Below are 47,552 nucleotides of genomic sequence, written 5' to 3'. Positions count from 1 at the left end.
CCGACACGGCGGACGCTTTCTCGCCCGACATGATCATGGACGGCAATCTCGGCATGCCGTTCCTGCGCAACTGGGTCGTGACGTTCGACCTGAAGAACGGCCTCGTCTGGCTGGGCAAGCCGCCGGTGCCGCCCAAACCGGCGACACCGTTGGTCGGCTGAAGCGCGCCCCCGACGCTTCGAGGCGAATTGCCCTGCCGGAACATTTCGTGCACAATTAGCCCGTCTGAGAGGGGTTGGTGATGGCGACACGGATCGCGAGCGGCGTGAATTGGCGTGGCCAGATGCGGCATATCGGCCGGCGCGGCTGGGCGATGCTGAGCGCGCTCACCGTGCTCGCTTTCGCGTTGATGATCGGCTTCGCGCTTGCATCCTATTCGTCGACCGATCCGGCGATGAACACCGCCGCCGCGCCGGTTTTCCGCAACGTGCTCGGCCCGGTCGGAGCCTGGAGCGCAGACATCCTGCTGACCGCATTCGGCCTTCCCGCCGTGCTGCTGATCCCGCCTTTGGTGGTGGTTGCACTTCGGCTGTGGCGCGGGGTTCATCCCGGCCAGTGGAAGCGTGCGCTACCGATCACGATCATCGCGATGCTGCTCGGCGACGTCGCACTCGCGCTCGTCCATATCGGCCTGTCGAGTTCGCTGCCCGCCGGCGCGGGTGGGGCGATCGGGCTGGGCACGGCCAAATTGATCGACAACGGCCTCGACGCGCTCCAGCCGGGCTGGGCGGTCGGCATCCGCATCGCCAGCGTGCTCGTGCTCGGCATCCTCGCGATCACGATGGCCTTGTGGTCGCTCGGCCTCGATGCCGAGGAGCGCGCGGCCTTGTTCCGCCGCCGAGAGAAAGTGGCGCGCGAACGCGTTTCGGTGACGCGACCGCTGAAGCAGGCACTCACCCGCGCCCCGCGCAAGGAAATCGAGGATGACCTCGATGAGCCGGAGCCGCCGCGTCCGACCATCACCACGCCGGCCAAGCCGGCGCCGCCGAGCCAGCGCACGCAGCGCGAGCGCCAGGCCAAGCTCGATCTGGGCGATACCTGGATCCTGCCGACGCTCGATCTGCTCGGCGCGCCGCCGCCGCCGCAGACCGGCCAGCTCGACAAGAATGCGCTCGAGCGCAACGCGCGCCTGCTCGAAACCGTGCTTGAGGATTTCAAGGTGCGCGGCCGCATTACCGAGGTCCGCCCCGGCCCGGTCGTGACGATGTACGAGCTTGAGCCGGAATCGGGCGTCAAGGCGAGCCGCGTGGTCGCGCTCGCCGACGATATCGCGCGCAACATGTCGGCCTTGTCGGCGCGGGTCGCGACCATCCCCGGCCGCACCGTAATCGGGATCGAGCTGCCCAACCAGAAGCGCGAAAGCGTCGTCCTGTCGGAACTGATCGCGAGCAACCAGTTCGAGAATCAGGGACCGGGCAATCTGGCGCTCATCCTCGGCAAGAATATCGCGGGCGACCCGGTGATCGCGGACCTGTCGCCGATGCCGCATCTGCTCGTCGCGGGCACGACCGGATCGGGCAAGTCGGTCGGCCTCAATGCAATGATCCTGTCCTTGCTTTATCGGCTCACGCCCGATCAGTGCCGCATGATCATGATCGATCCGAAGATGCTGGAACTGAGCGTCTATGACGACATTCCGCACCTGCTCTCGCCGGTGGTGACCGAGCCCGCCAAGGCGATCCGCGCGCTCAAATGGGCGGTCGAGCAGATGGAAGATCGCTATCGCATGATGGCGACGATCCAGGTGCGTAGCCTCGCGTCGTTCAACGAGAAGGTGAAGGCGGCCAAGGCCAAGGGCCAGCTCCTCGGGCGCCGCGTCCAGACCGGCTACGACGCCGACACCGGCCAGCCGATCTATGAGGAAGAGAAGCTCGAATTCGAGCCGATGCCGATGATCGTGGTGGTGGTCGACGAGCTCGCCGACCTGATGATGACCGCGGGCAAGGAAGTCGAATTCCTGATCCAGCGGCTCGCGCAAAAGGCGCGCGCGGCGGGCATCCACCTGATCATGGCGACGCAGCGTCCGTCAGTTGACGTCATCACCGGCGTGATCAAGGCCAATCTGCCGACCCGGATCAGCTTCCAGGTCGCCTCCAAGATCGACAGCCGTACCATCCTCAACGAGCAGGGCGCCGAGCAACTGCTGGGCAAGGGCGACATGCTCTACGTCGCCGGCGGCAAGCAGATCGTGCGCGTCCATGGGCCGTTCGTGTCGGACGACGAGGTGCGCGCGGTCGCGGATCATTGGAAGGCGCAGCGTCCGCCCGAATATATCTCGGCGGTCACCGAGGAGCCGATGGACGGCGGCTATGCGATCGAGGGCGCGCCGACCGGCCCCGACGATCCCGAAACCGCGAGCTATCGCAAGGCGGTCCAGCTGGTGGTCGAGAACCGCAAGGCCTCGACCTCATGGCTGCAGCGCCAGTTGCGCGTCGGCTATAACGGCGCGGCGCGGCTGATCGAACGGATGGAGAAAGACGGCATCATCTCGCAGCCCGACCATGTCGGCCGCCGCGACGTGCTGATCGAACCGAGCGATCTGGCGAACTTCCTGTAAAACATGAAGCGCTTCCTGTTCGTATGCAGCCAGAACAAGCTTCGCAGCCCGACCGCCGAACAGATTTTCTCAACGCGGGATGGCATCGAGGTGGCCTCGGCAGGCACGAACAACGACGCCGAGAATCCGCTGACGGGCGAGCTGCTGGCGTGGGCGGACTACATATTCGTGATGGAGCGGTCGCACCGAGCGAAGATCCAAAAGCGCTTTCGGAAGGTGCTGAATGGCAAGCAGCTCGTCTGCCTGGATATCCCGGACGATTACGCGTTCATGGATCCCGAACTCGTTCGCCTGTTGAACGCCCGCATGGCTCGTTACCTGCCGCAGGGAACAGACGCGAAGGGCGACCGACAAGCGCTGCATTAGACCGCGATAGAAATAGGCCCCAGCCTGCGCTGGAGCGACGGTTGCGCGGGTGGATGGGCCCGCCTACCAGCCGCGCATGCTGCCCGCCCTCGCCCATATCGACGCCTGGATCTTCGATCTCGACAACACGCTCTATCCGGCGTCGGCGGACCTGTTCGGGCTGATCGACAAGCGCATGACCGCTTATGTGATGCGCATCACCGGCCAGTCGTTCGAGGATGCCTACAAGGTCCAGAAGACCTATTTCCGCGAGCATGGCACGACGCTCAACGGGCTGATGACCGATCATGGGGTCGATCCGCACCACTTCCTCGCCGACGTGCATGCGATCGAGATGGATGTGCTGCAGGAAGACAAAAACCTGATCGATGCGATCGCGCGTCTGCCCGGGCGCAAATTGATCTTCACCAATGGCGACGAGCCCTATGCGCGGCGCGTGCTGGCGGGGGTTGGCCTGTCGGAGAGTTTCGAGGCGATCCACGACATCCACGCCATGGCCTATCGGCCAAAGCCGCATGCCCATGCCTATGAGTCGATGGTCGCATCATTCGGGATCGACCCGCATCGCGCCTTGTTCGCCGACGATCTCGCGCGCAACCTGCCGCCGGCCAAGGCGCTGGGGCTGACCACGCTCTGGATCGACAATGGCTCGGAACAGGTCGGGGCAGACATAACCGACGGGATCGATTACCGGACCGGCGACCTGGGGCTCTGGCTCCACGAAATCTTGGGGGAAGAATGACGCTCGAAGCCACGATCGACGCCGCCTGGGAGGCGCGCGACACGCTCTCGACCGCAACCCGGGGCGAGGTGCGCGATGCGGTCGAGGCCGCGCTTGCGGGATTGGATGCGGGCACCTTCCGCGTCGCCGAGAAGAAGGGCGATGCCTGGACGGTCAATCAGTGGCTCAAGAAGGCGGTCCTGCTCTCGTTCCGGCTCAACGACAATGTCGTGGTCGATAATGGCACGCCCGGCGGCCCGGCGTTCGACAAGGTGCCGACCAAGTTCGCGGGCTGGGATGAAGCCCGTTTCCGCGCCGCCGGCTTCCGCGTTGTGCCGGGCGCGACCGTCCGTCATGGCGCGCACATCAGCAAGGGCGTCGTGCTGATGCCGAGCTTCGTCAATATCGGGGCTTATGTCGGCGAGAATACGATGGTCGATACCTGGGCCACAGTCGGCAGCTGCGCGCAGATCGGTGCGAACGTCCATATTTCAGGCGGTGTCGGCATCGGCGGCGTGCTCGAGCCGCTCCAGGCCGGCCCGGTCGTGATCGAGGACAATTGCTTCATCGGCGCGCGTTCCGAGGTCGCCGAGGGCGTGCACATCGGCGAGGGCGCGGTGCTGTCGATGGGCGTCTATCTCGGCGCGTCGACCAAGATCGTCGACCGCGCGAGCGGCGAAATCTTCATGGGCCGTGTGCCGCCTTATGCGGTGGTGGTGCCGGGCAGCCTGCCGGGCAAGGACGGCGGCCCCGGGCTTTATTGCGCGGTAATCGTGAAGCGCGTCGACGCGCAGACGCGCTCCAAAACCGGCATCAACGAATTGCTGCGCGACTGAGAGTCCATAAACGACACCGCTTTGGAGCCCAACGTCCCATTGGGCGCTAGCGCCCGCCCCCCGTGCCGCTTAGAAAAGTCGGCAATAATGTTTCGCGGGGACGCAATATGAAGACGATGCTGCGGGCGACGGTTGCGACTGTCGCGCTGGTGATGGCGCTCACGCCGGCGATCGCCGCCGACACGACCAAGCCGAAATACGGCCCGTGGGGCGTCGATTATGCCGACATGGACAAGAGCGTGAACCCGGGGAGCGACTTCTTTGGTTTTGCCGAGGGCACCTGGCTCAGGGACCACCCGATCGCCCCCGATAAGATCGGCGCGGGCTATAATTACGACATGCCCGACGATGCCGAGCTGCAGCTGCGCGAAATCGTCGAGGATGCCGCCAAACGCCCCAACGACGCGATCGCGCGCCAGATCGGCGATTTCTATGCGGCGTGGATGGACAAGGACGGGATCGAAAAGCGCGGGCTCGCGCCGCTCCAGCCCTATCTCGCGCATATCGCCGCGGTGCGAGACAGGAAGCAGCTCGTCGCGCTGATGGCAGAGCCGGGTTATGCCGCGCCGATCGACATCGGCATCCAGGCCGACGAGAAGGATCCGACACGCTATACCGTCGTCGCCAGCCAGGCGCGGCTCGGCCTGCCGACGCGCGATTATTACCTGCTTCCCGGCGCCAAGTATGAGGCCTTCCGCAAGGCCTATCGCGACTACATCATCCGGATCGAGACGCTCGCCGGAATTCCCGACGCGGCCGCCAAGGCGGACAGCTTCATCGCGCTCGAGACGCGACTGTCGCAGGATCAGTGGACGCCCGAGCGGCGGCGCGATCCGCAGGCGACCTACAACCCGATGACGCGCGCGCAGCTTGCGAAGCTCGCGCCCGAATTCGATTGGACGCCGACGCTGGCCGGCATCGGCCTGAGCAAGATGCCGATCGTCGATGTGAGCGAGCCGAGCGCGGTGGCAGCTGCAGGCAAGCGCGTCAGCGACGTGCCGCTGCAGACGTGGAAGGACTATATCGCCTTCCGCTTCATCAGCGATCATGCGCAATATTTGCCCAAGGCGTTCGATGACGCGCGCTTCGATTTCTACAGCCACACGCTGCGCGACGTGCAGGAACAGCGCGCGCGCTGGAAGCGCGGCGTGGAATTGCTGGACGCGGATCTGGGCGAGGCGGTCGGCCAGCTCTATGTCCAGCGCCATTGGCTCCCCGACACCGAGCACCAAGCCAATGAGCTGGTGAGCGACATGCGCGCCGCCTACGCCGACAAGATCGAGCACGCCCCGTGGATGGACATGGCGACGCGCAAGGAAGCGCTGGCCAAACTCGCGACGTTCGATCCGCGCATCGGCCATCCCGCCAAATATATCGACTATGCGAGCTTCCGGGTGAGCCGCACCGATCCGCTCGCCAATGCGATGGAATCGGGCCGGTTCGAATGGCAGTTGCAGCTCTCCCGCCTTGGCAAGCCGGTCGATCGGACCCTGTGGGACATGACCCCGCAGACGGTGAATGCCTATTACGATCCGACCATGAACCAGGTCACTTTCCCGGCCGCGATCCTGCAGCCGCCCTTCTTCGACGCGGCAGCTGATCCGGCGGTCAATTACGGCGAGACCGGCGCGACGATCGGCCATGAGATGGGCCATGGCTTCGACGACGAAGGCCGCCAGTTCGACGCGCAGGGCCGCCTGCGCGACTGGTGGACCAAGCCGTCCGCCGATCGCTACACGGTGCATGCGCAGATGCTGGCCAAGCAGTTCGACGCGTACGAGCCGATCCCGGGCGTCCACATCAAGGGCCAGCTCACGCTCGGCGAAAATCTCGCCGATCTGGGCGGGCTCGAGGCCGCTTATGCCGCCTATCATCGCTACGTGGCGCGACATGGCGAGCCGCCGGTGATCGACGGCTATACCGGCGATCAGCGCTTCTTCCTCGCTTATGCCCAGTCGTGGCAGGGCAAGCGCCGCGAAGGCGCGCAGCGCGCGGCCTTGCTGTCCGATCCGCACAGTCCCGACGCCTATCGCGTCAACGGCATCGTCCGTAATTTCGACCCCTGGTATGCCGCGTTCAGCGTCAAACCGGGCGATGCGCTCTATTTGCCGCCCGACCAGCGCGTCCAGGTCTGGTGAGCCCGTCCCGCGCCGTTTTTCCGATCCTTTCCGATGCGAGAGCCCTTATGAAACTGATGCTGAAAACCGCCGCCGCTGTGGCCGCTCTTACCGTCTTTTCGCCCGCCTTCGCCGCAGCCAAGCCCGTCTATGGCAGCTGGGGCTTCGATTATGCCGGCATGGACAAGACGGTGAAGCCGGGCGACGATTTCTGGGCCTTTGCCAACGGCACCTGGGGGCGCACCACCGATTTCGCGCCCGACCGCAGCAGCGCGGGCGTCAGCGTCAAGCTGGCCGACCAGGCCGAGATCGACGTGCGCGACCTGCTCGATGCTGTTGCCCGCGATCCCAAGGCGAGCGCGACCGACCGCAAGGTCGGCGACTATTACAAGGCCTGGATGGACACGGCCGCGATCGAGGCGGCGGGCACAAAGCCGCTCCAGCCTTATCTCGCGCGGATCGATGCGGTGGCGACGCGCGACGATCTGATCCGCCTGTTCGCCGCACCCGGTTTTGCCGCCCCCATCGATGTCGGCATAATTCCCGATTTCACGGATCCGACGCGTTATGCGGCGATCGCGACGCAGAGCAGCCTCGGCCTGCCCGACCGCGATTATTATCTGCTGCAGGGCGAGAAATATGACGCCATCCGCAAGGCCTATCGCGCTTACGTCGTGAAGATCCAGCAGCTCGCCGGCTTCCCCGATCCGGAAGGACGTGCCGACCGCATCATCGCGCTCGAGACCAAGCTCGCGACCGACCAATGGTCGCGCGCCAAGCGCCGTGACATCCAGGGTCTCTATCACCCGATGGAGATCCGGCCGCTGACCGCGCTCGCGCCGCAATTCGACTGGCCGGTCTATCTGCAGGCGCTGGGTCTGGGCGATGTCCCGACGGTGATCGCGGGCGAGACCACCGCCATCACCGCGGCGGGCAAGTTGCTCGACGACGTGCCGCTTTCGACCTGGAAGGAATATCTCGCCTTCCGCTTCGTCAGCGACCACGCGACCGACCTGCCCAAGGCGTTCGATGACGCACAGTTCGATTTCTACAGTCGCACGATGAACGACATCCCCGTCCAGCGCGACCGCTGGAAGCGCGGCGTGCAGCAGGTCAACGGCGCGCTCGGCGAGGCGGTCGGCCAAGCTTATGTGAAGCGCCATTATCCGCCCGAAAGCGAGCGGCAGATGGGCGAGCTGATCGAGAATCTGCGCGCGGCTTATGCCGACAAGATCGGTCATGCCACCTGGATGGACGAGGCGACGCGCACCGAAGCGCTCGCCAAATTGAAGGCGTTCGAACCGCGCACCGGTCATCCGATCAAATATATCGACTATTCGCCAATGGTGGTGAGCCCGGCCGATCCGCTCGCCAATGCGATCGCGGCGAGCGACTTCCAGTGGCAGCTGCAATTGTCGCGCTTCCCCAGGCCGGTCGACCGCAGCCTGTGGAACATGACCCCGCAGACGGTGAACGCTTATTACAGCCCGCTGGCCAACCAGATCACCTTCCCGGCCGCGATCCTCCAGCCGCCATTCTTCGATCCCCACGCGGACCCGGCGGTCAATTACGGCGCGATCGGGGCTATCATCGGCCACGAAATGGGCCACGGTTTCGACGATCAGGGCCGCAAGTTCGACGCGAGCGGCCATCTGCGCGACTGGTGGACCAAGGACACCGCCGACGCCTACACCGTGCACGCGCAGAAACTGGTCGCGCAATATAATGGCTATGAGCCGATCCCCGGCACCAAGATCAACGGCCAGCTCACGCTGGGCGAGAATCTGGGCGATCTGGGCGGGATCGAGGCCGCCTATCAGGCCTATCGCCATTATGTGTCACAGCATGGCGAGCCGCCGGTGATCGACGGTTATACCGGCGACCAGCGCTTCTTCCTCGCCTTCGCCGAGGCGTGGCGGCAGAAGCGCCGCGACGGCGCGACCCGCCAGCAATTGCTGAGCGATCCGCACAGCCCGGCTTATTTCCGGGTCAACGGCATCGTCCGCAATTTCGACCCCTGGTACAAGGCGTTCGACGTCAAGCCGGGCGACAAGCTCTATCTGCCGCCGGACGAGCGCGTCCACGTCTGGTAAGGCTTTGAGAGCAAGCGGCGGGATGGTCTCCCGCCGCTTTTCTTTTATGTCCGGACCATGGCCTCGCACATGAACCGCGCCGACTGGGCGACCCTGCTGATCCTGTCGGTGCTGTGGGGCGGATCCTTCTTCTTCATCGGCATCGCGATCCATTCGATTGCGCCGATCACGCTCGTTCTGCTGCGCGTAAGCCTCGGCGCCGGCCTGTTATGGGCGTGGCGAATCATCCGGCGCGAGGCGTGGGTGCTGCCGCGTGCGGTGATCCCGGCCTTGTTCCTGCTGGCTTTGCTCAACAACGCCCTGCCCTTCATCCTGTTCGCGTTTGCGCAGCGGACGATCCCATCCGGCCTCGCCTCGATCCTCAACGCGACCACGCCGATCTGGGGCGTGATCGTCGCGCATCTCTTCACGCACGACGAGCGGATGACGCCGGGCAAGGTCGCGGGCGTGCTGCTCGGCTTTGCCGGCGTCGCGGTGATGATCGGCGCCGATCTGCTTGGCCAGATCGGAACAAACGTGCTGGCGCAACTCGCCTGCCTGGGCTCGACCCTGTCCTATGCCCTTGCGGGCGTGTGGGGCCGCCGTTTTCGGGGACTTGGCGTTTCACCGGTCGCGGTGGCGACCGGTTCGCTCAGCGCGGCCGCGATCATCCTGCTGCCGCTGGTGCTGCTGTTCGAGCCGCCCTGGCAGGCCTCCGCACCCGCGCCCCAAGCGTGGATGGCGCTGGCCGGCCTCACCTTCTTCTCGACCGCGATCGCCTACATCCTCTATTTCAAGCTGCTCGCGTCGGCGGGCGCGACCAACAGCCTGCTCGTCACCTTCCTGATCCCGGTGACCGCGATCCTGCTCGGCACGTTCGTGCTGGGCGAGCATCTAGCGCCACGCCATTTCGCGGGCATGGCGCTGATCGGGCTTGGGCTGGCGGCGATCGATGGACGCCTGCTAAGGCGGCGCTGATGCGCCGGATCGCCGCCCTTCTGCTCGTCTTTCTCGCGTGGCCGGCCGCAGCCGCGTTGCCGGTCGAGCAAGCGCGCGTGATCCGCACCTACCCACACGATACGACCGCCTTCACCGAAGGCCTGCTGATCCGCGACGGCTGGCTCTATGAAAGCACGGGATTCGAAGGGCGCAGCTTCATCCGCAAGAAGGTGCTCACCACCGGCCGCACCGTCCAGAGCATCGCGATCCCGCCCAATCTGTTCGGCGAGGGCATCGTCGATTGGGGCAACACGCTTTACAGCTTCGTGTGGCACGGCGGCAAAGGCTTCAAATGGACGCTGCCGGGGCTGAAAGCGGCGGGAAACTGGACCTATAGCGGCGAGGGCTGGGCGATGACCCAGGATGGCCGCCACATCATCATGTCCGATGGCACGCCGGTGCTGCGTTTCCTCGATCCCAAAACGATGCGGGTCGTGCGCCGCCTTCGGGTCACGGTGGAGGGCGCCCCGATCGCTTCGCTGAACGAACTCGAATATGTCCGGGGCGAGATCCTGGCCAATATCTGGCAGACCGCCATGATCGCCCGCATCGATCCGCATACCGGCAAGGTGAAGGGCTGGATCGACCTTACCGCCTTATGGCAGCGGGCCGGCACCGCGAACAGCAGCGACGCCGTCCCCAATGGCATCGCCTATGACAAGGCGACCGGAAACCTGTTCGTGACGGGCAAGGACTGGCCGTTCCTGTATCAGATCAGCCTGCCCGGCGGGCACTAGAGCGATTTCTAACCGGGTGGAATCACCCGGTGACTCGGAAATCGCGACAAATCAAAAACTGATCAGCCGCCGGCCTGCGCGATCAACGCCGCCGCCTCCGGCCCGCTCCAGTCCATGTCGCGCGCGATGCGCCACACCTGCTTGCCGTCGGCGCTGTAAAGGACCGTCGTCGGCAGCGACGACGCCTTGAGCGGGATCATCAATGCGCTGTTGGTATCCATCCACGGCTTGAGCGTCTTGAGCGGGCGTTTCTGGAGGAACGGCGTGACGACGCGCGCCCCTTCCAGATCCTCGTTCACGACCACGACCTGCAATTTGCCCGCCTCGCGCGCGGCAAGCGCGTCGAGCGTCGGCAATTCCTTGATGCACGGCACGCACCAGGTCGCCCACAGATTGACCAGCAAGGGCGTGCCCTTGAGATCGGACAATTTGGCGGGCTGACCATCCGCATTCCTGATCTCGACGGTCGGGATCGCCTTGCCCTTGTCGGACAGATCGGGGCCGGCGGGCGGCTCGACGGGCACGGGCGGTTGCACGGGCTGCGCTTGCGGCGCAGGGGCCGCTTGCTTATGGCAACCGCCGAGCGCGGCCAGCAGCGTTAGGGAAGCAAGGGCAAGACGCCGCATGTCGGACTCCAATGCCATGTGGGGAGGGCGTTTCGCCGATGGACCTAGCGCCATCATGCGCGAAATCAACGCCTCGATTCCATTCGACAAGCGACTTTGGCGGCAGGACATCGTCGCCAGCCGCGCGCATGTCGCGATGCTGGGCAAGCAGGGCATCGTCGATGCGGCCGATGTGGCCGCGATCGACCGGGGCCTCGCCCAGATCGCGGACGAATATGAAAAGAGCGGGCCGCCCGAGGATTTGAGCCTCGAAGATATCCATATGACTGTCGAAAGCCGGCTGGCCGAGCTGGTCGGACCGGCGGCGGGCCGGTTGCACACCGCGCGGTCGCGCAACGATCAGGTCGCGACCGACTTCCGCTTGTGGGTGCGTGATGCGATCGATGCGGTGATCGCCGGTCTAAACGCCTTCCAGGCGGCCCTTCTGGTTCGCGCCACAGAACATGCCGCGACGATCATGCCTGGCTTCACGCATCTCCAGATCGCGCAGCCGGTGACGCTCGGCCATCATCTGATGGCGTGGCACGCGATGATCGGGCGCGATCTGTCGCGCTTCGCCGACGCCCGCGCCCGCATGAATCGTTCGCCGCTCGGCAGCGCCGCGCTCGCCGGCACCGGCTTCCCGATCGATCGCCATGCGACCGCGGCCGCGCTCGGCTTCGACGGGCCGACCGGTAATTCACTCGATTCGGTCTCCGACCGCGATTTCGCGCTCGACTATCTGATGGCCGCGACCCAGTGCAGCCTGCATCTGTCACGGATGGCTGAGGAATTCGTGATCTGGGCGAGCCAGCCTTACGGTTTCGTCTCGCTGCCTGACGCTTATTCGACCGGCTCGTCGATCATGCCGCAGAAGCGCAACCCCGACGCGGCCGAGCTGGTGCGCGGCCATTCGGGGCGGATCGCGGGCTGCATGGTCGCGCTGACGATGACGATGAAGGGCCTGCCGCTCGCTTATTCGAAGGACATGCAGGACGATAAGCCGCCGGTATTCGAGGCGCACGACCTGCTCGCGCTCTCGATCGCGGCGATGACCGGCATGGTCGAGACGACACGGTTCGTGCCGGAGCGGATGCGCGCGGCGGCCGAAGCGGGCTTCTCGACCGCGACCGATTTCGCCGACTGGCTGGTGCGCGAGGGCAATATCCCGTTCCGCGAGGCGCATCACATCACCGGCCGTGCGGTGAAGCTCGCCGAAACCGAAGGTGTCGCGCTGGCCGCCTTGCCGCTCGAAGCCTTGCAGGCGATCGACAGCCGTATCGACGAACGCGTGTTCGGCGTGCTGACGGTCGACGCCTCGGTCGCGAGCCGGACAAGCCATGGCGGCACCGCACCCGAACAGGTCCGCGCACGCATCGCCGAAGCCAGGAAGGGCAAAGCATGAAGCGCCTTCTGATCCCAGCCGCCTTCCTTGGCCTCGCCGCCTGCGGCAACAAGCAGACCTTGCACCCGCCCGCAGGCGCGGCACTGCCGATCAAGCCCGCGACCGCGCCGGCCGCGCCGACCGCGGTGCAATTGCTCAAGCAGCCGACGAGCGAGCGCCCGTCGCGCAGCGACGAATTGCTGACCAAGTCGCAGCCGCGCCCGGTCGATCCGTTCGATCAGCCGCCCAAATAAGATGGATCATTTCGAGATTAAGGACGGCGTGATGCACGCCGAAGGCGTGCCGCTGACGCGGATCGCGGAAGAAGCCGGCACGCCGATCTATGTCTATTCGACCGCGACGATCGAACGCCATGTGCGCGTCTTCCGCGAGGCGCTGGCGGGGATCGCGGATCCGTGGATCGCGTTCGCGGTCAAGGCCAATCCCAACCGCGCGGTGCTGGCGACACTCGCCAAGGCCGGCCTGGGCGCCGACGTCGTTTCCGGCGGCGAATTGATGCGCGCGCGCGCTGCCGGCATTCCGGCCGCGAAGATCGTCTTTTCCGGCGTCGGCAAGACTGCCGAGGAAATGGCGCTGGGCCTCAAGGAAGGCATCGGTCAGTTCAACCTCGAATCGGTCGAGGAAGCCGAAATGCTGTCCGAGGTCGCCACGTCGCTCGGCCTGACGGCGAAGGTCGCGTTCCGCATCAACCCCGATGTCGATGCGGGCACGCACAGCAAGATCTCGACCGGCCGCGCCGATGACAAGTTCGGCATCGTCTATGATCGCGCGGTAGCTGCCTATGCCCGCGCCGCCGAGCTGCCTGGCCTCGATCCGACCGGGGTCGCGGTCCATATCGGCAGCCAGCTGACCGATCTCACCCCCAGCCGCGCAGCATTCGAGCGCGTCGGCGTCTTGATCGCCGAACTGCGTGCCGCCGGTCACACGATCACCACAGCCGATCTGGGCGGCGGCCTGGGTGTGCCGTACAATCCCGCCGTGCCCGCGCCGCCTTCGCCCGCCGATTATGGCGCGATGGTGGCGGATGTGACCGCCGGCTGGGATGTGCGGCTGATCTTCGAGCCAGGCCGTGTGATCGTCGGCAATGCGGGCGTAATGCTGACGCGTGTCATCAGAGTGAAAGAGGGCAAGACCTATCCGTTCGTGGTGGTCGATGCCGGGATGAACGATCTGCTCCGCCCGAGCCTGTACGATGCGTGGCATAATATCCGTGCGGTCGAGCCCAATGGCGACACCTTCATCGCCAATATCGTCGGGCCGATCTGCGAAACCGGCGACACTTTCGCCCGTTCGCGCGAAATGGATAAGGTGGAGGCCGGCGATCTGGTCGCCTTCATGACCGCGGGCGCCTATGGTGCCACCATGGCGAACACCTATAATTCGCGCGGGCTCGTGCCCGAAGCGATCGTATCGGGGGAGGAATGGGCGGTCGTGCGCGACCGTCAGCCGATTGAGGCGCTGATCGAGGCCGACAAGCTTCCCCCCTGGCTTTGAGGAAAACATGACCAACAAGCGCGTACGCAAGGCGGTTTTTCCGGTGGCGGGCTTCGGCACCCGCTTCCTGCCCGCGACCAAGGCTGTGCCCAAGGAATTGCTGCCGGTCGTCGACCGTCCGCTGATCCAATATGCGATCGACGAGGCGCGCGCGGCGGGGATCGAACAGATGATCTTCGTCACCGGCCGCGGCAAGCACGCGATCGAGGATTATTTCGACAGCGCGTTCGAGATCGAGCACGATCTCAACGCCAAGGCCAAGACCGAGATATTGGAGGCGATGCGTCCGACCCGGCTCGAGCCCGGCCAGGCCGCTTTCGTCCGCCAGCAGCAGATGGCGGGTCTCGGCCATGCGGTCTGGTGCGCGCGCCAGCTGATCGGCGACGAGCCGTTCGCGGTGCTGCTGCCCGACGAATTGCTGTGGAACCCGGCCAACCCCTGCCTCAAGCAGATGTGCGCCACCTATGACGCCGAAGGCGGCAATGTCGTCGCGGTGGTCGAGGTGCCGGAGGAGCATACGCACCGTTACGGCATCGTCGAACCCGGCGCGTCGAACGGCGCGGTGACCGAGGTCCGCAGCATGGTGGAGAAACCCAAGGCGGGTACCGCGCCGTCGCGGCTGGCGGTGGTCGGCCGCTACATCCTCCAGCCCGAAGTGCTCGACATATTGTCCGAGGGCAAGAAGGGCGCGGGCGGCGAGATCCAGTTGACCGACGCGATGGCCGAGCTGATCGGCAGGCAGCCCTTCCACGCACAGACGTTCGAGGGCACGCGCCACGATTGCGGCGAGAAAGCCGGCTTCATCATCGCCAATATCGCGCTCGCGCTGGAGCGCGACGATATCGCCGACACGATCCGCGCCTACGCGCGGTCAATCTAGCCGAGGCGTTACGCACAGCCTGCCGATCTTCGTGCGGCTGGAGGGCAAGCCGGTCATCCTGATCGGCGACGGCCCCGCCGCCGACGCCAAAGCGCGGCTGCTGGAACGCGCCGGCGCGCGTATCGTCGGTGAGGATAGTGCCGAGGCTACACTCGCCGTGGTTGCCGATGGTGACGAGGCTGCAGCCGCACGGCTCAGGGCGCGCGGGCTGCTGGTCAATGTCGTCGACCGGCCCGATTTGTGCGACTTCACCTTGCCCGCGATCATCGACCGCGATCCGGTGCTGGTCGCGATCGGTACGGGCGGCGCGTCCGCGGGACTCGCCGCCGCGCTCCGGCAGCGGCTCGAACCCCTGCTGCCGGCCGGCCTGGGCAAGCTGGCGGAGGCTTTGCTCGGCGCGCGCGAATCACTGCGCGTGCGCTTCCCCGATATCGACGTGCGACGACGCGCGATCGGCGGCTTGCTTGCCGCCGGCGGTCCGCTCGATCCGCTCGCCGACCATGACGATCCCGCCGCGGCGATCACCACCGCCGAAGCCGCGCCGGGGCGGATCGAGCGGATTGAAATTGCCGATGCCGATGCCGATCTGCTCACTTTGCGCGCGGCGCGCCTGCTCGGTCTTGCCGACCGGCTTTACATCGAAGGCAGCGTGCCGACCGCGATTCTCGACCGCGCCCGCGCCGACGCGGTGCGGATCGCACAAGCCCCGCCGCGCGTTCCCGCGCCCGGCCTTTCGCTCCACCTGATCTGGACACCGCAATGAACCGTTGGGCGCTCGAACTGAAAAAGGACGGCAAGGGGCATGAGGTCGACGCGGCCGAAGCCTGCTCGGCGCGGAAATCCCCCGCCATCTTCGTCTGGGTCCATCTCGACGGACGCGAGCAGGACACGCTGCAATGGCTGCAAGACCATGGCGGGATGCCGACCACGGTCATTTACGCGCTGACGGCGATGGAAACACGCCCCCGCAGCGAGGCGATCGAGGACGGCGCGTTGATCAACCTGCGCGGACCCGCCGCCGATGACGATAAGAGCAAGAATGGCGAAGATACGCTCGTCTCGATCCGCGTGTGGGTCGAGCAGGGGCGTGCCATTTCGGTCAGTTTCCACCCGCTCAAGGGGATCGACAAGCTCGTCGACCAGATGAAAGCGGGCGAGATCAAGGATCCTGGCGACCTTGTCTCGCATCTCGCGATGATCATCACCAAGCAGGTCGATCCCGTGATCAGCGATCTCGCCGATCTGGTCGACGAATGCGAGTTGAGACTGGAGCCCGAACATGCGTTCGAAACGCGCCGCCGCATCGCCACGGCACGCTCCGACGCGATCGCCTATCGCCGCTTCGTGGCGCCGCAACGCGTGGCGCTGACGCAGCTCGCCGAACTGGACACCCCTTGGCTGGAAGATGACGACCGCCTGCACCTGCGGGAGGCGGCGGACCGCTTTGCGCGCATGGCCGAGGATCTGGAGGCGGTGCGCGAACGATCGGCGCTGATCCACGAACAACTGACCGACCTCAGATCCGAGCAGCTCGAAAAACGGGCCTTGTTGATCTCGATCGTCGCCTTGATCTTCCTGCCGTTGACCTTCCTGACCGGCCTGCTCGGCATGAATGTCGACGGCATCCCCGATGCCCATGAGCCCTGGGCCTTCTGGGCGGTTGTCGCCTTCTGCGTGATCATCGCCGTCGTGATCACTGCCTGGTTCGCGTTCGCCCGCTGGTTCAAGGGCTAGGGGATCAGCATCCCTGCCAGTGCCGCCGACATCAGATTGGCGAGGCTGCCCGCGAGCAGAGCCTTGAGGCCGAGCCGCGCGATCATCGGCCGCTGATTGGGGGCGAGGCCGCCGGTCACCGCCATCTGGATCGCGATCGAGCTGAAATTGGCGAAACCGCACAAAGCGAAGGTCACCACCGCCTGGCTGTGCGCGCTCAATGTCGAGGTCAGCTTGCCGAGATGGATGTAGGCGACGAATTCGTTGAGCACGATCTTCTCGCCGAACAGGCCCCCCGCCGCGCCGGCCTGATCCCACGGCACGCTGATCAGATACATGATCGGCGCGAAGACATAGCCCAGGATGCGCTGAAAGGTCAGATCGGCGATGCCAAACCAGCCACCGACGCCCGACAAGATGCCGTTGGCGAGCGCGACCAAAGCAACGAAGGCGAACACCATCGCCCCGACCATCACCGCCAGCCGCACGCCCAGTTGCGCGCCCTGCGCGGCCGCCATGATCACGTTGGCGGGCTTTTCATCCTCATCCGCGTGACTGGTATCGACCATTTCGTGGATCGGCAGATTCACGTCGGCGGGATTGTCCGGCATCATCATCTTCGCCATCAGGATCGCGCCGGGCGCGGACATGAAGCTCGCCGCGAGCAGATACTCAATGCGGATGCCCATCGCGGCATAGGCCGCGAGGATCGTGCCCGCGACGCCGGCCATGCCGCTCGTCATCACCTGAAACAGCTGGCTCGGGCGCAGAGCCGCGAGATAGGGGCGGATCACCAAAGGCGCTTCCGACTGGCCGACGAAGATGTTGGCCGCCGCGCACAGGCTCTCGACCTTGCTGATCCCGACGACCCATTCGATCGCGCCGCCGAGCCACCGCACGATCTTCTGCATGACGCCGAGATGGTAGAGGATCGAGACCAGGCTCGCGAAGAAGATGATGACGGGCAACGCCTGCAGCGCGAAATTCTGGCCGAGCGGCGACGACGCGAACGGGCCGAACAGGAAAGCCGTGCCCTCGCCCGCATAGCCGAGCAAGGCGCTGACGCCGCCGGCCATCCACGCGATCGCCCCCCGGCCGGCGGGCACGTACAGCACCAGCACCGCGATCCCGACCTGCAGCGCGAACGCCGCACCGACGACGCGCAGGCGGATCCAGCGCCGGTTGGACGACAGCGCGAATGCCACCAGAAGGATCAGGACGATGCCCGCCAGGCTGAGCAGATGAACGGTCATGCGCGCTTATTCCCCCTTAAGCCGACACGCGAGGATACACGCTCGCGTGACGAGGGCCAGTGTCGATCATATCTGGAAAAGTGTCCGACGCCGCCAACTTAGGCAGCGTCGGACTATTGGATCAGCCGCCGTGCGCAGCCAGCGCGGCCAGCAGCAACAGCGCGACGATGTTGGTGATCTTGATCATCGGGTTCACCGCCGGACCGGCGGTATCCTTGTAGGGATCGCCGACCGTGTCGCCGGTGACGGCGGCCTGGTGCGCGGGCGAACCCTTGCCGCCATAGGCACCGACCTCGATCACCTTCTTGGCATTATCCCAGGCACCGCCGCCCGAGGTCATCGAGATGGCGACGAACAGGCCCGACACGATCACGCCCATCAGCAAGGCGCCGAGCGCGGCGAAGCCGTTGCCCTGTCCGGCAACCTGCGTGATCGCGAAATAGACCACGACCGGGGCCAGCACCGGCAGCAGCGACGGCACGATCATCTCCTTGATCGCGCCTGCGGTGACGAGGCTGACCGTGCGCGCATAATTGGGGCGCACGCTGCGATCCGCGATGCCGGGATTTTCCTTGAACTGCGCGCGGATGTCCTGCGCGACCGCCTGCGCGGTGCGCCCGACCGCCGTCATCGCCATGCCGCCGAACAGATAAGGCAGCAGAGCGCCGAGCAGCAGCCCGACCACGACATAGGGATTGGACAGCGAGAAGTTGACCGCGACGTTGCCGAAGAATTGCGACAAATCCTCGGTATAGGTCGCGAACAGCACGAGCGCGGCAAGACCGGCCGAACCGATCGCATAGCCCTTGGTCACCGCCTTGGTGGTGTTGCCGACCGCGTCGAGCGCGTCGGTGCGCTCGCGCACCTCGCCCTCGAGCCCGGCCATTTCGGCGATGCCGCCGGCATTGTCGGTGACCGGGCCATAAGCGTCGAGCGCGACGACCATGCCGGCGAGCGCCAGCATCGCGGTCGCGGCGAAGGCGATGCCGATCAGGCCGGCGAGCTGGTAGCTGGCGATGATACCGACCACGATCACGAGCGTCGGCAGCGCGGTCGATTCCATCGAGACCGCGAGGCCCTGGATGACGTTGGTGCCGTGGCCCGAATCTGAGGCCTTGGCGATCGACTGGACCGGGCGATAATTGGTACCCGTATAATATTCGGTGATCCACACGATCAGGCCGGTCACGCCGAGCCCGACGAGCATGCACCAGAACAGGTCCATCGCGGTGAAGGCAGTGTGCGCGGCAACGGCGGGAGCGGTGTCGAGGCTGGTCGCCTCGGCCGCGCTGCCGATGATCGCGTTCATGTCCGGGAAGATGAAGTGAGTGGCCCACCACAAAGCCGGGATCGACAGGACGGCGGTGACGAGGAAGCCCTTGTAGAGCGCGCCCATGATCGAGCCGCCACCAAGGCGCACGAAATAGGTGCCGATGATTGAAGTGATAATGCAGACGCCGCCCGCGAGCAGCGGCAGCGTCATCAGCTTGAACGCATCGCTGCCGGCAACGAGCAAGGCGACCAGCACCATCGTGGCGCCGATCGTGACGACATAGGTTTCGAACAGATCGGCGGCCATGCCGGCGCAATCGCCGACATTGTCGCCGACATTGTCCGCGATCACGCCCGGGTTGCGATCGTCATCCTCGTCGAAGCCGAGCTCGTTCTTGCCGACCATGTCGGCGCCGACGTCGGCCGCCTTGGTGAAGATGCCGCCGCCGAGACGCGCGAAGATCGAGATGAGCGAGGCGCCGAAGGACAGCGCCACCAGCGCGTTGATCACCGGCCGGCTGGTCGCAACCATGCCGCTATGGACGAGCGCGAAGAAGTAACCGGCGATGGCGAGCAAAGCCAAACCGGCGACGAGCATGCCCGTCACCGCGCCCGAACGGAACGCCATCGTCAGGCCGCCCTGCAGCGAGTGACGCGCGGCCTCAGCGGTACGGACATTGGCGCGCACCGAAATATTCATGCCGATGAAGCCAGTCACGCCCGACAGGATCGCGCCGATCGCGAAGCCGATCGCGGGGACCACACCGAGAAAGAAGAAGACCAGGATCGCAACGACCACGCCGACGATGGCGATCGTGGTATATTGCTTGGTGAGATAGGCACGGGCGCCTTCCTGGATCGCGGCGGCAATGTCCTGCATCCGCTGATTGCCGGCAGGCGCGCGCAGCACCTGCATCGCGGTGATGATTCCGTACAGTACGGCTAGCAGGCCACAGCCAATGGCCAGTTCAACGATCAGCATTCTCTCTAATCCCCCAATGGTTTTAGCACCGCATTGTTTGCGGCCGGGTTTGGGGAAGGCTTAAAGCGACTTGGCGCTATCGGCAAGCTACGCGAAGTGCCGGAAATTCAGGCCGAGAAATGGTGCAGACCGAGCGCCGCGAAGCCGCCGCACGCGAGACCCATCAGCAACATGGTCAGGCTGCGAAGATCATGGCGCGTCATGTTCATATCCAAGGCGTTCGGGCAGTGGCACCGCGCCGCTTCGATCCGTGAGGCTAAGGCCATGTCCGGAGGTGAAACGGCCGATCGCGCTGATCTTAGCGAGATGCGGTTGCGAAAGGCTTAAATTGCCAGGGCCCGCGAACAGCAATTCGTAATCGTCGCCGGCGGTGATCGCCGCCATCCGGTCCGCGCCTTCGGGAATCGGTACCGCCTCCAGATCGATCTCGACCGCGAGCCCGCCCGCCTCCGCCATCCGCATCGCGTCGATCAGCAGCCCGTCCGAAATATCGGCCATGGCGTGGACCAAAGGCGCGAGCGCCTGGCCTTCCACCAGCCGCGGCTGCGGCCGGCGATAGGCGGCGAGCCACTCGGCCGGGCCTTCGCGCTCGCCTTTGGCGATGGCGAGGCCCAACCCCGCCGCGCCGACTTCGCCCGTCATGTAGAGGATATCGCCGGCTTGCGCGCCCGCGCGGCGCGGGGCGCCATGCGGCGGCGCCTCGCCGATCGCGGTGAGGCCATGCGCGCGCGGCGCGCCCGCGGGCGTCTGCACCGTATCCCCGCCCAGCAAGGGCACGGCGAAGGCATCGAGCGCCTCGCGCAGGCCCGCGATGAAGGCCGTATCCCGCTCCGCCGCCACGTCCAGCGAATAGCCCAGCAGCACGCCCACCGGCCGCGCGCCCTTGGCGGCGAGATCGGACAGGTTCACCGCGACCAGCTTCCACGCCACGTCCCCAGGCGGATCGCCGGGCAGATAATGGACGCCCTCGACGATCATGTCGTGGGTCAGCACCAGCACCACATTGCCGAGCTCGAGCACCGCCGCATCGTCGGCCAGCCCACGCGCGGCGGGATGGCGTGCCAGCGGTTTCAGCCGATCGATGAAGTCGCGCTCGCGGGACATGGGGCTTTCTTAGCCCGCACGCATCGGCGCAACCATCGTAAACGAGGTTGCGCCGCCCGATCGGGGATGCCCCTATGCGCAGGTCGCGAAATAAGGGCCTTTCAGAACCTTGGCATAGGAGAAGACATGGCAGGTCTTCACCTTGGCCCCGTTTTTGAAAACATAAGCGGTGACATGATCGAAGCCTTTGAAAGGATCGTCTCCGCCCTCATGCCAAAGGCTGGATTTCAAATAAAGATTGGTGCCGGCAGCCGAATTGTACCCGTTGGTGACCGAATCCTGGGTCGAATTGCTCAGCGCTGCCGAGATCGCCGTCTTGCTTGGATCGTTCGATTTGAGCGCGAGCTGGGTTGCGGTGATCGCCGCCCAAGTGGAACAGCTTTCGTTTGTACAAACGAATACCGCAGCTGGCGCAACTTCCGAGAAAGCCCAAGCGCAGCAGAATAAAGCCGCCTTAAAGGCGACATGACCTTTGATATTGCCCATCACGACCCTCATCAATTGAAGTTGATAAGCCAAAACAACACTTTCTGCCCGGCACTATGCGTCAGGCATGAACAGAATTATTTATTGAATTTTTCCTGTAACAAAGAATATTGCACATTTTTCGCCGGATTCGAACCTGGAGAATATCCCAATTTGGTGGAAACCACCGCCGGGCCGGCACAGCCACGGCGCGAGCGTGGTTGGGATTGCGCTAAAAGCCGCGGATCACTGCAACGAACGCGTCGCCCGTTCCCAATTCCCAACCGTGCCGCTTTGGGGCACAGTGGCAGCAGTTTGAGGGGGGATGACCTTGGACGCCACCTATTCCGACCCAGTGCCGAGACGGCTGCCTGCCTGGGCGCGGATCGCCGCCATCCTGCTGGCGCTCGCGGTGTTCATCCCGAACTTCGAAGCGATCGGACTCCTACTCGGCTGGCCCGCCGATGCCGGCACGGTCGGCGCCAGTTTTGCGCCCGCGCCGAAGTTCGCGCCCGGCTATGTCGAAGCGGCGAAGGTCGTGCCCGGCCTGCCGATGGCCGAGGCCGGCGTGGCCACCGGCGATCATCTACGCTTCGACCGGCGCTACGACTATCTGCGCCCGATCCACGCCGGCGAGCAGATCGGATTCTCCATCCAGCGCCAGGGCGTCGTCCGACACCATGCGGTCACTGCCATCGCACGACCGCCCTTGTCGCGCGCGAACGTCAATGTGATCGCGCTCCAATTGCGGTCGATCCTGGCCAACCTCATCATCGCATCTTTGGGCACGATCATCCTGTTGCGCTGCGGCCGTCAGCGGCCGGCCTTCCTGCTCGGCCTCGCGCTCTTGTGCTACAGCGTCTACCTGCCGGGACCGATGGAAAGCCGGCCGCCGGTCTTCCAGATATTCTTCGTCTTTTACTGGCTCGGGATCGCGACCGCTTCCACGCTGCTGCCGGCCTTTGCGGTGACGTTCAATGAGGAGACGACCGGCGTGGTGCATCGCTGGCGGCGCTGGGCGCTGGCGGCGGCGGGCGTGGGCGTGATCCTGTTCACCCTGGCCTTCTGCACCGCCGAGCTCGCGTTGGTCGAATTGCCAATTCTGGGCGACGGCACGCGGATACCGATATTGATCACGGCCCCCGCATTCGCGTTCACGCTCTACGTCCTTTACGAAGGCTGGAAGCGCAGCACGCGTTATGTGCAGACGCGTTATGCGTTTCTGCTGCTGGCCGTCGCCGCGATGATGGCGGGCTATGGCGTCAATTCGTACAATTTCTTCATCGGCCACGCCTATGCCGATGACATCGCCGACCCGATCGGCTGGATCGGCTATGGGCTGACGGGTTATATCTTCCCGGCGCTCGCCTCCTACGCGATCCTGCGCCACCGGGTGCTGGACATCGGCTTCGCCATCAACCGCACGCTGGTTTATGGCGCGGTCAGTGCGATCCTGCTGATATCGTTCGGCCTGTCCGAATGGGCGGCCGAGCATTTCCTGCCGATCGAATCGCACAATGCGAGTCTGTTGCTGGACGCGGGGATCGCGCTCGCCATTTTCCTCGCCTTCCATCGCCTGCGCGATTTCGTCGAGCATCGGATCGAGGCTTTGTTCTTCCGCGGCTGGCACCATAACGAAGCCCGGTTGCGGACCTTCGTCAGGGAGGCGCACTTCATCGGCAAGGCGCCGGTGTTGCGGGACGCTTTTGTCGCCGAGTTGCGCCGTTTTTCGGGCGGGGCGGCTTGCGCGCTCTATATGCAAGGCGAGGGCGCCGATTTCGTGCTGGCGGGAGGCGAGGGCGCGCACGCGATCGATGCCGATCTTCCGGTCGCGGTGAAATTACGCGCCACGCGCGAGGCGATCGAAACCGATGAGGGACTGGCGCTGCCGATGATTCAGCGCGCCGAACTGACCGGCTTCCTGCTGCTCGGCGCCAAGCCGTCGGGCGGCCAATATCGGCCCGACGAGCGCGAATTGCTCGCCTGGTCGGCGCATGAGATCGGCCTCGATCTTTATGCGCTCAAGGTCGAGCAGCTGGAGGCGGTGGGCGAGCAGGATCGGCGCGAGATTTTCCGGCTGACGACGATCGTGGAAACACTGGATGGCGCGGTGCGCGGCCAAAGGATGGCAGCCCAGCCCTGATTTTCCCTAGAAGTTCCGGACCACCGCGAGAAACGCATCGCCATAAGCCTCAAGCTTGCGCGCGCCGACGCCGCTGATCTCGGACAAAGCATGGCGATCGTGCGGCTTGATCGCCGCCATCTCGCGCAGGGTCGCATCGTGGAAGATGACGTAGGGCGGCACGCCCTGATCCCTGGCGAGTTCGCGGCGCAGGTCGCGCAGCGCATCGAACAGCGGATCGGCCGGGCCGAAGTCGCGGCTCGCGCGGCGCTTCTTCTCGCGCTTGGGCGGCAGCACGATCGCGACCGCTTCCTCGCCCTTCAGGATCGGTTTGGCGGCGGGGCCGAAGGACAGGCCGCCATAATCGTCGGCGCGCAAGGCATCGCGCGCGAGCAGGGCACGCGCGACCGGCTTGATCAGCCGGATCTCTTCCTCGTTCGCGATGCCGAATACGGACAGGCGGTGATGACCCAAGCTGAGGATTTTGTCGGTTTCCTTGCCCGCCAGGACGTCGGTGAGATGGGTTACGCCGAAGCGCATTTCGGTGCGGAAGGCGGCCGACAGCAATTTCCGCGCGACCTCGGTCGCATCGACGGATTCGGGCGGGTTCAGGCAATTGTCGCAATTTCCGCAGCGTTCGGGCGGATGCTCGCCGAAATGGCGCAGTAATATCGCACGGCGGCAGCCGGTCGCCTCGACCAGGCCGGCGAGCGCGTTGAGCCGCTGGCGTTCGCCGCCGCGCCGGCTGTCCTCGACCTCGGTTTCGATCCGGCGGCGGGCGCGCGCGAAATCCTCGGCACCCCAGAAAAGCTGCGCCGCCGCCGGATCGCCGTCGCGGCCGGCGCGGCCGGTTTCCTGATAATAAGCCTCGATCGATTTGGGGATGCCGGCATGCGCGACGAACCGCACGTCGGGCTTGTCGATGCCCATGCCGAAGGCGATCGTCGCGACCATCACCATGTCCTCCGACGAGACGAAGGCACGCGCATTGGCCTGCCGCACCGCCGGATCGAGCCCGGCATGATAGGCGCGCGTCGGCCGCCCTGTGGCCTCAAGCGCGGCCGCCAGCTTCTCGGTCTCGGCGCGGCTTTGCGCATAGATGATGCCCGGCCCCGGATTTTCCGCGATCAGATCGGCGAGTTGCTTGGTGAGGCCGTCGCGCGGGCTGACGGCGTAGCGGATATTGGGCCGGTCGAACCCCGCCAGGATCAGCCCGTCCTCGGGAATGCCGAGCTGGGCGAGAATATCGGCGCGTGTGTGCCGGTCGGCGGTGGCGGTCAGCGCCAGCCGGGGAACATCCGGGTGTGCGTCGAGCAGGCTTCGGAGCTGGCGATAATCGGGGCGGAAATCATGGCCCCATTCGGACACGCAATGCGCCTCGTCGATCGCGATCAAAGCGAGCGGCGTGCGGTCGAGCAGGCGACGGAAGCTGTCGACATTCGCGCGTTCCGGCGCAACGTAAAGCAGATCGAGTTCGCCATCGCGCAGGCGGCGCACCGTTTCGTCGCGATCGGTGTCGGCCGAGGTTAGCGACGCGGCACGAATCCCCGCCGCCTCGGCGGCGCGTACCTGATCGTGCATCAAGGCGATCAGGGGCGAGATGACGAGGCCGGTGCCGGGGCGGCACAGGCTCGGGATCTGATAGGTGAGCGACTTGCCCGCGCCGGTCGGCATCACCGCCAGCGTGTTCGCGCCCGCCATGACACGATCGATCACCTCGGCCTGGCGGCCGCGGAATTCGTGATAACCGAACGTGTCGTGCAGCGCGTCGAGGGGGGTCATGGTCGGGGGTTCTGTGTACGGCCGCCGGTTAGAAGTCCACGCCGTTGACGTCGATCTGCAGATCGCGATGCGTCAGCACGAGCGAACCGTCGGGCCGCGCCCAGAAGCTCGCCGACCACAGCAAATGGGTCGCATCCGTCACATCGCGCTCGGCGCCGGTGGCGAGATCGTGGCGCACGATAAAGCCGTCCGGATCGCCGCCGCCACGTTTGGCATAGAAAAGCGCTCCGTCGGTCAGCCACCAATTGCGCCAGTCGCTCGGATGGAGCCCGGCGATCACCAACTTTTCCGGTCCGGCGAGGGACGTGCCGTCAGGCGACAGTGCGCGCCGGCGCACGCCCGCCACGCCATCCGTAACGTAATAGAGATATCGGCCGTCCGCGCTCGGCCGCACCGTGCGCGGACCATCGCCGCTGACCGCGATTGCGGGGGCGTTTGCGAACGGATCGACCCGCCAGATTCGCCAACCGCCCGATTTGCGCGACGTGAAATAAAGATATTTGCCGTCGGGCGACCAGGCCGGCGATTGCTGCACCGCCGGATCGCGCGTGATCGCGCGCGGCGCACCGCCGTCGCCGCTGATCAGGAACAGATCGCTCTGATCGCTCGTGACGCCGATATAAGCGATCCACTTGCCGTCGGGCGACCAGGCCGGCTCCTGATAGAAGATGTCCTGCGTGAAGCTGATCTGGTGCGGCGGCTTGCCCTTGTCCGCGACCCACAGATTTTCCGGCCCGGCGCGCACCGAGACGAACGCCGCGCGGCCATTACGCGATTCAACATAGAAGCGATCGAACAGATTGGTGCGCAGACTGGAAATATATTGCGGCTCGGTCGCGGGCGTCGCGCCGCGCGGCACCTGCTGGAAGCTCGCATGATCCTTGAGCGCCTCGAACACGAGCCGGTCCTTGTGCCGTGCCGCGCTAAGCGCACGATATTCGACATCGCCGAGCGCCAGCCGCGTCAGGCCGCTGCCGTCGCGTGCGATCCACCACAGGCCGGTGTCGCCGGAGCGGTCCGACGAGAAAAACAAACCCTGATCTTTCGGGTCCCAGGTGAGACCCCAAACCGTCTTGCCGTCATGACTGAGCGAGCGATGTGTGCCGCCGTCGAGATCCTGCGTCTCGACCTCGACCGACTGCCACGCCTTGGTGCGCAGATAAGCGAGCGTCTTGCCGTCATGCGAAACCTGCGGATCGCCATCGCCCTGGATGTTGGCAGGCGGATCGGTCACCGCGGTTGTCGCGCCCGAGATCGTGTCGATCCTGTAGATGCGCGACACGCCGCCTTTGGTCGCGGCGTCGCTAAAATACAAAGTGCGGCCGTCGGGCGCCCAGCTCAACCGCGAGGTCAGAGCCGCCCGGCAATGGCCAGCAAGCCGTTCCTGCCCACCGGTCGAGGCCATGATCAGGATCGCACAGGGCGCATGGCCGTCGCGGGGCGATCGCGTGAAGGCGATCGCCGAGCCGTCGGGCGCCCACGCGGCATTGTCGTCGATGTCGGGATCATTGGTCAGCCGCACCGCCGTCTGATCACCGATCGTGACCAGATAGAGATCGACATTCTGCCGGTCCTGCAGCCGGCCAGTGTAGACGACGCGCGCGCCATCGGGCGCGATCGCGGGGCGCTGTTCGATCGAGGGATCGGCGGCGACCGGGAATAGCCGCGTGACCCTGGGCGCGGTCGGCGGCGGCGCGATCCAGCGGTGCAACCCGATCGCCGCGGCGACCAGGAGCGCTGCCGCCACGCCGATCAGGGCGGCGGGCGCGAACGAGCCGATCCGCCGTTGCGGCGGGGGCGGCATCACGGCGAGCGCGGTTTCGGCCCAGACGCCAACGATCGGCTCGGCCTCGACCGCCGTTGCCGCACGCTGCGGTCGCCGTTCGCCACGCAGCCGTTCGTGCAGCTTCTGCGTCTCGGGGTCCGGCGCGACCTGCAAATCGCGCCGTAGCGTGTCGGCCAGCGCGGCATAATGGAGCAAAGCTAGATCGGGCCGGCCGCTCGCCGCCTGCAACGCCATCAGCTGGCGGTGCGCCTGTTCGTTATAGGGATCGAGCGCGACCGAGCGCTCGGCAGCGGCGAGCCCTTCGGCGCGGTCGAACCCGCCCGCGATCGCGGCGGCGGCGAGCCGCTCCATCGCCGCGACCGCGAGACGGCACAGGCGCGCGCGCTCCTGATCGAGCCAGTCGTCAAATTCGGTCGAATCCACCGCCAGCCCATCGGCGAGCAGCGCGCCGCGATAGAGGGACACTGCCTCGGCTGCGCCGGCAACCTCATCGCGGGCCGCCGCCGTCTGGAACGCGATCGCATCGACGTCGACATCGTTGGCAAGCGCCAGCCAATCCCCCTCGGCGACGAGCAGGGGCGCGTGCTCCGCGCGGGCTTTGCGCAGGCCAGCAAGCAACTGACGCAGGCTGGTACGCGCCGCGTCGCTTTCCACGCGCGGCCAGAACATCTGCGCAAGCTGCTCACGCCGGGCGCGGCGATCGGGCTGCAACGCCAGAAAGGTGAAGAGGGCGACAGCCTTGCGTGTTCGCAGCACAGCGGAAGCGGCGGGCGCATCGAGCGCCAGCGTTCCGAGCACGCGCAAACAGCGAATCGCCACCAATCCTCCCCCGATTTCCCGTGAATATGCCGGACCGGGCATTTTTTCACGTCAGATTCACGCTGGTCATTACGGGGCGCGAACGGCGCCGGTCTAGCGGGCGATCCGGACAAAAGGACGCGTCGCCGCCCCCATTTCCTCCCCCACGGGGGCGGCGGCGCAAATATGGTCAAGGGAATTACGATGTTGCGTCTGTTTCGCCCCGATCTGTTGTGCGGCCTCGGCGGCTTCGCGCTGGGCGCGGCGGCCCTGCTGCTGAGCCATGGAGCGGTGGCGAGCCCGCCCCCGCCGCCGCCCGCGCAGACCGATATCCTGATCCAGGCGCAGGCCGATCCGGCGCTACGCCCCGATCTTCGCGCCGGATAATCGCACGCGAAACCGAATGTCGGATGGTTCGCATGGATCGTTCGGCAGCTCCGGGACTTGGAACCCCCAAGACAAGTCCCGGAGCACCCGAATTGGCCGATCTCTTCACCTTGCCCCACTGCCTCGACCGGGAGGCCGCAACCGTCCGTGCGATCGTCGAGACGCCCGCCGGCTGCCGCACCAAATATGATTATGACCGCGAAAGCGGGTTGTTCGCGCTGCACGACGTGCTGCCGGCGGGCATGGCGTTCCCGCTCGCCTTCGGCTTCGTGCCGAATACGCTCGCTGAGGACGGCGATCCGGTCGATATCCTGATCCTCGCCGACGAGACGCTGCCGGTCGACTGCCTGGCGACGGTCAAATTGCTGGGCGTGATCGAGGCCTGCCAAACCGAGCTCGACGGCCGGCGCAACCGCAACGACCGGCTGATTGGCCGCATCCTCAAGACGCGCATTCACGCCGATATGCAGGATATGGATGGCTTGGGCGGCGCGATGCTGGGTGAACTGACCAGCTTTTTCGAGACCTACAACCGGCTCAAGAACAAGAATTTTGCTGTGACCGGGATTGGCGACGCCGCCCGTGCCTGCACGCTGATCGCGGAGGTAACGCGATGATCCCGCCGCATTTCGTCGAGACGCTCGCTATCTGAGCTCGGTCGTAAGCGTCGACCTGCTTGCGATCGTGTCCTGGAAAGCGCGAGTCAGGCTCCGCTGCTGGTGGCAGCGCTGATTGGCGGCGCGGCGACCTCGATCCTCGGCATGACCCGGCGCCGGCCATCCTATGCGCTGGAGGAGCATCGCGGCGGCTGACGGTCAAATTTCGGAAACGATGCTATGATCATTCGTGCTCTTTTTTTATGTCGTCGCCTAGCCGACATAAAGGACCGCAACGGCGCCAAAGGTGACGCCGTCTTTCTAACGGGGACCTTCACCATGGCTACTTCCACAACCGTCCGCACTGAATCGGGCATCGTGCCGCTGGTCGGCCGCATCCTGATCGCCGCCATCTTCCTGCTAAGCGGCATTTCCAAGATCACCGCACCCGCCGCGACGATCGGCTATATCCAGTCGGCCGGCCTCCCGGCACCGACCGTGGCCTATGCCGTGGCGGCGGCGATCGAACTGGGCGGTGGCCTGCTGCTGGTGCTCGGTTATCGCACCCGGATCGTCGCGGCCATCCTGACCGTATTCGCCTTCGCGACGGCGATCGGCTTCCACCACAATTTCGCCGACCAGAACCAGTTCATCCACTTCTTCAAGAATGTCGCGATGGCCGGTGGTCTGCTCCAAGTGGTCGCATTCGGCGGCGGCCGTCTCTCGCTCGACGCGCGCCGCTAAGCCTCTTCAATCGCACCAAGAGCCTGATCGTCACCGGTGAAAGCGCTAGGCGCTTCCACCGGTGACGTGAATCAGGCTCTATTCAAAGGGTTAGACCTTGATTCACGACCCAGGCATACCTGGATCGATCAAGGTCAGGGGCGTCGCCGACAATCGGCGGCGTCCTTTTTGCATGTCTGCCCGGCTTTCGTTATGGCGTTTTTGATAACGATGTCAGGGAGGACAAAATGAAGGGCACGACGCGGCGCGGCTTCCTGGGGGGAGCCGCGGGGCTGGCTACGGCCGCCACGGTTCCAGCGATCGCGCGTGGCGTCGGTGCGATCCGGATCCAGCAAAGTGCGGGCGACAAGCGCTTCACCGCGGTCTCGGGACTCGACTGGCAACCCGTCGCCGGCGACGCGGCGGACGCGATCACGCTCGATCCGACCACGACGTTCCAGGACGTGCTGGGCTTCGGCGCCGCCTTCACCGAGGCATCGGCCTATCTGATCAACACGCTCGCGCCGGGCGCGCGCGAAGCGTTCATGCACGAGCTGTTTTCACCCGATGAGCTTGGCATCAACGTCACCCGCATCTGTATAGGTTCGAGCGACTATGCGACCGCGATGTTCAGCTATGACGAAGGCGCGCCCGATCCGACGCTGGCGCGCTTCTCGATCGATCGCGACCGCGCCTATGTCTTGCCCGAATTGCTGACCGCACGGCACATCAATCCCGAATTGTTCATGCTCGCCTCGCCGTGGAGCCCGCCCGGCTGGATGAAGAATGGCAATTCGATGCTGGGCGGCAATATCAAGCCACCCAATTTCGCGGTCTATGCCCAATATCTCGTCAAATTCCTGCAGGCCTATCAGGCCGCCGGCGTGAAGCTCGACGCGATCACCACCCAGAATGAAAGCGACACCGATCAGGCCGGCCGCATGCCCGCCGCCGCCTGGCCGCAGGAATATGAGGTCGCGTTTGTCGGCAAGCATCTCGGCCCCGCGATCGAGGCGGCGGGACTTTCGACCAAGATCTGGCTGCTCGACCATAATTTCAATCTGTGGGGGCGCGTGTTCAACACGCTCGAAGATCCGAACGTGTTCAAATATGCCGACGGCATCGCCTGGCATCCTTATGTCGGCGCAGCGGAATCGATGACCCGTATCCACGACGCCTATCCGACCAAGAGTGCCTATTGGACCGAAGGCGGGTTCGAGCTCGCCGCGGGCAAGGGGACGATCGAGTTCGCCGCGACGCCCGGCCCGATGACGGCGGGCGTCGGCACGGTCGAGGCCAAGCCCAAGCTCGATCCGATGTCCGCGATCGTCCAGTCCGGGCTGGGCGCCACTCACGCACTACGCAACTGGGTACGCTGCATGATCGACTGGAACGTCGTGCTCGATGAGACCGGCCGACCCAATATCGGCCCATTCGATCTGAACGGCACCACCACAATCGATTCCAAGACCAAGCAGATAACCGAGCGCGGCGCCAATTATTGGGCGATCAAGCACCTCAATCACGCCGCGCGGCGCGGCGCGACCGTGATTCAATCCAGCGGCGATATCGACCAGCTGGCCCATGTTGCCTTCGTGAATACCGATGGCCGCAAGGCGATGGTGCTGACCAATGCCGGCTCCGACCGGACGGTCCAGATCCGCAACGGCGGACGCATGGCGACGGTCGCGCTGCCGGCCAACTCGCTCACCAATCTGAGCTGGACCTGAAAAAGAAAGCGCCGCCGGTCACGAGGACCGGCGGCGCTTTTTTTGGGCCTTATCGGAAAACGCGTTAGCCGAAGCTGACCGTGGTCCGCCGGCGACGCAGCGAGAAGCCGACCGCGCCAAAGCCGCCAAGCATCAGCGCCCACGTGCCGGGCTCCGGTGCGAGGCTGGCATAGATTTCCGACGTGGTCCGGTGATAGGCGCCATTGTTGGCGAGCGCGTCGACACTGAGGTTCCAGCCCATCGCGTCGAACGCCGCCAGATCGAGCGACGTCACGTCGCCCATCTGGGCGTAGCAGAAGGTCGGATCCATGATCCCGAGTTGCGGGCCGCAGGCATTGGCGCCCTCGGCGTCCTTCCAGTGCGACGCCTGGTTGCCGTCGCCATTGTAGGTGCCGGTCGAGAAGGTGTTGCCGAACAGAGCCGTCTGGCCGCCATCGATCGAGAAGTAGGAATCGGTGCCGGTCGTCAGATCGATCTGCGGCCCGCCCGGCCCGAGATTGTTCGGATCGTTGCTGTAGCGGAACATGTCGAGCGCACTGAAGATCGACGTGTCGTTCAGATCGTAGCCGAGCGCACCCGCACCCGGGCCATTGGGCGAACCGTAATAATCGAAATAGTCCACGCCCGAGACGAAGCCCAGCGCATGGCCGATTTCGTGGATCGCGACACCCAGGAAGTCCATATGGCCCGCCGAGATGCCGTCGGTCGGATCAAAATCGAACGAGAAGTCGCTGCTGAACGTCACCGCGCCGTCGAGCGAGCCCGGGCTCGACAGCGAGCCGCCGATCGCCTTGATCAGCGAACTGTTCGCATACAACACCGCGCCGGCATATTTGGAATCGTCGGCATAGACCTGGTCGGCCGACGCGTTCGAGTTGCCGCCGCTCGCATCCGTGCCGGCGGTGATGTAGCTGATCGCGCCATTTGGGCCGATCGAGGGCAGAACGACCTGCTGGTCGAGCGCCGAGTTGCTCTTGGTCGCGTTGACCAGGGCTTCCCAGCTGGCGACGCTGATGTCGGCGCGGCGGCTGCCGGTCGAGCCGATCACATTCGGCGGAAGCGAGTCGAAACCGACGCCCAGGTTGATCGTCACGTTGTTGGTGAACATCGTGCCCCAGAATTTGGCAGCGATGTTGAAATCCTTTTCCGCGACCGAGCCGCTCACGCCGCCCAGATCGACGAGATTGATGGTCGCCGCGTCAGCACTGCTGATCGCGAGCAAGGTCGCTGCGGTGCCGCAAGCGAGAATCGCCTTGATTTTCATGACGTACCCCTGTTCCGGCCCGAGTCCCCCTCGGGCAAGTTACGGAGAGTTAACTGGAAACATTCATGGTCTGTCAAGGAATCGCCGCCCGGATGGGCGATTTTGATAGTTAATGATTCGGCGCTTTCTTAGGCGGCGCAGCAAAAATCCCGGGATTCCGCCGTCATATCGGCCCCGGCACGATCCCAAGTGAGGCTTGGTCGCCACAGGCACCTTGTCTACTAGGGTGCGTGGCCACCCTGAATCCCGTTGCGGCGAGTCCCCTCATCGCCGCGCTGCGCGACGCGCTGGCGCGGCGCGACCGCGAGGCGACCAACGCCGCGGTGGAGAGCTTGCTTGCCACCGGCGCGCCGCTCGGCACCGAATGGAAGCGGATTGCCGAGCTGATGCGGATGAGTGGTGAGGTCAGCCTCGCGATCCGCGCGATCGATGCATTCGCCGCCGCCGGCGGCGGCGCAACCGAAGCTTTATATGACAAGGTCATCCTGCTGACCCAGACTGGCCGGCTCAAGCAGGCGAGGGATCTGCTGCTCACCTTGCCCACGAAGCGCATGGATCCCGCCGCACGCTCCTATCTGCTCGGCAATGTCGCGATCACGCTCGGTCTGATCGATCAGGGCCGCGAGGAACTGGAAAAGGTGGTCCGAGCCCGTCCCGGCTGGGGCCCGGCCTGGCTTTCGCTGTCCTCGATGGTGAATCTCGCGCGCGATCCGCTCGGCGACCGCATGCTGGGCGATCGCGCGGCGGCCGAAGCCCAGCCGCCGCGCGAGCGCGCGCGCTACTTTTACGCGCTCGGCAAGCTCCACCATGACCGGGGCGAGCATGACGAGGCATTCGCCGCCATCGCCGAGGGCGCGCGCCTGCTGCGCAGCGACGTCCCCTATAGCCGCCGCGGCGACGAGGCGAGCGCTGCCGCCGCGATGACCGGCTTCGAGCCCGGCATGATCGAACGCCTCAACGCGCAACAGACTTTGCCCACCGCCCGGCCGATCTTCGTTACGGGCCTGCCGCGTTCGGGCACGACGCTGATCGAGCAGATATTAACCAGCCACAGCAATGTCGCGGACGGGGGCGAGATCAGTCTGGCGCACCACGTCGCGGTCGCGACGGGGGGCGTATCGGGCGACGCGATCACCGCTTACCTGGGGGGCGGCGGCACGGTCGAGAAGATGGCCGGCCTTTATCTTCACCTGCTCGAAGAACGATTCGGCGTCCAAGGACGGATGATCGACAAGACGATCGACAATAGTCGCTTCCTCGGCCTGATCGCGGCGAGCCTGCCCGACGCGCCCTTGATATGGATGCGGCGCGATCCGCTCGATTCCGCCTGGTCCTGCTTCCGCACCTTCTTCATTCATGGCGTCGCCTGGAGCTACGGCCTGACCGATATCGCCCACCATTTCAGGCTGGAGGATCAATTGGTCGAATTCTGGCAGGACCGGCTCGGCGACAGGCTTCTGGTGGTGCCCTATCCCGCCTTGGTCGATGCGCCCGAAGACTGGACGCGGCGCATCCTGGCCCATTGCGGGCTGGCGGAGGAAGCCGCGGTCCACAAATTCCACGAGACCGACCGCGTCGTCGCGACCGCGAGCGCGCTGCAGGTGCGCCGCCCGATCAACCGCAGCGGCATCGGCGTCGCCGAGCCCTATCGCGCCCACCTCCAGCCGTTCATCGACGCGTATTGGGGCCAAGGCGGCCCCAGCGTGGCCTGAAGGCCACAGCCGAGTCACCGAACGGCAACATAGTTTTGCTAGACTGGCCACGCTCAACAGGGGAGCGTGTGCCATGTTCAGAATGATCTTCGCGATCGTCGTCGGCGTGATGGAAAAGACGCCCAAGCGCGACCGCCGCGCCGCCTGACCGCAGGCAGCAGCATGCATATTGCGACGGACCAAAGCCGGCGGCCTTGGCGGTTGCGGATTTGACTCCTTATCTTCCGGCTCAGGCAAGATGACCGGAGAGAGTCTATGCGCTGCTTCGCCTTGACCGCGTTCGCTTCCCTCACCCAAGACCGTGGAAATAGCCCGCCGGGGCCGGAAAGCTCAGTGGGCGGTCGCTGTCAGACGCACCTCGCCCAGCGTGCCGAAATGCGCGGCATAAGTGCCCGGCTGAACGTCCACTTTGTCACCGATCTTGCCGGTTAGAACGATATCGCCGCGCCGTATCCTGTAGCCCTGTGCGCGGGCAAGCTGGACGATGGCTACTAGGCTGCCCCACGCATCCCCCAACGAATCCCGCCCCACGCCATGGGTCAGCGCATTTCCGTCGCGCGTCAGCGTGGCGCTTTCTTGATCAAGGTCGGCACAGCATCGGGCGGGCTTGCCGATCACGAAGCGGGCGGATGAGATATTGGCGCCGACCATATCGGCCGCCGAATAATGGGCCGGGTCGGCATAGCCGATATCGGGCAGGTCGATCACCGGCACCACGCTACGCACGGCGGCGCGAACCGCCTCGGGCGTGAGCGGACCGGGGGGCAGATCACGGCCGAACAGGAAGCCGAGCTTCACCTCGAGCGCGGCATGGCGGTAACCGGCGAGCGAAAGCGTCGCCGGGGAGGCCAGCCGGCCGGACCGGAACTGCACCGCCACCAAAGGCTGCGCGACGCCGCGCTGGTGCATCGAGGCCTGCGACATCAGGCCGCCGCGATAGCCCGCGATGCGATCGCCGGCCGCAAGCTGGCGTTCGACGATGCGATGCTGGACCGCATAGGCCCGGTCCAGGCTGATGTCCGGATCGAAGCTCGTCACCGGGCGGAACGGGCGCACCGCCTGCGCCGCCGCCATATACTCGGTCACATAGGCGTCGTTGTCCGGGGCGGCCGCGCCAGCCGGCAAGACGGCCAGCGCGACGCCCAGGAATGCGAGCCTAGCTGCGCGCAACGGTGATCGCTTCGAAATAGCCGACCGGCGGCAGCGCGTACCAGCGATAGCCCTTCGCATCGGGTGCCCCGATCGGCTTCAGCGCGCCCGGCACGACCAGGCTTGCCGCCGCGCCACCGCCGCGCACGCCCAGCCGCAGGCCGTGGATCAGCGGCGGTTCTTCATAGAGGCCATTCCGCTGCCCCGCATAATTGACGACATGGACGAGCAGTCCCCCACCGGGCTTGCGCATCGTCATCAGCTCGACCGGGCCGGCGCCTTCCAGTCTCACCTCGGCCGGGGGTGCATAATGGTCGATCAGGCCGGCGAAGATCGCGGCATGATCGGGCAGGCCGTCGCGATAATATTGAACGTCGGGCCGCCACGGGATGTGGATCGACCGGCCCTTGCCGAACTCGCGCACGAGGATGCCGGGATAGGCCAGCGCCTTGGTCTCGGGATGTGCATAGCTCAGCTCGGGCGGCCCGAACGGCTGCTCGGGGGCAAGCTTCAGGAAGCTGGTCGTGCCGGGCTTGAGATCGGCGGGATAATATTCGCCGTCGGCCGGGATGTGCGCGCCGCCGAAATCGATGGGCGAGGTCTTCGCATCGAAGCTCCAGCCATGGTCTTCGAGCGGCTTGTTGTAGGATTCGATCGGCGAACTCTGCATCGGCATTTTCGATCTTTTCTCGCCGGTCGGGGCATAGGTCCCGGTCAGGCCGATCGCGATCACGGTGCCGCCTTCATGGACGAAGCCGTCGAGCGCGGCTGCCTCCGCATCCGACAAGGATGCCGTCGCGGGCAGGATGACGACATCCCAGTCCCGCGTCGACAATTTGGTGACGCCATCGGCAACCCGATCGGCATTCACCATCCAGAACGGAATGCGCCGGTCGAGCAAGGCCGTATAGACCCCGCGCCAACCGGCGGTCGCGGTCTTGCCCTCACCGCCGAGCAGCGCGCTCAGCCCGCGAGCACCGCTGTACATCGCGACGCGCGCACCCGGCTTGAGGCCCGCATAATGCGCCTCGTGCGCCTTGTGCCACTGGAACAAGGTGCGCAGCGGCGCCTCGAACCGATGATCGTCCTGATCGTCGAACGAGCCCATCAGATAGAGGTCGAGCATCGCGCCCGTGCCGAGTTGCTGCGCGAGCCGCGTCATATGATAGGGGCCGTCCTCGAGCACCTGACGCCAGGGATAATCGACATGCGCGGTCGAGGTTGAGGAGAAGGACTTGCCCGGCACGGTCGACTGGATCTGCCGGCTCTGCTCGCCCGACTGATAGGCCCATTCGGGCGCGGGCCGATCGACGCGGCGCTGCAATTCGCCGCGTGCCACCTCGTTCTTCATGTTCCAGCCGAGCACCGCCACGTCGGGCTGGATCGCCTTGATCACCGCATAGTTCCGGTCGAACAATTCGGTCGTGATTCGTTCCTGGAATTCCTGATAATCCTTCCAGTTCGGATCGGCGGGACCGTCGGTCTTGGGCAGATCCTTGCCGTACATTTCGCGGAAACGGCGCTGGCAGTTCGGGCACACGCAGATGCCGCGATTGGTGTTGCCGTAATCGGTCATCGAGAAGCCGGCGCCGTTGAAGAAGACGCCATCCATCGGATAGCGGCCCATGCCTTCCTTGAGGATCTGGACCGCATAATCCTGCGCCCATTGGCCGTTGGGGCAGGCCTGATAGGTGCCGGCATATTCGCGCGGGGATCCGTCGCGATTGATCATGAACCATTCGGGATGCGCGTCGTAGGTCTTGCGCATCGACTTGGTGAGATCGAACCGGCCGATATAAGCGAGGCCTTCGGCGCGCGAGGCCTCGATCATGCCCTTCACGAAATCGCCGTCGCCCATGAAGCGCGAGCGATACTGATATTCGAGCGCGGTCGGATAGAAAGCGACGATGCCGCCGACGTTGGAGACGATGACGTTGCCGCCGAATTCGCGGATGTCGCGCGCGATCTTGCGCGGATCCTCGCGAATGTCGGGCTCGCGCAAATTGGTCTGCACGATCCGATAGGGCTTCTTGTACCAGGGCTGCTTGCCGGCATCGGACATCGCCCGGACCGCGGCCTGGACCGAGCCGCTTCCGGCCGTCGTCAGCGCCAGACCCAACACGCCGCCTGCCTGAAGCAGATCGCGGCGACGCACCTTCGGTTCGGTCATTGTCCCTCTTCCTCTCGCTTGTCTGTTTTTCGGTGGCTTGGCTCAGTGGGCGACGACCACCAGCGACGTGAACGGTGCGACATAGGCCATCAGCATCACCAGGATGCCGACCAGCGAGGCCAGCACGATGCTGTGCCAGAATACGTAGCGCAGGATGCGGCCTTCCTGGCCGAACCATTGGGTCGCGGTCGAGGCGACGACGATGCTTTGCGCATCGACCATCTTGCCCATCACGCCACCCGCGCTGTTGGCGCTGGCCATCAGCACCGGCGACAGACCCAGCTGGTTCGACGTGATCTTCTGAAGGCTGCCGAACAGCACGTTGGAGGCGGTGTCCGAGCCGGTCACCGCGACGCCGAGCCAGCCGAGCATCGTGCCGAAATAAGGATAGAGCAGACCGGTCGCGGCGAAGGCCAGACCCATGGTCGCGTCGATCCCGGCGAAGCGAGTGAGATAGCCCAGGCCGAGCATTGCCGCGATCGTCAGCAACGAGGTCGAGACCGATCGCAGCGCGCGGCCATAGGTCCGCACCAGTTCGCCCGGCCGGGCGCCCATCAGCAAGCCCGACAGGACCGCCGCGAACAGGATCGCGGTGCCGGTCATCGACAGCAGGTTGAACTTGTAGACCGCCGCCTCGGCTTGCGCCGACGCCACCACCGGTGGGATACGCAGCACGACCTTGTCGAGGCCCGGCACGTGCAGTTCGAGGCTGAACAGGCTGTCGAGCACGCCCTTCACCTGGGGGGCACCCCACACGAATACCGTGATGGTCAGGATCAGCCACGGCATCCACGCCTTGGCGACCGCGCGCCGCGTCGGGGCTTCGGCCGATCGGATCACCGCTTCGTCGGCTTCCTCGGGATGGTCGGCCGACGCCACCGGCACGCGTTCGTCGCCGCGGCTGAGCGGGGCTTCGTTGACGTGCATGATCCGCTTCGGCTGCCATACCCGCAGGAACAGGATCAGCGCGAGGATCGACCCGACCGACGATACGATCGCGGTCAGCCAGGGCCCGTGCAGGTTCGAGATGACGAGCTGGAGCACGGAAAAGGTCAGACCGGCAACCAGCGTCGCCGGCCAGACTTCGAGCATGCGCCGCCAGCCGCAATAGGCGATCAGCAGCCAGAAGGGCACGATCAGCGAGAACAGAAACATCTGCCGCCCGACCATCGCCGACAGATCGAGCAACGGCAGGCCTGTGATCGACGCCAAGGTCAGAATCGGCGTGCCGAGCGCGCCGAATGCGACCGGCGCGGTATTGGCGATCAGGGACAGGCCGGATGCCTGCAGCCGGGTGAAGCCCAGCCCGATCAGCATCGCGCCCGTGACCGCGACCGGCGCGCCGAACCCGGCGGCGCCCTCGAAGAAAGCGCCGAAACAGAAGGCGATCAGCAGAAGCTGAAGGCGGCTATCCTCGGTCACGCCCGCAATCGAGTTGCGCAAGATCTCGAACTGACCGCGTTCGTTGGTGAGCTGGTAGAGGAAGATGATGTTGAGCACGATCCAGCCGATCGGCATCAGCCCGTTGATCGCGCCGAACGCGGTCGCGCGGCCCGCCAGCCCGATGGGCATATGGAAGCCGATGACCGCGACCAGCACGGCGGTGGCCAGCCCCGCCAGCGCGGCGACGTGCGCGCGCATGTGCAGGAAGGCGAGCCCGCCCAGCATGACCAGGATCGGAAGCGCCGCCGCTATCGTCGACAATATCGGCGATCCTAGCGGATCATATCCTTGGGACCAGGTCATGAAGGCGTCGTCTCCCTGTCGGAACGGCAGGGTCGCCACGCTATGGCCAGCGCCATGCCTCGTGCAACGCGCGGCATGCGGTCATCCCACATGCCGAAAACAGCGCTCGCTTCAGCGGTCGACCAGAATGACGCGGAAGTCGTTGACGTTGGTGCGGGTCGGGCCGGTCACGACCAGATCCTCCAACCCGGCGAAGAAGTCGTAGGTCTTGTTCGCGCGCAGCGCGCTCGCCGGCGACAGCCGCGCGCGGCGCGCGCGCGCCAATGTGGTCGGCGTGATCAACGCGCCGGCATTGTCCTCGGTCCCGTCGATGCCGTCGGTGTCGCACGACAGAGCCGAAATGCCGGGCGTGCGATCGAGCGCCAGCGCCAGACTGAGCAGATATTCGGTGTTGCGCCCGCCGCGCCCGTCGGCATTGCGCACGACGACCGTGGTCTCGCCGCCCGACAGCAAGGCCCAGCGCCCGCCCTTCTGCGCATGGTGCAGAGCGAGCGCGGCGTGGATCGTGCCGACTTCGGTGCTGTCGCCTTCGATGTCGCCGCCGAGATAGACCGGGGTATAGCCCGCGGCCGCCGCCATCTGTCCTGCAGCCTGGAGCGCGTTGATCGATCGCGCGATCACGCGCGTCTCGGCCGCGTCGAACTCGCTGCGCGAAGCGTTGGGCGTTTCGTTCGCCGGATCGGCCAGCGCGTCGCGGACATGGTCCGGCGTGACGATGCCGTACAAGGCGAGGATCTTGCGTGCGTCTTCGAGTTTGGTCCGATCGGGCAGGGTCGGGCCCGAGCCGACCAACGCGGGATCGTCGCCGGGAATATCGGACAGGACCAAGGTAACCACCTTGGCCGGCGCGGCGGCGAGCGCGAGGCGGCCACCCTTAACCCCCGACAAATGGGTGCGGACGCAGTTGATCTCGGAAATCGATGCGCCGCATTGCAGAAGCTGACGCGTGACATCCTGCTTGTCGGCCAAGGTCACGCCGGTCGCGGGCATGGTCAGCAACGCGGACGCGCCGCCCGATACCAGCGCCAGCAATTGATCGTCGGGGCCCAACGCGCGCACCGCGTCGAGGATGTGGCGCGTCGCGGCGATGCCATGTTCGTCGGGCAGCGGATGGCCGGCTTCGAACACGGTAAAGCCGGGCGGCATCTGGCTGGCGGGATAGGAGTGGCCGTAGCGCGTGAGCACGATGCCATCGACCGTGCCTTCCATATGCCGGTAGACCGCGCGCGCCATCGCCGCGCCGGCCTTTCCGATCGCGAGGATCAGGGTGCGGCCGGGCACCGGCGCGGGCAATTGCGCGGGAATGCAGAGATCCGCCGACACGGCCGCGACCGCGACATCGAACAATTCGATCAGCAGCGCGCGCTGCGCGATTTCACCCGGCGTGGGGAGCGGTAAAGAGATCGGTTCAGGCACCCTCGTCCTCGCTTTTCGTGGCGCCGCAGCGTCAAGGTCCTGCCATGCGCGCGGGCATCACGCAACTCACCCAAAAAATGCGGCGGCGATGCCCGGCATCGCCGCCGCCAGGGTGGGAGAGGAAACCGCGTGACGTCAGAATTTGAACTTCACGCCGACCGTCCAGTACCGGCCGACGATATCGTAGACGTTGCGCGACGTCGGAATGTTCAATCCGGGAACGGGGCTGATCAGGAACAGCCGTCCCTTCTGGTTGAGCAGGTTGTTGATCGTCGCATAGAGCTCGATGTTCTTCTTTTTCCCGAAATCGTAGGACAGGTTGAGATCGGTGTAGAAAGTCGGCTTGATATTGTTATCAACATACTGGAAAATATCGGAAATGTGGAAGGCGCCGACATAGCGTTCCTGCACGCCGATGCCGAATGCATTGACCGAATAATCGACGTTCATCGTGCCGCGCCATTTCGGCATGGGCAGTGGATAAAAGCCCTGGATGAAGTCGGCATTCCCCGCATAATCGCGCTCCGGCAGCACGGACGAAGGCTGTTGCTTGTAGGAGATCAGGCGGGTGGCGAGCAGCCTGGTGCTGAGCGAGCCCGGCCCGATGCTGGTGCGGTAACTCGCCTCGAAGTCGAGCCCGTTGGTCTGGGTCCAAGCCAGGTTCAGGTTCTGGAGCAGGATCTGAGTCGGGAAGTTCGCGGCCGAATGATCCGAATATGGCCCGGGCCGGATGACCTGCGCGCATAGCGGGCTGGTACCGCCGCTTTGCTCGCAGAAATCGTCCTCCTGAATATAGGTGAAGGGCTGCGCGATCGCGTCCTTGATCTTGATATTGTAATAATCGACCGAGACGTTGAAACCGCGCAGGAAGGACGGACTGAGCACCGCGCCGATCGTATAGGTCAGCCCCTTCTCCGGCTTCAGATCGGGGTTGCCCGACGAAATCACATTCACGTTCTGCGAAAGGCCGGTGTGCAGATCGGTCAGCGGACTGGTGGTCTGCTGCTTGCCCGCGAACAGTTCGAACAGGGTTGGTGCTCGAATGTCACGCGACACCGTGCCGCGCAGGCGCAGATCGTGGATCGGGTTATAGGACAGGCCCAGCTTCCAGGTCGCGACCGATCCGGAGGTGCTGTAATCGGTGTAGCGCGCCGCACCGTTGGCATCGAGCGAGCCGATCACCGAATCCTTGAGCAAAGGCACGTCGATTTCGCCGTAGAGTTCCTTCACATTGTAAGAGCCGTCGGCGACGCCGATATTTACGCCGACGAACTGGTTGGTCGTGTTGACGCCGCGCAGGCCGGTGAAGTCGACGGGGATCGCCGGATTGCTGTTGCTGGTCTGAATAAGAGACTGGTGCCGATATTCCGCGCCCAACGCGACCCCGACCGGCCCTGCCCAGAGCGAGAAGGGTTCGCCGGAGATATTGACCGCGAACAGGTCCATCTTGTTGCTGGTGTCCCAGACGGATTCGCGCCGGACGTAATTTTGCGCGTTGGTTTCGTTGGGACCGTTGCCGAACACGCTCAGGGGAACGCAGCCGGGGAAGGAACCGGGATTGGTCAGGGTGACGCGGCAGACGACGTTGCCGGAAGGATCCCGAACCGCATCCACCGCGGCGAAGAAGCGCGCATTGTCGACCTGATAGGCGCGCGTGAAGAAGCTCGACGAGCCGTGCGTATAATAAGCTTCCCACTTGAAGGTCGAGAATTTGCCCTGCAGCCCGGCATTGATCACGGTGTTGCGGCTGCCCTGGACATCGGTATTCGGGGCCCAGTTCAGGAAGGAGCGCGCAACGATGAAGCTGCCATTGGGGCCCAGCGCTGCATTGAGAGCGGGCGTCAGATAGGCATTGCCGGCGAAGATCGTCGCACCAGTTCCCGGGGTGCCGGCACGGCCATTCTGATCCTTGCTCTCACCGCGATTCCAGCTGATCTCGGCGAACGCCGTCACGTTCGGCGTGAATTCGAAGCTGGCCCGGCCAAAGAGCTGCGTCGTCGTGAGCGACGGCACGCCCGTCACTGGCAGCGGATTACCGAGCAGCCCGTCACCGCCAATGCCGTAGCCGGGCCGCCCGGGGATAGCGGTGCCGGGATTGTAAGCGGCAATCTGCCCGTCGAGCGTGATCTGCTTGCCCGCCATCGGCCCGTTCTGGATGTACCCGCCCAGCGCGCTGGTGGTCGATTTGGCGTTGCCGACGTAGAAGTAGGGCGACGCTGCGGTGCCCAATCCACCGATGGTTTCCTGCGAGAAGATGTTCTGGCCGCTCGAGGTATAGCGCGATGCGCGATCGTCGATGCCGTCCGAATGATAGCGCTCGGCGCTGGCGATGATGTGCAGGCGGTTGTCGAAGAAGCCCGTGCCGAAAGCGAGGCCCGCCTTGTAGGACGAATCGTCGCCGTAGGTGGAAATGCCGCTCTGGATATTGCCCTTCAGGCCGGTGAAATTCTTGTTGAGGATGAAGTTGACCACGCCCGAGACCGCGTCCGAGCCGTAAGCCGCCGACGCGCCGCCGGTGACGACATCGACGCGATCGACCAGCAATTGCGGGATCAGGTTGGTGTCGGTGGAGCCATTGCTGCTGGTCGGCGGAACGCGGCGTCCATCTTCCAGGATCAGCACGCGCTGCGGCCCGAGCGCGCGGATGTCGAGATAGTTACCCGAACGGACCTTCGACGCGCCGGTATCGGCCTGCGCATTCTGGCTGATCGAGCCCTGGAACTGGGGCAGCTGGTTGAGCGCGTCCGGGATGTTGCTCGGCGCGGTCTTGGTCAGCTGGTCGGCCTGGAGCACGGTCACCGGCGTCGGCGCGTTATAGCCCGCGCGCGCAATGCGCGATCCGGTTACGACAATGTCGGCGGCGTCACTGTTGCCCTGCGCGGTCGCGGAAGGCTGGTTCGCAGCACTCGCCGGAACCGCCGCCCCGGTTTCGGCCGGCGCCGGGCTCTGCTGCGCCAGCGTGGGCGCCGCGAGACCAAAGGCACTTACCGTTGCAAGAAATATCCTGTGCGCAGTCCTGCCGGTCATTTGCGATCCCCTCCAAATTCAATTTTATTATTTGAACGGGAGGATATGGGACTTGATTTGAGGTGATAAGGTCGGCGGCTCGTCTGTCCCGCATTGTGGAAGCGGCTTCCGTGGGCCCGCTCTAGAAGAGCGCAATCGCCCGGATCGGGATTCCGGTCGCGTCCTTGATCGGCGCCGCGCCCGCGATCAGAACCGCGCCGCTGGGCGGCACATCCTGCATATTGGTCAGGAATTCGATTCCCCAACGGCCACTGCGCAACCAGCGCTGATGGACCGGATAGGCGGGGGAGTTCGAGCCCCGGTCGATCGAGCCGGTATCGACCGCGATACCTTTGACATCGCGTTGCGTGATCAGCATCTCGCACACTTCAGGGCCGAAGCCGGGGCTTTTGTGGAAATCGGCGGGCGGGCCGCCTGCCTGCATCGCCTTGACGCGCGCGATCATGTCGTAGCCCGAATTGATCGCGACGCAGCATCCCGCGGGCAGACGCCCCCATTTCTTTTCCCAGGCGAAGACATCGTCGGGCATCAGCGCGGTGTCGGGATTGGCGGCGACGCGCGCGCTGATGTCGAACAGCGCGAGCGGGACGACGAGGTCCGAGATCGGGATTTCGCCGAGGCTCTTGCCATTGTTGTCGAAGTGACGCGGCGCATCGATGTGCGTGCCGGTATGCTCGACCAGCATCAGCCGGTTGAGGTTCATGCCGACAGCATAGCCCGAGCCCACGATCGGATCCATCGCGATGCGGGGGCGGCCCGGGGTCAGGTTGAAATCATTGGTCAGCTCGTGCGTCAGGTCGACGACGTTGATCAATTGCTTGCCGATGCGGATGGTCGAGCGGCCGGGCGCGGTCACGGCGGCACCGGCCTGCGGTGCGCTGGAGATGGCCAAAGCGGCAGCGGCCATACCAAGCCCGCTGCCGACCAGCAGGCTGCGACGATCAAGCTCAGTCATGGCGCTCTCCCGGATTTTGCCAAATTTAGGCGCCCGCGCCCGCGCACCGTCAATCAGCCGTTCCACATCCCGGAACGGGCGACAGGACCTTCAGCGAAAAAGCGAGATCAGGCGGCGAGAACCGCGCCGATATCCTCGGACATGCGCCGCGCCGCCGCGGCCAGCGAGCGCCCGAGCGTATTGAGACGCTGATCGGGCAGACGCGCGATCGTGCCCGAAATGGAGAGCGACGCACGCACCCGGTTGTTGCGATCGAACACCGGCGCGGCGACACAGCGTATCCCCGTCGAATTCTCTTCGTCGTCGATCGCGAAGCCCTGAGTGCGGATCTGGCCGAGCTGGCTGACCAGCGCATTCTTTTCGATGATGCTCGAATAGGTCCGGCGCGTCAGCGGCCGCCCTTCGAGGAAGAGGTCGAGCTCGCTGGGGTTCCAATGCGCGAGCAATACCTTGCCCGACGCCGTCGTATGCATCGGCAGATGGATACCGGGTTGGCAGGCACCGGCGCGCTGATCGACCGGGCGGACCTGGCCGACATAGCGCACGCCTTCGGTGTCGGAGACGGCGATATTCACCACCTCGTTCGCTTCGATCATCAGCGAGCGCATGATCGGCCGTCCCAGCCGGCCGAGATCGCGCACCTGCACGAAAGCGGAGCCGAGCGCGAACGCCTGGACACCGATCATCCAGCGATTGGTGCTCGAATCGAATTCGACGTAGCGGAGGGCGTCCATCGTGGTCAGCAGGCGGTGGGCGGTCGAACGCGGCAGGCTCGCCAGCTTGGCGACCTCGGTCAGCGTCAGGCCGTCATCATGCTTTGCAAGCGCGTCAAGCAGACCGAATGCGCGCACCAAAGATTGCACGCGTCCCAGCCGGTCATCTTCGCCCGCGAAGTCTGCCACCCCAATCATGCTTGCGATCCCTCTCCGCCCCTCTCCCCTTGTTTTTCCGGGAGTATCGAGCCGGGCGACATTACATCCGGAATGGTCAAGCTCCAATAGGCCCAAACAGGCGGCTAAAGAGGCGTAGCGCGGCGGCTTTCCCGCATTGTGAAAACGTAAGCGCCTTTCGCCTGCCCGGACCGGCACTGTTCCATCTGGCGGGACAGGTGCGATTGTCTTGCCAATCCCCCCTTCCTAGCACCGCATGAGCCGATGCCGAAGCCGAGCGAACGACGCTCAGGCCACGGCGCGGGGGAGAGGGTTGCATGAGTGAGAATGCGCAGGAGATCGGCGATCTCCCGCCAATGGCCGGGACCGATACGATCCGACGGCGGGCGTTGCTGACGCGCATTTACGATGCCGCGATCGACGCGGTGCGCGGTGAGAATCTCATCGCTGCACGGTCGCGTCTGGTCGGCGACACGTGGATCTATGAATCGGGCGGTCAGCGTTTCGAATGGCTGCTCGACCCTGCCGGACGGGTCATCGCGATCGGCGCCGGCAAGGCGGCCGCTTCTTTGCTGGCGGGACTGGAAAAGGTGCTGGGCGACCGGCTCGACGGCGGCTGCGCGATCGTCAAGGAAGGCCATGCCGAGCCGCTCCGGCGGATCGAGCTGTTCGAGGCGGGCCACCCCATTCCCGACGAACGCGGCGTCCGCGCCACCACCGCGATGCTCGATTTTCTTGATGGCCTGGGGCCGCACGACAATGTGTTCGTCGCCCTGACCGGCGGCGCATCGGCGCTTATGGTCGCGCCGGCCGACGGGATCACGCTCGCCGAAAAGGCGGAGGTCACCGACGTCCTGCTCGCCTCCGGCGCGAACATCACCGAGATCAACACGATCCGCAAACATCTGTCGAAGGTGAAGGGCGGACGGCTGCTCGACGCGATCCATCCAGCCCGTTCGCTGACGCTGATGATTTCCGATATACCAGGCAACGATCTGGCGATGATCGGATCGGGCCCCACGTTCCGCGATGCGACCACATCGCGCGAGGCGCTCGACATCCTCGATCGCTATGGCGTGACGCAAAAGATTCCGCGGTCGGTTCTAGAAATACTCGAACGGCCGACGCCGTCGTCGCACGCACCCACCGACGATCGCGCGAACCATCTGGTTCTGGCCGACAGCAATTCCGCACTGGCCGCCGCAGAGGCGATGGCCGAGCGTGAAGGCTATCGGACGCGCATCGTCGATGCGCACATGGATAACGACACGCACGACGCCGCGCGCCGGTTCGCGGCGTCGATGTCGGACGCCGCCAACGGCGCCTGTTCGCCGACGGTCTTCCTCGCTGCGGGCGAGACCACGCTCAAGGTCAAGGGCAGCGGACGCGGCGGACGCAACCAGGAATTCGCTCTGGTCGCCGCACTGGCACTGGAAGGCATTCCCAACGCGGCCCTGCTTTCGAGCGGAACCGACGGAACCGATGGCCCGACCGATGCCGCCGGCGGGTTCGCCGATGGCACCACGATCGCGCGCGCGCGCCGGGCCGGCATCAGCGCCACCAGCGCGCTCGCAAACAATGATTCCAATACCTTCCTCGCCGCTCTCGACGATCTGCACGTCACCGGTCCGACCGGGACCAACGTGATGGATCTGGTGATCGGCGTGGTCGACTGAATCGCAGCCATGGCCCGGATGGAGGATATATGAAGATCGGTTTCG

Annotated in this window: 36 protein-coding genes; 21 read left to right on the top strand and 15 right to left on the bottom strand. The window is 65.2% G+C overall.

All coding sequences use genetic code 11. The annotated features are described in order from the left end of the window. Positions 1–241: 241 nt before the first annotated feature. The 8 genes from VK533_RS08735 (at position 242) to VK533_RS08700 (ending at position 10,405) form a co-directional block, all read left to right on the top strand. Entirely contained in the window at positions 242–2,557 is a 2,316-nt protein-coding gene (locus tag VK533_RS08735; protein ID WP_324376491.1) for an FtsK/SpoIIIE family DNA translocase, read from the top strand. Between the two features lie 3 nt (positions 2,558–2,560). Continuing rightward, positions 2,561–2,923, top strand: coding sequence for a low molecular weight protein tyrosine phosphatase family protein (locus VK533_RS08730; RefSeq protein ID WP_324376489.1), 363 nt, complete (start codon positions 2,561–2,563; stop codon positions 2,921–2,923). 76 nt (positions 2,924–2,999) lie between these two features. Continuing rightward, entirely contained in the window at positions 3,000–3,665 is a 666-nt protein-coding gene (locus VK533_RS08725) for a pyrimidine 5'-nucleotidase (RefSeq protein ID WP_324376487.1), read from the top strand. After that, on the top strand, positions 3,662–4,480 hold the full coding sequence (gene dapD / locus VK533_RS08720; protein ID WP_324376485.1) for a 2,3,4,5-tetrahydropyridine-2,6-dicarboxylate N-succinyltransferase: 819 nt from the start codon (positions 3,662–3,664) through the stop codon (positions 4,478–4,480). The genes VK533_RS08725 and dapD overlap by 4 nt, the downstream gene beginning before the upstream one ends. Positions 4,481–4,587: 107 nt before the next feature. Beyond that, entirely contained in the window at positions 4,588–6,618 is a 2,031-nt protein-coding gene (locus VK533_RS08715) for a M13 family metallopeptidase (protein ID WP_324376483.1), read from the top strand. A gap of 47 nt (positions 6,619–6,665) precedes the next feature. Then, positions 6,666–8,690, top strand: a complete 2,025-nt coding sequence (locus tag VK533_RS08710; RefSeq protein ID WP_324376481.1) for a M13 family metallopeptidase — start codon at positions 6,666–6,668, stop codon at positions 8,688–8,690. 69 nt (positions 8,691–8,759) lie between these two features. Continuing rightward, on the top strand, positions 8,760–9,647 hold the full coding sequence (locus VK533_RS08705; protein WP_324376479.1) for a DMT family transporter: 888 nt from the start codon (positions 8,760–8,762) through the stop codon (positions 9,645–9,647). After that, positions 9,647–10,405: a glutaminyl-peptide cyclotransferase gene (locus VK533_RS08700; RefSeq protein ID WP_324376477.1), complete on the top strand. Its 759-nt coding sequence runs from the start codon at positions 9,647–9,649 to the stop codon at positions 10,403–10,405. The genes VK533_RS08705 and VK533_RS08700 overlap by 1 nt, the downstream gene beginning before the upstream one ends. 62 nt (positions 10,406–10,467) lie before the next feature. On the opposite strand, the gene VK533_RS08695 is transcribed toward VK533_RS08700, so the two are convergent. Continuing rightward, the gene (locus VK533_RS08695; protein WP_324376475.1) at positions 10,468–11,031 is read right to left on the bottom strand and encodes a TlpA disulfide reductase family protein; all 564 of its coding nucleotides are present in this window, start codon (positions 11,029–11,031) and stop codon (positions 10,468–10,470) included. A gap of 16 nt (positions 11,032–11,047) precedes the next feature. Between VK533_RS08695 and argH the strand changes: the two genes are divergently transcribed. The 6 genes from argH to VK533_RS08665 are packed head-to-tail and all read left to right on the top strand — an operon-like array spanning position 11,048 to position 16,523. Beyond that, positions 11,048–12,415 (top strand): argininosuccinate lyase, encoded by a 1,368-nt coding sequence (argH, locus tag VK533_RS08690; RefSeq protein ID WP_324376493.1) that lies wholly within the window; start codon positions 11,048–11,050, stop codon positions 12,413–12,415. Further along, positions 12,412–12,648, top strand: coding sequence for a hypothetical protein (locus tag VK533_RS08685; protein ID WP_324376473.1), 237 nt, complete (start codon positions 12,412–12,414; stop codon positions 12,646–12,648). Before argH ends, VK533_RS08685 begins: the two co-directional genes overlap by 4 nt. Before the next feature lies 1 nt (position 12,649). Continuing rightward, positions 12,650–13,909: a diaminopimelate decarboxylase gene (gene lysA, locus VK533_RS08680; RefSeq protein ID WP_324376471.1), complete on the top strand. Its 1,260-nt coding sequence runs from the start codon at positions 12,650–12,652 to the stop codon at positions 13,907–13,909. A gap of 7 nt (positions 13,910–13,916) precedes the next feature. Next, entirely contained in the window at positions 13,917–14,789 is an 873-nt protein-coding gene (gene galU, locus VK533_RS08675; RefSeq protein ID WP_324376469.1) for a UTP--glucose-1-phosphate uridylyltransferase GalU, read from the top strand. A 31-nt stretch (positions 14,790–14,820) separates the two neighbouring features. Beyond that, positions 14,821–15,552 carry a precorrin-2 dehydrogenase/sirohydrochlorin ferrochelatase family protein gene (locus tag VK533_RS08670; RefSeq protein ID WP_324376467.1) on the top strand — a complete coding sequence of 244 codons (732 nt, stop codon included), beginning with the start codon at positions 14,821–14,823 and terminating at the stop codon, positions 15,550–15,552. Beyond that, on the top strand, positions 15,549–16,523 hold the full coding sequence (locus VK533_RS08665; protein WP_324376465.1) for a zinc transporter ZntB: 975 nt from the start codon (positions 15,549–15,551) through the stop codon (positions 16,521–16,523). The genes VK533_RS08670 and VK533_RS08665 overlap by 4 nt, the downstream gene beginning before the upstream one ends. On the opposite strand, the gene VK533_RS08660 is transcribed toward VK533_RS08665, so the two are convergent. From VK533_RS08660 to VK533_RS08645, 4 genes are all read right to left on the bottom strand, one after another. Further along, complete coding sequence (locus VK533_RS08660) at positions 16,520–17,755, bottom strand: NupC/NupG family nucleoside CNT transporter (RefSeq protein WP_324376464.1); 1,236 nt, start codon at positions 17,753–17,755, stop codon at positions 16,520–16,522. The genes VK533_RS08665 and VK533_RS08660 overlap by 4 nt on opposite strands. A gap of 121 nt (positions 17,756–17,876) precedes the next feature. Further along, a complete protein-coding gene (locus VK533_RS08655; protein ID WP_324376463.1) occupies positions 17,877–20,009 on the bottom strand; it encodes a sodium-translocating pyrophosphatase in 2,133 nt (710 codons plus the stop codon). Between the two features lie 189 nt (positions 20,010–20,198). Beyond that, positions 20,199–21,113 (bottom strand): thiamine-phosphate kinase, encoded by a 915-nt coding sequence (gene thiL, locus VK533_RS08650; RefSeq protein WP_324376462.1) that lies wholly within the window; start codon positions 21,111–21,113, stop codon positions 20,199–20,201. Between the two features lie 72 nt (positions 21,114–21,185). Next, positions 21,186–21,599 (bottom strand): hypothetical protein, encoded by a 414-nt coding sequence (locus VK533_RS08645; protein ID WP_324376461.1) that lies wholly within the window; start codon positions 21,597–21,599, stop codon positions 21,186–21,188. Between the two features lie 304 nt (positions 21,600–21,903). Between VK533_RS08645 and VK533_RS08640 the strand changes: the two genes are divergently transcribed. Further along, the gene (locus VK533_RS08640) at positions 21,904–23,721 is read left to right on the top strand and encodes a hypothetical protein (protein ID WP_324376460.1); all 1,818 of its coding nucleotides are present in this window, start codon (positions 21,904–21,906) and stop codon (positions 23,719–23,721) included. A 6-nt stretch (positions 23,722–23,727) separates the two neighbouring features. On the opposite strand, the gene recQ is transcribed toward VK533_RS08640, so the two are convergent. After that, positions 23,728–25,482 (bottom strand): DNA helicase RecQ, encoded by a 1,755-nt coding sequence (recQ, locus tag VK533_RS08635; RefSeq protein WP_324376459.1) that lies wholly within the window; start codon positions 25,480–25,482, stop codon positions 23,728–23,730. 28 nt (positions 25,483–25,510) lie between these two features. Further along, positions 25,511–28,087, bottom strand: a complete 2,577-nt coding sequence (locus VK533_RS08630; protein WP_324376458.1) for a BTAD domain-containing putative transcriptional regulator — start codon at positions 28,085–28,087, stop codon at positions 25,511–25,513. A 183-nt stretch (positions 28,088–28,270) separates the two neighbouring features. Here VK533_RS08630 and VK533_RS08625 point away from each other — a divergent pair, with 183 nt between their 5' ends. From VK533_RS08625 to VK533_RS08610, 4 genes are all read left to right on the top strand, one after another. Further along, on the top strand, positions 28,271–28,453 hold the full coding sequence (locus VK533_RS08625; protein WP_324376457.1) for a hypothetical protein: 183 nt from the start codon (positions 28,271–28,273) through the stop codon (positions 28,451–28,453). 92 nt (positions 28,454–28,545) lie between these two features. Continuing rightward, a complete protein-coding gene (locus tag VK533_RS08620; protein ID WP_324376456.1) occupies positions 28,546–29,070 on the top strand; it encodes an inorganic diphosphatase in 525 nt (174 codons plus the stop codon). Positions 29,071–29,388: 318 nt separating this feature from the next. Beyond that, positions 29,389–29,793, top strand: coding sequence for a DoxX family protein (locus tag VK533_RS08615; RefSeq protein WP_324376455.1), 405 nt, complete (start codon positions 29,389–29,391; stop codon positions 29,791–29,793). Positions 29,794–30,020: 227 nt separating this feature from the next. Then, complete coding sequence (locus VK533_RS08610) at positions 30,021–31,502, top strand: glycoside hydrolase family 30 protein (RefSeq protein ID WP_324376454.1); 1,482 nt, start codon at positions 30,021–30,023, stop codon at positions 31,500–31,502. 64 nt (positions 31,503–31,566) lie between these two features. On the opposite strand, the gene VK533_RS08605 is transcribed toward VK533_RS08610, so the two are convergent. After that, positions 31,567–32,766, bottom strand: coding sequence for an NF038122 family metalloprotease (locus VK533_RS08605; RefSeq protein ID WP_324376453.1), 1,200 nt, complete (start codon positions 32,764–32,766; stop codon positions 31,567–31,569). A 230-nt stretch (positions 32,767–32,996) separates the two neighbouring features. On the opposite strand from VK533_RS08605, the gene VK533_RS08600 reads away from it, so the two are divergent. Beyond that, positions 32,997–34,478, top strand: a complete 1,482-nt coding sequence (locus VK533_RS08600) for a sulfotransferase (protein ID WP_324376452.1) — start codon at positions 32,997–32,999, stop codon at positions 34,476–34,478. 330 nt (positions 34,479–34,808) lie between these two features. Here the strand turns inward: VK533_RS08600 and VK533_RS08595 are convergent, their stop codons facing one another. The 7 genes from VK533_RS08595 to VK533_RS08565 form a co-directional block, all read right to left on the bottom strand. Then, on the bottom strand, positions 34,809–35,648 hold the full coding sequence (locus VK533_RS08595) for a hypothetical protein (protein ID WP_324376451.1): 840 nt from the start codon (positions 35,646–35,648) through the stop codon (positions 34,809–34,811). Continuing rightward, positions 35,635–37,797 carry an alpha-amylase family protein gene (locus tag VK533_RS08590; RefSeq protein ID WP_324376450.1) on the bottom strand — a complete coding sequence of 721 codons (2,163 nt, stop codon included), beginning with the start codon at positions 37,795–37,797 and terminating at the stop codon, positions 35,635–35,637. Before VK533_RS08590 ends, VK533_RS08595 begins: the two co-directional genes overlap by 14 nt. Before the next feature lie 42 nt (positions 37,798–37,839). After that, positions 37,840–39,543 carry an L-lactate permease gene (locus tag VK533_RS08585; protein WP_324376449.1) on the bottom strand — a complete coding sequence of 568 codons (1,704 nt, stop codon included), beginning with the start codon at positions 39,541–39,543 and terminating at the stop codon, positions 37,840–37,842. 111 nt (positions 39,544–39,654) lie between these two features. After that, on the bottom strand, positions 39,655–40,959 hold the full coding sequence (locus tag VK533_RS08580) for a glycerate kinase (RefSeq protein ID WP_324376448.1): 1,305 nt from the start codon (positions 40,957–40,959) through the stop codon (positions 39,655–39,657). 135 nt (positions 40,960–41,094) lie between these two features. After that, a complete protein-coding gene (locus VK533_RS08575) occupies positions 41,095–43,986 on the bottom strand; it encodes a TonB-dependent receptor plug domain-containing protein (RefSeq protein WP_324376447.1) in 2,892 nt (963 codons plus the stop codon). Between the two features lie 121 nt (positions 43,987–44,107). Next, entirely contained in the window at positions 44,108–44,941 is an 834-nt protein-coding gene (locus VK533_RS08570) for a cyclase family protein (RefSeq protein WP_324376446.1), read from the bottom strand. A gap of 107 nt (positions 44,942–45,048) precedes the next feature. Continuing rightward, positions 45,049–45,852 (bottom strand): IclR family transcriptional regulator, encoded by an 804-nt coding sequence (locus VK533_RS08565; RefSeq protein WP_324376445.1) that lies wholly within the window; start codon positions 45,850–45,852, stop codon positions 45,049–45,051. A 296-nt stretch (positions 45,853–46,148) separates the two neighbouring features. On the opposite strand from VK533_RS08565, the gene VK533_RS08560 reads away from it, so the two are divergent. After that, a complete protein-coding gene (locus VK533_RS08560; protein ID WP_324376444.1) occupies positions 46,149–47,507 on the top strand; it encodes a glycerate kinase type-2 family protein in 1,359 nt (452 codons plus the stop codon). Positions 47,508–47,552 lie beyond the last annotated feature (45 nt).

The organism is Sphingomonas sp., from assembly GCF_035317925.1.
Lineage (GTDB): Bacteria > Pseudomonadota > Alphaproteobacteria > Sphingomonadales > Sphingomonadaceae > Sphingomonas_I.
This window is presented reverse-complemented; position numbering and strand designations above follow the sequence as displayed.

Coding starts and splice junctions, on each gene's coding strand:
- VK533_RS08560 (WP_324376444.1), top strand. CDS start 46,149: ATGAGTGAGAATGCGCAGGAGATCGGCGATCTCCCGCCAATGGCCGGG.
- VK533_RS08700 (WP_324376477.1), top strand. CDS start 9,647: ATGCGCCGGATCGCCGCCCTTCTGCTCGTCTTTCTCGCGTGGCCGGCC.
- VK533_RS08725 (WP_324376487.1), top strand. CDS start 3,000: ATGCTGCCCGCCCTCGCCCATATCGACGCCTGGATCTTCGATCTCGAC.
- thiL (WP_324376462.1), bottom strand. CDS start 21,113: ATGTCCCGCGAGCGCGACTTCATCGATCGGCTGAAACCGCTGGCACGC.
- VK533_RS08605 (WP_324376453.1), bottom strand. CDS start 32,766: ATGAAAATCAAGGCGATTCTCGCTTGCGGCACCGCAGCGACCTTGCTC.
- VK533_RS08665 (WP_324376465.1), top strand. CDS start 15,549: ATGAACCGTTGGGCGCTCGAACTGAAAAAGGACGGCAAGGGGCATGAG.
- VK533_RS08645 (WP_324376461.1), bottom strand. CDS start 21,599: ATGGGCAATATCAAAGGTCATGTCGCCTTTAAGGCGGCTTTATTCTGC.
- VK533_RS08585 (WP_324376449.1), bottom strand. CDS start 39,543: ATGACCTGGTCCCAAGGATATGATCCGCTAGGATCGCCGATATTGTCG.
- VK533_RS08615 (WP_324376455.1), top strand. CDS start 29,389: ATGGCTACTTCCACAACCGTCCGCACTGAATCGGGCATCGTGCCGCTG.
- VK533_RS08655 (WP_324376463.1), bottom strand. CDS start 20,009: ATGCTGATCGTTGAACTGGCCATTGGCTGTGGCCTGCTAGCCGTACTG.
- VK533_RS08590 (WP_324376450.1), bottom strand. CDS start 37,797: ATGACCGAACCGAAGGTGCGTCGCCGCGATCTGCTTCAGGCAGGCGGC.
- VK533_RS08610 (WP_324376454.1), top strand. CDS start 30,021: ATGAAGGGCACGACGCGGCGCGGCTTCCTGGGGGGAGCCGCGGGGCTG.
- VK533_RS08685 (WP_324376473.1), top strand. CDS start 12,412: ATGAAGCGCCTTCTGATCCCAGCCGCCTTCCTTGGCCTCGCCGCCTGC.
- VK533_RS08570 (WP_324376446.1), bottom strand. CDS start 44,941: ATGACTGAGCTTGATCGTCGCAGCCTGCTGGTCGGCAGCGGGCTTGGT.
- VK533_RS08625 (WP_324376457.1), top strand. CDS start 28,271: ATGTTGCGTCTGTTTCGCCCCGATCTGTTGTGCGGCCTCGGCGGCTTC.
- VK533_RS08695 (WP_324376475.1), bottom strand. CDS start 11,031: ATGCGGCGTCTTGCCCTTGCTTCCCTAACGCTGCTGGCCGCGCTCGGC.
- VK533_RS08715 (WP_324376483.1), top strand. CDS start 4,588: ATGAAGACGATGCTGCGGGCGACGGTTGCGACTGTCGCGCTGGTGATG.
- dapD (WP_324376485.1), top strand. CDS start 3,662: ATGACGCTCGAAGCCACGATCGACGCCGCCTGGGAGGCGCGCGACACG.
- VK533_RS08710 (WP_324376481.1), top strand. CDS start 6,666: ATGAAACTGATGCTGAAAACCGCCGCCGCTGTGGCCGCTCTTACCGTC.
- VK533_RS08575 (WP_324376447.1), bottom strand. CDS start 43,986: ATGACCGGCAGGACTGCGCACAGGATATTTCTTGCAACGGTAAGTGCC.
- recQ (WP_324376459.1), bottom strand. CDS start 25,482: ATGACCCCCCTCGACGCGCTGCACGACACGTTCGGTTATCACGAATTC.
- lysA (WP_324376471.1), top strand. CDS start 12,650: ATGGATCATTTCGAGATTAAGGACGGCGTGATGCACGCCGAAGGCGTG.
- galU (WP_324376469.1), top strand. CDS start 13,917: ATGACCAACAAGCGCGTACGCAAGGCGGTTTTTCCGGTGGCGGGCTTC.
- VK533_RS08640 (WP_324376460.1), top strand. CDS start 21,904: ATGACCTTGGACGCCACCTATTCCGACCCAGTGCCGAGACGGCTGCCT.
- VK533_RS08730 (WP_324376489.1), top strand. CDS start 2,561: ATGAAGCGCTTCCTGTTCGTATGCAGCCAGAACAAGCTTCGCAGCCCG.
- VK533_RS08735 (WP_324376491.1), top strand. CDS start 242: ATGGCGACACGGATCGCGAGCGGCGTGAATTGGCGTGGCCAGATGCGG.
- VK533_RS08660 (WP_324376464.1), bottom strand. CDS start 17,755: ATGACCGTTCATCTGCTCAGCCTGGCGGGCATCGTCCTGATCCTTCTG.
- VK533_RS08705 (WP_324376479.1), top strand. CDS start 8,760: ATGAACCGCGCCGACTGGGCGACCCTGCTGATCCTGTCGGTGCTGTGG.
- VK533_RS08565 (WP_324376445.1), bottom strand. CDS start 45,852: ATGATTGGGGTGGCAGACTTCGCGGGCGAAGATGACCGGCTGGGACGC.
- argH (WP_324376493.1), top strand. CDS start 11,048: ATGTGGGGAGGGCGTTTCGCCGATGGACCTAGCGCCATCATGCGCGAA.